Annotated in this window: 48 protein-coding genes (2 of these 48 only partly in view); 24 read left to right on the plus strand and 24 right to left on the minus strand. The window is 67.2% G+C overall.

What is annotated here, in order from left to right; genetic code table 11:
• The 4 genes from NNZ72_RS16130 to NNZ72_RS16145 form a co-directional block, all read right to left on the minus strand.
• Nucleotides 1-1185, minus strand: the 5' portion of a protein-coding gene (locus NNZ72_RS16130; RefSeq protein ID WP_257316412.1) for a phosphopentomutase. Its footprint begins 45 nt before the window's first position; the window shows 1185 of its 1230 coding nt (coding positions 1-1185); the start codon lies at nt 1183-1185; the stop codon falls past the left edge of the window.
• A gap of 106 nt (nt 1186-1291) precedes the next feature.
• Nucleotides 1292-1885: a TadE/TadG family type IV pilus assembly protein gene (locus tag NNZ72_RS16135; RefSeq protein ID WP_257316414.1), complete on the minus strand. Its 594-nt coding sequence runs from the start codon at nt 1883-1885 to the stop codon at nt 1292-1294.
• Nucleotides 1885-2511 (minus strand): TadE/TadG family type IV pilus assembly protein, encoded by a 627-nt coding sequence (locus tag NNZ72_RS16140; protein ID WP_371747773.1) that lies wholly within the window; start codon nt 2509-2511, stop codon nt 1885-1887. The genes NNZ72_RS16135 and NNZ72_RS16140 overlap by 1 nt, the downstream gene beginning before the upstream one ends.
• Before the next feature lie 101 nt (nt 2512-2612).
• Complete coding sequence (locus tag NNZ72_RS16145; RefSeq protein WP_257316416.1) at nt 2613-3026, minus strand: pilus assembly protein N-terminal domain-containing protein; 414 nt, start codon at nt 3024-3026, stop codon at nt 2613-2615.
• Nucleotides 3027-3346: 320 nt separating this feature from the next.
• Here NNZ72_RS16145 and NNZ72_RS16150 point away from each other — a divergent pair, with 320 nt between their 5' ends.
• From NNZ72_RS16150 to NNZ72_RS16190, 9 genes are all read left to right on the plus strand, one after another.
• Nucleotides 3347-3526 (plus strand): Flp family type IVb pilin, encoded by a 180-nt coding sequence (locus NNZ72_RS16150; RefSeq protein ID WP_257316417.1) that lies wholly within the window; start codon nt 3347-3349, stop codon nt 3524-3526.
• A gap of 134 nt (nt 3527-3660) precedes the next feature.
• Nucleotides 3661-4167, plus strand: a complete 507-nt coding sequence (locus tag NNZ72_RS16155; protein WP_257316418.1) for an A24 family peptidase — start codon at nt 3661-3663, stop codon at nt 4165-4167.
• 180 nt (nt 4168-4347) lie between these two features.
• Nucleotides 4348-5157 (plus strand): Flp pilus assembly protein CpaB, encoded by an 810-nt coding sequence (cpaB, locus tag NNZ72_RS16160; protein ID WP_257316419.1) that lies wholly within the window; start codon nt 4348-4350, stop codon nt 5155-5157.
• Nucleotides 5158-5169: 12 nt separating this feature from the next.
• Nucleotides 5170-6714 (plus strand): type II and III secretion system protein family protein, encoded by a 1545-nt coding sequence (locus NNZ72_RS16165; protein ID WP_257316420.1) that lies wholly within the window; start codon nt 5170-5172, stop codon nt 6712-6714.
• 13 nt (nt 6715-6727) lie between these two features.
• The gene (locus NNZ72_RS16170; protein WP_371747769.1) at nt 6728-7426 is read left to right on the plus strand and encodes a CpaD family pilus assembly protein; all 699 of its coding nucleotides are present in this window, start codon (nt 6728-6730) and stop codon (nt 7424-7426) included.
• A 60-nt stretch (nt 7427-7486) separates the two neighbouring features.
• Entirely contained in the window at nt 7487-8770 is a 1284-nt protein-coding gene (locus tag NNZ72_RS16175; protein WP_257316421.1) for a CpaE/TadZ family protein, read from the plus strand.
• A 30-nt stretch (nt 8771-8800) separates the two neighbouring features.
• A complete protein-coding gene (locus tag NNZ72_RS16180; RefSeq protein ID WP_257316422.1) occupies nt 8801-10285 on the plus strand; it encodes a TadA family conjugal transfer-associated ATPase in 1485 nt (494 codons plus the stop codon).
• A gap of 18 nt (nt 10286-10303) precedes the next feature.
• Complete coding sequence (locus tag NNZ72_RS16185; RefSeq protein ID WP_257316423.1) at nt 10304-11314, plus strand: type II secretion system F family protein; 1011 nt, start codon at nt 10304-10306, stop codon at nt 11312-11314.
• Nucleotides 11315-11380: 66 nt separating this feature from the next.
• Nucleotides 11381-12307 carry a type II secretion system F family protein gene (locus NNZ72_RS16190; protein ID WP_306766337.1) on the plus strand — a complete coding sequence of 309 codons (927 nt, stop codon included), beginning with the start codon at nt 11381-11383 and terminating at the stop codon, nt 12305-12307.
• A gap of 75 nt (nt 12308-12382) precedes the next feature.
• Here the strand turns inward: NNZ72_RS16190 and NNZ72_RS16195 are convergent, their stop codons facing one another.
• Nucleotides 12383-13180: a tetratricopeptide repeat protein gene (locus NNZ72_RS16195; RefSeq protein ID WP_257316425.1), complete on the minus strand. Its 798-nt coding sequence runs from the start codon at nt 13178-13180 to the stop codon at nt 12383-12385.
• A gap of 133 nt (nt 13181-13313) precedes the next feature.
• Between NNZ72_RS16195 and NNZ72_RS16200 the strand changes: the two genes are divergently transcribed.
• The 3 genes from NNZ72_RS16200 to NNZ72_RS16210 are packed head-to-tail and all read left to right on the plus strand — an operon-like array spanning nt 13314 to nt 15978.
• Nucleotides 13314-14705, plus strand: coding sequence for a leucyl aminopeptidase family protein (locus NNZ72_RS16200; RefSeq protein WP_257316426.1), 1392 nt, complete (start codon nt 13314-13316; stop codon nt 14703-14705).
• Between the two features lie 59 nt (nt 14706-14764).
• A complete protein-coding gene (locus NNZ72_RS16205; protein ID WP_257316427.1) occupies nt 14765-15127 on the plus strand; it encodes a MarR family transcriptional regulator in 363 nt (120 codons plus the stop codon).
• Nucleotides 15124-15978 carry a C40 family peptidase gene (locus NNZ72_RS16210; protein WP_257316428.1) on the plus strand — a complete coding sequence of 285 codons (855 nt, stop codon included), beginning with the start codon at nt 15124-15126 and terminating at the stop codon, nt 15976-15978. Before NNZ72_RS16205 ends, NNZ72_RS16210 begins: the two co-directional genes overlap by 4 nt.
• Before the next feature lie 22 nt (nt 15979-16000).
• Here the strand turns inward: NNZ72_RS16210 and NNZ72_RS16215 are convergent, their stop codons facing one another.
• The 5 genes from NNZ72_RS16215 to NNZ72_RS16235 form a co-directional block, all read right to left on the minus strand.
• Nucleotides 16001-16960, minus strand: coding sequence for a 2-hydroxyacid dehydrogenase (locus tag NNZ72_RS16215; protein ID WP_257316429.1), 960 nt, complete (start codon nt 16958-16960; stop codon nt 16001-16003).
• Between the two features lie 12 nt (nt 16961-16972).
• Nucleotides 16973-18613, minus strand: coding sequence for an ABC transporter ATP-binding protein (locus tag NNZ72_RS16220; protein ID WP_257316430.1), 1641 nt, complete (start codon nt 18611-18613; stop codon nt 16973-16975).
• Nucleotides 18610-19749 (minus strand): ABC transporter permease, encoded by a 1140-nt coding sequence (locus NNZ72_RS16225; RefSeq protein WP_257316431.1) that lies wholly within the window; start codon nt 19747-19749, stop codon nt 18610-18612. Before NNZ72_RS16225 ends, NNZ72_RS16220 begins: the two co-directional genes overlap by 4 nt.
• A complete protein-coding gene (locus tag NNZ72_RS16230; RefSeq protein ID WP_257316432.1) occupies nt 19749-20828 on the minus strand; it encodes a microcin C ABC transporter permease YejB in 1080 nt (359 codons plus the stop codon). Before NNZ72_RS16230 ends, NNZ72_RS16225 begins: the two co-directional genes overlap by 1 nt.
• A 121-nt stretch (nt 20829-20949) precedes the next feature.
• The gene (locus NNZ72_RS16235; RefSeq protein ID WP_257316433.1) at nt 20950-22794 is read right to left on the minus strand and encodes an extracellular solute-binding protein; all 1845 of its coding nucleotides are present in this window, start codon (nt 22792-22794) and stop codon (nt 20950-20952) included.
• A gap of 186 nt (nt 22795-22980) precedes the next feature.
• Between NNZ72_RS16235 and mepA the strand changes: the two genes are divergently transcribed.
• The 6 genes from mepA to NNZ72_RS16265 all read left to right on the plus strand — a co-directional run bounded on the left by mepA (nt 22981) and on the right by NNZ72_RS16265 (nt 29141).
• Nucleotides 22981-24039, plus strand: coding sequence for a penicillin-insensitive murein endopeptidase (mepA, locus tag NNZ72_RS16240; RefSeq protein WP_371747770.1), 1059 nt, complete (start codon nt 22981-22983; stop codon nt 24037-24039).
• 253 nt (nt 24040-24292) lie between these two features.
• Nucleotides 24293-24685: a methylglyoxal synthase gene (locus NNZ72_RS16245; protein ID WP_257316434.1), complete on the plus strand. Its 393-nt coding sequence runs from the start codon at nt 24293-24295 to the stop codon at nt 24683-24685.
• Between the two features lie 65 nt (nt 24686-24750).
• Nucleotides 24751-25776 (plus strand): glucokinase, encoded by a 1026-nt coding sequence (locus tag NNZ72_RS16250; RefSeq protein WP_257316435.1) that lies wholly within the window; start codon nt 24751-24753, stop codon nt 25774-25776.
• A gap of 77 nt (nt 25777-25853) precedes the next feature.
• Nucleotides 25854-27638, plus strand: a complete 1785-nt coding sequence (locus NNZ72_RS16255) for an ABC transporter ATP-binding protein (RefSeq protein ID WP_257316436.1) — start codon at nt 25854-25856, stop codon at nt 27636-27638.
• A 22-nt stretch (nt 27639-27660) separates the two neighbouring features.
• A complete protein-coding gene (dapB, locus tag NNZ72_RS16260; RefSeq protein WP_257316437.1) occupies nt 27661-28479 on the plus strand; it encodes a 4-hydroxy-tetrahydrodipicolinate reductase in 819 nt (272 codons plus the stop codon).
• Nucleotides 28480-28505: 26 nt separating this feature from the next.
• Nucleotides 28506-29141 carry a 2,3-bisphosphoglycerate-dependent phosphoglycerate mutase gene (locus tag NNZ72_RS16265; protein WP_257316438.1) on the plus strand — a complete coding sequence of 212 codons (636 nt, stop codon included), beginning with the start codon at nt 28506-28508 and terminating at the stop codon, nt 29139-29141.
• A 50-nt stretch (nt 29142-29191) separates the two neighbouring features.
• Here the strand turns inward: NNZ72_RS16265 and NNZ72_RS16270 are convergent, their stop codons facing one another.
• The 4 genes from NNZ72_RS16270 to gcl form a co-directional block, all read right to left on the minus strand.
• Nucleotides 29192-30466 (minus strand): glycerate kinase type-2 family protein, encoded by a 1275-nt coding sequence (locus NNZ72_RS16270; RefSeq protein WP_257316439.1) that lies wholly within the window; start codon nt 30464-30466, stop codon nt 29192-29194.
• Between the two features lie 118 nt (nt 30467-30584).
• Nucleotides 30585-31469 (minus strand): 2-hydroxy-3-oxopropionate reductase, encoded by an 885-nt coding sequence (glxR, locus tag NNZ72_RS16275; protein WP_257316440.1) that lies wholly within the window; start codon nt 31467-31469, stop codon nt 30585-30587.
• Nucleotides 31470-31473: 4 nt separating this feature from the next.
• Nucleotides 31474-32286, minus strand: coding sequence for a hydroxypyruvate isomerase (gene hyi / locus NNZ72_RS16280; RefSeq protein ID WP_257316442.1), 813 nt, complete (start codon nt 32284-32286; stop codon nt 31474-31476).
• Nucleotides 32287-32297: 11 nt separating this feature from the next.
• Entirely contained in the window at nt 32298-34082 is a 1785-nt protein-coding gene (gene gcl, locus NNZ72_RS16285; protein ID WP_257316443.1) for a glyoxylate carboligase, read from the minus strand.
• Nucleotides 34083-34360: 278 nt separating this feature from the next.
• On the opposite strand from gcl, the gene NNZ72_RS16290 reads away from it, so the two are divergent.
• Nucleotides 34361-35206 (plus strand): IclR family transcriptional regulator, encoded by an 846-nt coding sequence (locus NNZ72_RS16290; protein WP_257316444.1) that lies wholly within the window; start codon nt 34361-34363, stop codon nt 35204-35206.
• A 187-nt stretch (nt 35207-35393) separates the two neighbouring features.
• On the opposite strand, the gene guaD is transcribed toward NNZ72_RS16290, so the two are convergent.
• Both guaD and NNZ72_RS16300 read right to left on the minus strand, forming a co-directional pair.
• A complete protein-coding gene (gene guaD, locus NNZ72_RS16295) occupies nt 35394-36728 on the minus strand; it encodes a guanine deaminase (RefSeq protein WP_257316446.1) in 1335 nt (444 codons plus the stop codon).
• Entirely contained in the window at nt 36725-37957 is a 1233-nt protein-coding gene (locus tag NNZ72_RS16300) for a urate hydroxylase PuuD (protein ID WP_257316465.1), read from the minus strand. Before NNZ72_RS16300 ends, guaD begins: the two co-directional genes overlap by 4 nt.
• 136 nt (nt 37958-38093) lie before the next feature.
• Between NNZ72_RS16300 and NNZ72_RS16305 the strand changes: the two genes are divergently transcribed.
• The gene (locus NNZ72_RS16305) at nt 38094-39026 is read left to right on the plus strand and encodes a LysR family transcriptional regulator (protein WP_257316447.1); all 933 of its coding nucleotides are present in this window, start codon (nt 38094-38096) and stop codon (nt 39024-39026) included.
• Between the two features lie 132 nt (nt 39027-39158).
• On the opposite strand, the gene xdhC is transcribed toward NNZ72_RS16305, so the two are convergent.
• The 4 genes from xdhC to uraH are packed head-to-tail and all read right to left on the minus strand — an operon-like array spanning nt 39159 to nt 44228.
• A complete protein-coding gene (gene xdhC / locus NNZ72_RS16310; RefSeq protein WP_257316448.1) occupies nt 39159-40028 on the minus strand; it encodes a xanthine dehydrogenase accessory protein XdhC in 870 nt (289 codons plus the stop codon).
• Nucleotides 40029-40031: 3 nt separating this feature from the next.
• On the minus strand, nt 40032-42362 hold the full coding sequence (gene xdhB, locus NNZ72_RS16315; protein ID WP_257316449.1) for a xanthine dehydrogenase molybdopterin binding subunit: 2331 nt from the start codon (nt 42360-42362) through the stop codon (nt 40032-40034).
• A gap of 12 nt (nt 42363-42374) precedes the next feature.
• Nucleotides 42375-43856: a xanthine dehydrogenase small subunit gene (gene xdhA, locus NNZ72_RS16320; RefSeq protein ID WP_257316450.1), complete on the minus strand. Its 1482-nt coding sequence runs from the start codon at nt 43854-43856 to the stop codon at nt 42375-42377.
• 3 nt (nt 43857-43859) lie between these two features.
• The gene (uraH, locus tag NNZ72_RS16325) at nt 43860-44228 is read right to left on the minus strand and encodes a hydroxyisourate hydrolase (RefSeq protein ID WP_257316451.1); all 369 of its coding nucleotides are present in this window, start codon (nt 44226-44228) and stop codon (nt 43860-43862) included.
• A 162-nt stretch (nt 44229-44390) separates the two neighbouring features.
• On the opposite strand from uraH, the gene puuE reads away from it, so the two are divergent.
• Nucleotides 44391-45809: an allantoinase PuuE gene (puuE, locus tag NNZ72_RS16330; protein WP_257316453.1), complete on the plus strand. Its 1419-nt coding sequence runs from the start codon at nt 44391-44393 to the stop codon at nt 45807-45809.
• A gap of 10 nt (nt 45810-45819) precedes the next feature.
• The gene (locus NNZ72_RS16335) at nt 45820-46305 is read left to right on the plus strand and encodes an ureidoglycolate lyase (protein ID WP_257316454.1); all 486 of its coding nucleotides are present in this window, start codon (nt 45820-45822) and stop codon (nt 46303-46305) included.
• A 187-nt stretch (nt 46306-46492) separates the two neighbouring features.
• Here NNZ72_RS16335 and NNZ72_RS16340 read toward each other — a convergent pair whose 3' ends face one another.
• From NNZ72_RS16340 to NNZ72_RS16355, 4 genes are all read right to left on the minus strand, one after another.
• Nucleotides 46493-47785, minus strand: coding sequence for an NCS2 family permease (locus tag NNZ72_RS16340; RefSeq protein WP_257316455.1), 1293 nt, complete (start codon nt 47783-47785; stop codon nt 46493-46495).
• Between the two features lie 272 nt (nt 47786-48057).
• Nucleotides 48058-48516, minus strand: a complete 459-nt coding sequence (locus NNZ72_RS16345; RefSeq protein ID WP_257316456.1) for a YbaK/EbsC family protein — start codon at nt 48514-48516, stop codon at nt 48058-48060.
• Nucleotides 48517-48943: 427 nt separating this feature from the next.
• Complete coding sequence (locus tag NNZ72_RS16350) at nt 48944-49894, minus strand: DUF6615 family protein (protein ID WP_257316457.1); 951 nt, start codon at nt 49892-49894, stop codon at nt 48944-48946.
• Between the two features lie 100 nt (nt 49895-49994).
• Nucleotides 49995-54020 carry a hypothetical protein gene (locus tag NNZ72_RS16355; RefSeq protein ID WP_257316458.1) on the minus strand — a complete coding sequence of 1342 codons (4026 nt, stop codon included), beginning with the start codon at nt 54018-54020 and terminating at the stop codon, nt 49995-49997.
• A gap of 331 nt (nt 54021-54351) precedes the next feature.
• Here NNZ72_RS16355 and NNZ72_RS16360 point away from each other — a divergent pair, with 331 nt between their 5' ends.
• Entirely contained in the window at nt 54352-54984 is a 633-nt protein-coding gene (locus NNZ72_RS16360) for a tyrosine-type recombinase/integrase (protein WP_257316459.1), read from the plus strand.
• A gap of 253 nt (nt 54985-55237) precedes the next feature.
• Nucleotides 55238-56862 carry the 5' portion of a hypothetical protein gene (locus NNZ72_RS16365; protein ID WP_257316460.1) on the plus strand. It continues 106 nt past the right edge of the window, so 1625 of the gene's 1731 nt are visible here — the first part of the coding sequence; the start codon lies at nt 55238-55240; the stop codon falls past the right edge of the window.

A 56862-nucleotide genomic window follows, 5' to 3' on the forward strand; every position in this document is an offset into this window, starting at 1 on the left:
GGCGGCGACGCTCTCGCCGATGTCGGCGAAGGTCTTCCGCGTCTCCAGCATGCGCGAGCGGATGCCCGGACCGAAGCTCATGATCGGCACGCGCTCGCGCGTGTGGTCGGTGCCGCGCCAGGTCGGGTCGCAGCCGTGGTCGGCGGTGAGGATGACGATGTCGCCGGGCTTCAGCTTGCGGTCGACCTCCGGCAGGCGCCGGTCGAAGGCCTCCAGCGCCGCCGCATAGCCGGGGACGTCGCGGCGGTGGCCGTAGAGCATGTCGAAATCGACGAAATTGGTGAAGACGAGATCGCCGTCGGCCGCCTCGTCCATCACCTTGAGCGTGGCGTCGAAGAGGGCGGCGTTGCCGCTCGCCTTGACGAGCCGGCCGATGCCCTGGTGGGCGAAGATGTCGCCGATCTTGCCGACGGCATGCACCGTGCGGCCCGCCGCCGTCAGCCGGTCGAGCAGCGTCGGCTCGGGCGGCGGCACGGAATAGTCGCGGCGGTTGCCGGTGCGCCTGAAGTCCCGGGGCGTCTCGCCGACGAAGGGACGGGCGATGACGCGGCCGATCCGCCCGCCCGGCCGTTCGTCGAGGATGGCGCGCACCGTCTCGCAGAAGGCGAACAGCCGGTCGAGGCCGAAATGGCTTTCGTGCGCGGCGACCTGGAAGACGGAGTCCGACGAGGTGTAGCAGATCGGCCTGCCGGTGCGGATGTGCTCGGCGCCGAGGCGGTCGATGATCTCGGTGCCCGAGGCGTGGCAGTTGCCGAGGATGCCGGGAACGCCCGTCGCAGCACAGATCGCCTCCACCAGCTCCGGCTCGAAGGCGTCGCCCTCGTCGGGGAAATAGCCCCAGTCGAACGTCACCGGCGTGCCGGCGATCTCCCAGTGGCCGGAGGGCGTGTCCTTGCCGCGCGACACCTCGCTTGCCGCCCCGTGCACGCCGAAGACGCGCTGCGGCACGTCCATTCCCGGCGGGAAGCGCCCCGTCGCGGCACGGGCGGCATGCAGCAGGCCGAGCGCCGACATGTTGGGCAGCCTGAGCGGCCCGGCGCGAAGCCCCGGCCGGTCGGCCGCGCCCGCCGCGCAGAATTCGGCGATATGGCCGAGCGTGTCGGCGCCGAGGTCGCCGAAGGCGGCGGCATCCGGCCCGCCGCCGATGCCGAAGGAATCGAGAACGAAGAGAAAGGCTCGGGCCATGGCTACCTCCCGCGGGTCCGCCTCCGGGGACCACCGGAGGGACGATTCGCCTGAAATGACACGGCCTTCGGCCGCCGTTCAAGCGAAATCGGCGCGGTTTCGCCCCTCAAGGGCAGTCGGAGCAATCGACCTTCTCGCCGACGCGCTGGCGGAAATAGCTCGTCTTGCCGAGCATCAGCGTGTTGAGCTTGGTGTCCTTGAGGCCCGGCATCATCAGGAGGATCGTGTGCGGCACGGAAAATTCGGTGCGCACGATGAAGGTGCTCTTGGCGTCCATGTCGGAGGGAAGCGTGACGGTCGTTCCCTTCGTATAGGGCGTGCCGGCCTTCTCGTCGCGCGACCAGGCGACCGTCGCCTTGCCGTCGGCGGCGACCGTGATGCCGGTGATCTTCAGCGAGTAGCTTGCGGCGGTGAAGGGCGCGAGGATGTTGTTCGTCACGTCCTTCATCGTGTCGAGCGTCGCCTTGTTGACCGACTGCGTCTGGGTGAGCAGGTCGGAGACGGTGCTCGAGGCGCGATTGACCTTGCGCGCCACGGTCATGGCGACCGAGACCTCGAAGGCGCCGACATAGCCCATGATGAGCAGCGGCGCGACGATCGCGAATTCCACCGCGCCCGCGCCGCGGCGGTCCTCGACGATGCGCCTGAGGCGGCGCAGCACCCCGCCGCCGGTCTCGGGTCTCGAAGGGTCGGCGCGCATCACGGATAGTCCTCGTTCTGGATCACGGCGGTGGAGACCATCAGATAGGTCTGCTTCGAGCCGTCGGCCGGGCGGATATTGGTGATGTAGGGACGCACGAGGTCCGTCACGATGTTCCAGCGGTAGTAGGCGCGCACGATGTTGATCGTCTTCTTGCCGCCGGGAGCGAACCTGAAGGAGCTCGGATCGAGATCGGCGTACTGGGCGGTGCTCACGCGCGGGATGGAGGTCGGGATGTCGGAGAACTTCGCGAAGGTGCGCACGTCGAGATAGAGCTTGCTCGGCGTGGTGATCTCATCTGCCGAGCAGGGCATCAGGATGGCGATCTCCTTGCAGAAGGCCGCCCGGAACTGCTTCTCGTCCATGTCGGTCGACTTGCCGAGATTGTAGGTGATCTCGCCGGTGCGGATCTTGCGCGCCATGACGTCGGTGGCGTTGGCGAGCAGCTGCTCGGCCGAAAAGGCGATGAAGGTCTCGACCGAGGCGAAGACGATCGCGAAGAAGGGGAGGCTCAGGATCGTGAATTCGATGGCGGCGGCGCCGTCGCGCCGCGAAAGCAGGCGTCGGAGAAGGCCCTTCACCGGCCGTTTGCGTGCCTTGTCGTCATGATCGGGCATCGTCGCGATCCGTGTCCCAGAAACTCTGCACGGAGCTTAGGAGGCAGACCCTTTATATTTCGTTTGCGAAGGAGCCCGCATTTGAGCGGTTTCCCGGATTCGCACGGGTATCAGCCGCCGGAGGCGCTGCGCGTGGCGTGTTCCTCGCAGTTCGGCGTGCAGGAGAGCACCGAACGGTCGGTCTGGCGGAAGACGCGGACGGTGTTGCCCTCGTCGATCGACACGAGGATGCGCTCGTCGACGATGGCGTTGCCGTCGGCATCGAGCAGCACGAGATTGGTCGTGCCGAAGCTGCGGCCCGTCAGCACGATGGTCTGGGCGTCGGCGACCGTCGCGTCGGCGACCTCGGCGTTGCCGATGATCACCTTGCTCACCGGCCGGTCGAGGCGCAGCACGCGGGCGTGGTCCATGTAGACGCGCATCATGGGCTCGTCTGCGGCCGCGACCCCGGCCGCGGCAATCGCCACGGCTGCAACCGCCACGCGCTTCGCGACGCCGATTGCGGAGATCCTGTCGTGTCCCATTAGCATTCACCCCGAGGATAGGAATAACCGAAGCATCGCCGCGAATGGTGAACGAAGCCTTAAGCGCGCGACGGAAACTGAGGGGGTGCGGCGGCCGGCCGCGGTCCGGAATCGGCCGCGACCGGCGGATCGGCCACATTATTCCTATGCGCGTGCGCGTAAGCCTTCGTTTACCATACATCCTGTCGGCGGTTATTGAGGGTTCGTTAACCGACTTCCTTAAACCGATGGCAATGGCCTGCCTGTAGGTTGCAGCCATCCGAACAACGGAAACAGTTGGCGGACGTGCTGAACCAACATCGTGGAGCTAGGAGAATACCATGACCAAGATTTTCGCTCGCCTCTTGAAGGATGAATCGGGCGCGACCGCCATCGAATACGGCCTGATCGCTGCCCTGATCTCCGTTGCCCTGATCACCGGCGCCACCGCGCTCGGCGGTGCCCTGGACAACCAGTTCGACGAACTCTCCAAGACGCTGAACTACAAGAAGGCGCCGTAACCGGCGCTTTCGACACCGACGACCAGGAGGAACCGCCTTTGCCAAGAGGCGGTTTTTCGCTTTGCGGACGCCCCGCATTTGCCATTCCTTAAGGCCGGCGCGGCTAGGGTGCGAACGAACGCAGGATCTTTCCGATGACAGACGCCGTCATTTTCGTGGTCTTTCCGCTCTGCCTCGCGATCGCGGCCTTTTCCGACCTGTTCACGATGACCATCCCCAACCGGGTCTCGGCCATCCTGCTCGCCGCCTTCGTCATCGTCGCGCCGCTCGCCGGCCTCGGGCTCGCCGAAATCGCGATGCATCTTGCCGCCGGCCTCCTCGTCTTTTCCGTGTGCTTCGCCTTCTTCGCCCTCAACGTGATGGGCGGCGGCGATGCCAAGCTGCTGACGGCGAGCGCCGTCTGGTTCGGCATGACCTTCTCGCTCGTCGAGTACCTGGTCTACGTCTCGGTGTTCGGCGGCGTGCTGACGCTCGCGATCCTGGCGCTCCGCGCCCATACCGACGCGATCATGGCCTCGGGCCTGCGGCTTCCCGACCACCTGCTCTCGGCCAAGAAGGTGCCCTACGGCGTGGCGATCGGCCTTGCCGCCTTCGCCGCCTATCCTTCCTCGCCGCTGATGCTGGCAGCCCTTTCGGGCTGATCGCCTCGACCTTTCCTCCGTACGTCATGGCCGGGGCCGCGAGGCGCCCGGCCTTTTCGCGCGGCCGCGGGCCCGGATCAACCGACGGTTAACCATGAACGTAAGGCGGGTGTTAACCATAATTATACCTTTGCCGGGCAATCTGCGCCGATAGAAGAGTCCGCAGCCCAGGGAAGCGACATGAAACCGGCGCGAATCATCATTCTGGCAGTGGCCGTCGTCTCGGCCGGCGTCGCGGGCGTGCTCGCCCTGCAGATCGCCCGCGGCGGCGCGTCCTCGCAAGAGCCGCAGACGGTCGTCGAGCACGAGCCGACGATCAACGTGCTGGTGGCCAAGGAGAGCCTGCCGGTCGGCTCCAGGCTCAACCCCGAGACGCTCGCCTGGGCGGCCTGGCCGGAGGGCTCGCTGGTCGAGGGCTTCATCACCGACCGCAACCGCCCCGACGCGATGGAGAGCCTGAGCGGCGCGATCGTGCGCATGCCGATCTTCAACGGCGAGCCGGTGCGGCCGGAGAAGATCGCCGATTCGTCGAACCGCATCATGTCCTCGCTGCTGCCGTCCGGCAAACGGGCGGTGGCGACGGAGATCTCGGTGGCGACCGGCGCCGGCGGCTTCATCCTGCCCAACGACCGGGTCGACGTGATCATGGTGCGCAAGAGCAGCGAAGGCTCGCTGCTGACGGAGACGGTGCTGTCCAACGTCAGGGTGCTGGCGATCGACCAGCAGATCCAGGAGAACGACGACGGCTCGAAGTCGGTGGTCGGCACGACCGCCACGCTGGAGCTCACCCCCGACCAGACCAAGGTGATCGCGGTCGCGCAGGAGATGGCCGAGCGGCTGTCGCTGGCGCTGCGCAGCATCGCCGACGCACAGGAGCCGGACACGACGGCGGCCGACTACCTGCTCAGCGGCGGCTCGGGCATGCCGGTCATACAGGTGATCAAGACGGGCGAAATCGTGACGGGCGGCAGTGCCGCCTCCCAGAGGTAACAGGAGCTGAACGTGCTTGGAATCGCGAAGACCTTTCGAGCTTCTGTCGCCGGCGGAACCGCGTTCTGCCTGGCGCTGTCCGGCCTGCCCGCCGCCGTCGTGACCGGACAGCCCGCCGGCGTGGCCGAAGCCGCCTCCTCCTCGATCATCCGCATCAGCGACAGCGGCCCCGGCGCGCGCAAGTCGATCAAGCTCGGCCTCAACAAGGCGCTGGTCATCGACCTGCCGACCGACGCGCACGACATCCTCGTCGCCGATCCGGTGAAGGCCGACGCCGTCACCCGCACCTCGCGCCGCATCTACCTGTTCGGCAAGGAGGTCGGCCAGACCAACATCTTCATCTTCGGGCCGGGCGGCGAGGAGATCGTCTCGATCGACCTCGACGTCGAGCGCGACATCGGCGGGCTGGAGGCGCACCTGCGCCGCTTCATCCCCGATTCCGACATCGAGGTCGAGATCATCTCCGACAACATCGTGCTGAACGGCACGGTGCGCACGCCGCAGGACGCGGCGAAGGCCAAGCAGCTCGCCGAGATCTTCCTGACCGGCGGCGAGGCGACGACCCGCACGATCACCGCCCAGGGCAACAACGGCGACGCCGCGATCTTCGGCGAGGACCGCCAGCGCTCGCAGATCGTCAACATGCTGAAGATCGAGGGCGAGGACCAGGTGACGCTGAAGATCACCGTCGCCGAGGTCAGCCGGCAGGTGCTGAAGCAGCTCGGCTTCAACGGCTCGGTCCAGGGATCGAGCGGCGGCATCTCCTTCCGCAACCCGACCAATCTCGGCGGGGCGGCGGACTGGGCCTCCAACGGCTCGCTCGCCGGCACGGTCGGCAGCATCGCGCTCGCCAGCTACATGAGCGCCATGGAGCAGGCCGGCGTGATGCGCACGCTCGCCGAGCCGAGCCTGACGGCGATCTCCGGCGAGGAGGCGCGCTTCTACGTCGGCGGCGAGTTCCGCCTGCCCACCTCGCAGACGATCGCCGCCAACGACGACGGCGGGCGCACGGTGACGCGCGAGGTCTCGGAGGTGGAATACGGCATCCGCCTCAATTTCCGCCCGGTCGTGCTGTCGCCGGGCCGCATCAGCCTGCGCGTCGAGACGGAGGTGTCCGAGCCGACCTTCGAGGGCTCGGCCGCCTATGCCGGCAACAACGACATCCCCGGCCTGACGGCGCTCGGCATCCGCCGCCGCGAGGCGACGACCAGCGTGGAGCTGCCTTCCGGCGGCTCGATCGTCATCGCCGGCCTCGTCAAGGACGACATCCGCCAGGCGGTCTCCGGCCTGCCGGGCCTCTCCAAGGTGCCGGTCTTCGGCACGCTGTTCCGCTCCAAGGACTTCGTGCGCAACGAGACGGAGATGGTCATCATCGCGACCCCCTACCTCGTGCAGCCGGTGGCGCGCACGGCGCTGGCGAGGCCCGACGACAACTTCAACCCGACGAACGACGCGGCGAGCTTCTTCCTCGGCAAGGTCAACAAGATCTACGGCCGCCGGCAGGACGCGTTGCCGGCCGGCAACTACCACGGCTCCATCGGCTTCATCTACAAGTGACGGGCTCAAGGACATGAACACGACCGATCGCCAGACCCGTCTTTCCGCAAGGGACCGCACCATGCAGAGGCTCCTCGTCGCCGCCCTCCTCGTCTCCGCGGCGGCGCTCGCCGGCTGCGGCGCCAACCCGGACCGCAATGCGACGCATTCGATCCCGGACGACTACCGCACGCGCCATCCGATCGTGCTGACGGAGGCCGAGCACACGATGGACATCCCGGTCGCCACCGGCGACCGCTCGCTGCCGCGCGCCGTGCGCGACAACATCCGCGGCTTCGCCGCCGAGCACGCGTCGAAATCGCGCGGCGCGATCCAGATCATGCTGCCGCGCGGCTCGGCCAATGCGGGCAGCGCCGACCGCGCGCGCAAGGAGATCCGCGCCACGCTGACGGCGGCCGGCGTTCCGCGCGACCGCATCATCGAGACCAGCTACGACGCGGGCGGCTACGGCGACATCGCGCCCATCCGGCTCGCCTTCTTCGCCATCGCCGCGAAGACGGGCCCTTGCGGCGAATGGCCGGAAGACCTCGTCGAGAACACGATGGAGAACCGCAACTACCACAATTTCGGCTGCGCGACGCAATCCAACCTCGCCGCGCAGATCGCCAATCCGATGGACCTCGTGCAGCCGCGCGGCATGTCGCCGATCGACGCGGAGCGGCGCGGCGTCGTCATCGAGACCTACCGCGACGAAGGCCAGCCGCTGCTGTGACGATCACGGCGCGGGACGAAACCCTCCGGTCCGCCGGACTTCAAGCAACGGGCATGAGCGATGAGCACGATAGACTACACGATTGAGCCGGCCGTCGAGGAGCACGGCGAGGAGACGGCAAGGCCCGCCGACCTCGAGGCCGTCCGCCCGCTGCCGCGCATCTCCGTCCACGCCTTCTGCGAGAGCGAGGCCATGCTGCGCACGATGGAGCGCTGCGGCCAGGACCGCCGCATGTCGAAGGTGAGCCTCAGGATCTCCAGCGCCAGCATCGCGGCGGCGGCGAACATGTTCGCCTCCGCGCCGACCCCGAACCTGCTGATCCTCGAGACCTCGACCGAGCCGCGCGGCATCATGGACGAGCTCGCGCCGCTCGCCGAGGTCTGCGACCCCTCGACCAAGGTCATCATCGTCGGCCGCTACAACGACATCCCGCTCTACCGCGAGCTGCTGCGCAACGGCATTTCCGAATACATGGTCGGCCCCGTCGCCATGCCCGACATCCTTGCGGCCATGGCGGCGATCTTCGTCGACCCGGAGGCCGAGCCGCTCGGCAAGACCGTCGCCTTCATCGGCGCCAAGGGCGGCTGCGGCTCCTCGACGATCGCCCACAACTGCGCCTTCGACGTCTCCAACCTGTTCCAGACCGAGGTGATCCTCGCCGACCTCGACCTGCCCTACGGCACCGCCAACATCGACTTCGACCAGGACCCGCCGCAGGGCATCTCCGAGGCCGTCTACGCGCCGGAGCGCCTCGACGAGGTCTTCCTCGACCGCCTGCTGACCAAGTGCTCCGAGCATCTGTCACTGCTCGCCGCCCCCTCGATGCTCGACCGCGCCTACGACCTCGACCGCGGCTCCTTCCAGCCGATCCTCGAGCTCGTCCAGCGCACCGCGCCCGTCACCGTACTCGACGTGCCGCATGTCTGGTCGGAGTGGACGCGGGTGCTGCTGTCCGAGGTCGACGAGGTGGTGATCACCGCCGTGCCGGACCTCGCCAACCTGCGCAACGCGAAGAACATGTTCGACGCGCTGAAGAAGCTGAGGCCCAACGACAAGGCGCCGCACCTCGTGCTGAACCAGGTCGGCGTTCCGAAACGGCCGGAGATCGCGCCCGACGACTTCTGCGACCCGCTGGAGACGCAGCCGGTCGCCGTCATCCCCTTCGACGCCCAGCTCTTCGGCACGGCGGCCAACAGCGGGCGGATGATCGCGGAGCTCGACCGCAAGTCGCCGACGGCGGAGACCTTCTCGCAGCTCGCCCATCTCGTGACGGGCCGCGCGACGGTCAAGAAGCCCCGGAAGGCCGGCCTCGGCAATCTGCTGGGGCTTCTCGGGCGCAAGTGAAACCGATCAAGACGGACTGGATGAGATAGGATGTTCGGCAAGCGCGGCAACGACGGTTTCGGCAAGAGCGGCGGCCAGGTCGGCCAGGCGGCCCACCAGCCTGCGCCCGCGGCCCCTTCGGGCACGGTCATGGAGCGGCCGCCGGTCGTGGCGCCGCCGCCCATCCAGCCCGTGTTCGAGCCGGCCCCCGCGCCGGCGGCGACGCCGGCGGCCGCCGTACGCCGCCGCCCGGCGCGCACCGAGGACTATTACGACACGAAGAGCCAGGTCTTCTCCGCGCTCATCGACACGATCGACCTGTCGCAGCTCGCCAAGCTCGATACCGAGAGCGCGCGCGAGGAAATCCGCGACATCGTCAACGACATCATCACGATCAAGAACTTCGCGATGTCGATCTCCGAGCAGGAGGAGCTGCTCGACGACATCTGCAACGACGTGCTCGGCTACGGCCCGCTGGAGCCGCTGCTCGCGCGCGACGACATCGCCGACATCATGGTCAACGGCGCCGGCAAGACCTATATCGAAGTGGGCGGCAAGGTGCAGGAATCGGAGATCCGCTTCCGCGACAACGCCCAGCTCCTCTCGATCTGCCAGCGCATCGTCAGCCAGGTCGGCCGCCGCGTCGACGAATCGAGCCCGATCTGCGACGCGCGGCTGCCCGACGGCTCGCGCGTCAACGTCATCGCCCCGCCGCTCGCCATCGACGGCACCGCGCTCACCATCCGCAAGTTCAAGAAGGACAAGCTGACGCTCGACCAGCTCGTCAAGTTCGGCTCGATCACGCCGGAAGGGGCGACACTCCTGCAGATCATCGGCCGCGTGCGCTGCAACGTCGTCATCTCCGGCGGCACGGGCTCGGGCAAGACGACGCTGCTCAACTGCCTCACCCGCTACATCGACACCGACGAGCGCGTCATCACCTGCGAGGACTCCGCCGAGCTCCAGCTCCAGCAGCCGCATGTCGTGCGCCTAGAGACCCGCCCGCCGAACATCGAGGGCGAGGGCGAGATCACCATGCGCGACCTCATCAAGAACTGCCTGCGCATGCGGCCCGAGCGCATCATCGTCGGCGAAGTGCGCGGACCGGAGGTCTTCGACCTGCTGCAGGCGATGAACACCGGCCACGACGGCTCGATGGGCACGATCCACGCCAACACGCCGCGCGAATGCCTCTCGCGCATGGAATCGATGATCGCCATGGGCGGCTACACGCTGCCGGCCAAGACCGTGCGCGAGATCATCGCCGGCTCGATCGACGTCATCATCCAGGCCTCGCGGCTTCGCGACGGCTCGCGCCGCATCACCCACATCACCGAGGTGGTCGGCATGGAGGGCGACGTCATCGTCACCCAGGACCTGATGCGTTTCGAGATCGAGGGGGAGGACGCCAACGGCCGCATCCTCGGCCGGCACAAGGGCACGGGCATCGGCAAGCCGCACTTCTGGGACCGCGCCCGCTATTTCAACGAAGACAAGCGCCTGGCGGCGACGCTCGACGCGATGGACAAGCCGTAAGGGGCGGACGGGCGAGCGATGTTCGGACTGGATATCACCATCGTTGCGATCATCGCGCTGGCGGCGCTGTCCACCGCCGGCCTCGCCTACGGCCTGCTGTTCTCCCGCATCGAGGCGCAGAAGAAGGCCGAAAGCCGGGTGCGCCGCGTCAAGACGGCGGAGACGGACCAGTCCAAGGCCAAGGCCGCGCGCGACCGCATGCAGGAGATGTCGAAGCGCCGCAAGTCGGTGCAGGATTCGCTGAAGGAGCTGGAGAAGAAGCAGCAGGAGCAGACGAAGCGGGTGGCCGCCACCCTCAAGGCCCGGCTTTCCCAGGCGGGCCTGTCGATCGGCACCACGCAGTTCTACCTGCTCAGCGCCGCCTTCGGCCTCTTCTCGCTCGTGCTCGCCTTCCTTGCCGGCGTGCCGCCGCTCGTCTGCCTCGGCATCGCCTTCATCGCGGCCGTCGGCGTGCCGCGCTGGTTCGTCGGCCATCTCGTCAAGCGCCGGCTGAACAAGTTCCTGGAGGAGTTCCCGAACTCGCTCGACATCATGGTGCGCTCGATCAAGTCGGGCCTGCCGCTCACCGACGCGCTGCGCCTGATCGCGGCGGAAGGGCAGGAGCCGGTGCGCAGCGAGTTCCGCCGCATCGTCGAATCGCAGCAGCTCGGCCTCGGCGTGCCCGAGGCCTGCGCGCGCATGTTCACCAGCATCCCGCTGCAGGAGGTCAACTTCTTCGCCATCGTCATCGCCATCCAGAGCCAGGCCGGCGGCAACCTCTCCGAGGCGCTCGGCAACCTGTCGCGCGTGCTGCGCGAGCGGCGCAAGATGAAGGCGAAGATCAAGGCGCTGTCGATGGAGGCGAAGGCCTCGGCCGCCATCATCGGCGCGCTGCCCTTCATCGTCGCCTTCCTCGTCTACCTCACCTCGCCGGAATACATCATGATCCTGTTCCAGGATCCGCGCGGCCACCTGATCCTCGGCATCTCGGCGGTCTGGATGTCGATCGGCATCTTCGTCATGCGCAACATGATCAACTTCGAGATCTAGGAGCCGACCGTGTCCGGACTTGCCGCCACCCTCACCGACCCGGCCGTCCTCCTGCCGGCCTTCGTGATGATCGCCGTGCTGGCGACCTTCTACACGCTCGCGGCTTCCTATTTCGAGCGCGGCGACCTCAACAAGCGCATGAAGGCGGTGGCGCTGGAGCGCGAGCAGATCCGCGCCCGCGAGCGCGCCCGCCTCAATGCCGAGGCCGCGCAGAGCAAGGCGAGCCTGCGCGCGCAGAACAACACCTCGGTGCGCCAGATCGTCGAGCGGCTGAACCTGCGCGAGGCGCTCGTCGACGCCAACACGATGAACCGGCTCAAGCAGGCGGGCTACCGTTCGCAGAACGCGCTCAACATCTTCCTCTTCGCCCGCTTCGTGCTGCCCTTCGTCTTCCTGGCGATCGGCGCCTTCTACATCTTCTATCTCGGCTATCTCGGCGACAAGCCGCTGCCGATACGCATCCTCGCCGTGATCGGCACGGCCTATCTCGGCTTCTACGCGCCCAACATCTTCATCACCAACAAGATCTCGAAGCGCCAGGCCTCGATCCGCAAGGCCTGGCCGGACGCGCTGGACCTGATGCTGATCTGCGTCGAATCGGGGATCTCCATCGAGGTCGCCTTCCGCCGCGTCGCCGACGAGATCGCCATGGCCTCGGCGGAGCTCGCCGAGGAGCTGGTGCTGACCACCGCCGAGCTCTCCTTCCTGCAGGAACGCCGCGTCGCCTACGAGAACCTCGGCAACCGCATCGGCCTCGAGACGGTGAAGTCGGTGACGCAGGCGCTGATCCAGGCGGAGCGCTACGGCACGCCGCTCGCCCAGGCGCTGCGCGTGCTGGCGCAGGAATGTCGCGACCAGCGGATGAACGAGGCGGAGAAGAAGGCGGCGGCCCTGCCGCCGAAGCTCACCGTGCCGATGATCCTGTTCTTCCTGCCCGTCCTCGTCGCCGTCATCCTCGGCCCCGCCGGCATCCAGGTCGCCGACCGGTTCTGATCCCATACCATTTCCCGCAAAAAGAACGCCCCGGTCTTGCGGCCGGGGCGAAGCGTCTCCGGGAGGAGGAAGGGATCAGTTCGTGTTCCTGCCGTCGTCGTCGGCGAGCTTCTTCCAGGCGTTCTGCTGGGCGAGCATGGAGCGCAGATAGGCGACGTTCGCCTCCGCCTGCCCGGCGGCCAGCTCCTGGCGGGCGATCGTCTCCGCCTCCTGGAAGCGGCCCTGCAGGCCGACGGTGAGCGCGAGGTTCTGGCGCACGCTGCTGTCGGCGCCGGGCTGGGCGACGGCGGAGCGCAGGTAGGTCTCGGCCGTCTTCAGGTCGCGCGCCAGCAGGTAGGACATGCCGAGGTTGGAGAGCACCGAGGGCTCGTTCGGCTTGAGGTCGAGCGCCTCGCGGTAGCGCTGGCGGGCCTCGCCGGCGCGGCCGAGCTGGTCGAGGATCGCGCCCTCGGCCGATTTCAGCCGCCAGTCGGGCCGGTCGGGCGTCTGGGCCCTGAGGATCGTGTTCAGCGCCTGCTCGAGCTGGCCGGCGGCGGCCTGCGCCTTGCCGTAGGCGGCGAGCACCTCGCGGTCCTGCGGATGGAAGATCGCCACCTGCTGCATCACCGCGAGCGCCTGCTCGTTGCGGCCGTTCATGCGCAGGATGTTGGCGTAGTTCATGCCGACGTTGCGGTCCTTCGGGTTCTTCTCGTAGGCGCGGCCGACTGTCTCGGCGGCTCCGCGCAGCTCCGTCGCGTTCATCTGGTCCACCGGCCGCGCGAGCTTCGGCACTGAGCCGGTGGTGATGTTGCTGGGCTTGCCCGCGCAGCCGGCCATCGCCGCGGCGATGGCGAGAAGCGCTGCACCTTTCAGAAGCCTTGCAGAAGCGGCCATGATCAACGTCCCCGAGCGTATCCGGCTGACGCGGCGCCGAAGGAATCACGCCGCAATCCTCGCTCCAGCAATAGTCTGTTAACCCTAACGGATCGTTAATTCCCCGATTCCCGGCCGCGCCCAGAGGTTCCTCATGGCTCCCTTCCAGTTCATCGACCGCCCCTCGCCCTTCAATGCGAAGAAGGGGAAGACGCTGCCGATCTTCGCGGTGACGCCCGCCCATATCGAGACCGGCACGATCGACCCGATCGCGCTCGACTGGGCGAGGAAGGCGGGCTTCAAGGCGGAGTCCGGCGCGCTCCTGATGATCCCCACCGGGGACGGCCATCTCGGCGGCGCGCTGTTCGGGCTCGGCAGGAATCCGTCCGACGCGCCCTTCCTCACCGGCAAGCTGGCGCGCACGCTGCCGGCCGGCGACTGGCACATCGAGACCGCGCCGCTGACGGCCAACCGCCTCGCGCTCGGCTACGGCCTCGGCAGCTACCGCTTCGAGCGCTACAAGGCCGCGTCCGCCGAGGCGCCGACGCTGCTGATCCCCGCCGACGCGGACGCCGCCGACATCCGCCGCCAGCTCGCCGGCGTCTTCCTCGCCCGCGACCTCATCAACACGCCGACCAACGACATGGGCCCGGATGCGCTGGAGGAGGCCGTGCGCGCGCTCGGCGAGCACTACAAGGCGAAGGTCTCGGTGATCGCCGGCGACGACCTCCTGAAGGAGAATTTCCCGCTGATCCACACCGTCGGCCGCGCCTCGGCCGAGGCGCCGCGCCTGATCGAGCTCACCTGGGGCAGGAAGGGCCACAGGCGCGTGACGCTCGTCGGCAAGGGCGTGTGCTTCGACACCGGCGGCCTCGACATCAAGCCCGCCGCCTCCATGCTGCTGATGAAGAAGGACATGGGCGGGGCGGCGAACGTGCTGGGGCTTGCGCTGATGATCATGGACGCCAAGCTCAAGGTGGAGCTGCGCGTGCTCCTGCCGGTGGTGGAGAACGCGATCTCGGCCAACGCCTTCCGCCCCGGCGACATCTACCGGAGCCGCAAGGGGCTCACCGTGCAGATCGACAACACCGACGCCGAGGGCCGGCTGATCCTCGCCGACGCGCTCGCCCTTGCGGACGAGGAGGAGAGCGACCTCCTCGTCGACATGGCGACGCTGACGGGGGCGGCGCGCGTGGCGCTCGGGCCGGACCTGCCGCCCTTCTTCACCGACGACGAGGACCTCGCCCACGACCTTTCCGAGGCGAGCCTCACCGTCGACGACCCGATCTGGCGCATGCCGCTGCACATGGGCTACGACAAGGACGTCTCGGCCCGCATCGCCGACCTCACCAACGCGCCGGCGGGCGGCATGGCGGGGGCGATCACCGCCGCCCTCTTCCTCAAGCGCTTCGTCACCAGGAACCGCCACTGGGTGCATTTCGACATCTACGGCTGGGCGCAGGCGGAGCGGCCGCATTCGCCGGTCGGCGGCGAGGCGCAGGCGATCCGCGCGCTCTACCATCACCTGCGCAAGATTGCGGGCTGAGCCGCTTTCCCTGGAGGAACCGATCCGGTAGCGTAACGAAATCGTTCCCGGAGGTCCCGTTGCCCATCGACATGACCCCATCGCAGGCGCTCGGCCTCTGGCACGCGGTGACGCTGGAGCTGGTCCGGCAGGACCGGCGCGACCTGACGCTGCGCCAGCTTTCCATCCTGCTCGAGATCTACCTCGTGCCGCCGCCGCATACCGTGCGCGGGCTTGCCGCCACGCTCGGCGTCACCAAGCCGGTGATCACCCGCGCGCTCGACACGATGGGCGAGCAGGGGCTCGTCAGCCGCGTGCGCGACGAGCGCGACCGGCGCAACGTCGTCATCCGGCGCACCGTCGAAGGCGCGCTGTTCCTCGAACGGCTGAGCGACCTCGTCATCGCCAGCGGCCGCAGCCTCGCACCCTGGAAGACCCCATGACCGCCCTTCTTCCCGACCGCCGCCTCAACGCCTACCGGCCCGACCTCGCGGAGGCGCGCCTTGCCGGCGTCGTTACCGCCGCGCGCTATACGGAGGGGGATCCCGCGCGCCTCGCCGTGCCCGTCGCGCCGCTCCGGCCCCGGCCGGATGCGGCGGCCGGCATCGACACGGAGCTCCTGTTCGGCGAGACGGTGCGCGTGCTCGACCGCGCGGACGGCTGGGCCTGGGCGAAGGCGGATGCCGACGGCTATGTCGGCTACCTGCCGGAGACGGCGCTCGGCCCGGCCGCCGCCGCCACCCACGTCGTCACCGCGCCCCGCACCTTCGCCTACGCGGGCGCGGACCTGCGGACGCCCGCCGCCTTCCCGCTGTCCATGGGCAGCCGGCTCAGCATCGTCGGGAAGAGAGAGACGCGCGGCACGCGCTACCTGACGCTCGACGGCGGCCAGTCCGTCGTCGCCGCCCATTGCCGGCCGCTCGACGCGCCGGCGGATGCGGACTATGTCGCCGTCGCCGCACGCTTCCTCGAGACGCCCTATCTCTGGGGCGGACGCTCCGGCTTCGGCATCGACTGCTCCGGCCTCGTGCAGCTTGCCATGGCGATGGCGGGAAGGCCCGCGCCGCGCGATTCCGACATGCAGGCGGACGGGCTCGGCGAGCCGGTCGGCCGCGAGGACCTGCGGCGCGGCGACCTCGTCTTCTGGAAGGGCCATGTGGCGATCATGGAGGACGAGGCGACGATCCTGCACGCCAACGGCCACACGATGAGCGTCGCCCGCGAGGGGCTGGAGGAGGCCATCCGCCGCATCGGCTGGCTCTACCAGCAGCCGACCGGCTATCGCAGGCCATGAGCAACTCCGGAAAGGAACAGGCTCAGTAGCCGGCCGTCCTGTCCACCAGGAATTCCAGCAGCTCGCCGCGCTCGACGCGGGCGATCTGCCGCTCGACATGGCGCACCAGCGCCTTCACGTCGGAGGCGGCCGCCGCGTGCGGGGTGATGAAGGCCCTGTCCATGTCCCAGAGCGGGCTTTCGAGCGGCAGCGGCTCCTGCTCGAACACGTCGAGCGAGACGGCGTGGAGCGTGCCGTCGTTGAGGCTCGCGACGATGTCCGCCTCGACCTGGCTGCCGCCGCGCCCGGCATTGATGAAGACCGGCGCGCCGAACGGGCCCTTGCGGGAGAGCCGGGTGAAGAGGCCGGTATTGTAGATGCCGGTGGTCTCCGGCGTCAGCGGCAGCAGGCCGACGAGGAAGTCGGTCTTCGCCAGGAAGGCGTCGAGCCCGTCCGCGTCGAAGGTCTCGACACCCTCGACCTCCTTGCGGCTGCGCGACCAGCCGACCACCCGGAAGCCGAGCGTCTTCAGCTTGGCCGCGGCGTCCTGGCCGAGCACGCCGAGGCCCATGATGCCGACGGTGATCTCCTTCGCCTCGGGCTGCGCCAGCTCGCGCCAGACGCGCTTTTCCCGCTGCGCCGCATAGGCCCGGTGCTGGCGCAGGTGCAGGAGGCACTGCAGCGCCACCCACTCGCTCATGCGCGTCGTCAGCGTCCCGTCGACGAAGCGCACCAGCGGCACGTCCGGCAGGCCCGGCAGCTTCAGCACGTGGTCGACGCCGGCCCCGCCGGAGAACACGACCTTGAGATCGGGCGCGCGCGCGAAGAGGTCGGCGCCCGGCTTCCAGACCACGGCATAGTCGATGCCGGAAAGGTCGCGGCCGCGGTTCGCGGGATGCAGGAGGTTGATCACCTCGCGGTCGGCGAAGGCGCCCTTCAGCGCCGCCGCCACCTCCTCGGGGTCGAACTTGAGATCGATGATGACCGGGCTTTTCGTCGGCACGTCGTTATCCTGCTACTGGCTGACCGCATCGGCGCGGATGGCTTCGAGATCGAAGGCGGCCGCCATCAGCGCCTTCGTGTAGGGTTCGGCCGGCGTCTCGATGATCCGGGACGCAGGCCCCTTCTCCACCACGCGGCCGGCGCGCATGACGATGATGTCGTTGGCGAGCGCGCGCACCACCTTGAGGTCGTGGCTGATGAAGAGATAGGCGAGGTTGTGCTTCGCCTGGAGGTCGCGCAGGAGCTCCACCACCTGCGCCTGCACGCTCATGTCGAGCGCGGAGGTCGGCTCGTCGAGCATGACGAATTCCGGCTTCAGCACCATCGCGCGGGCAATGGCGATGCGCTGGCGCTGGCCGCCGGAGAATTCGTGCGGGTAGCGCCAGCGGGTCGCGGCGTCGAGCCCCGTCTCCTCCAGCGCGGCGGCCACGCGGCGGTCGCGCTCGGCCTCGGTGAGCGCCGGCTCGTGCACCTTCAGCCCTTCCGCGACGATGTCGGCGACCGACATGCGCGGCGACAGCGACCCGTAGGGGTCCTGGAAGACGATCTGCATCTTCCGGCGCAAGGGCCGCATCTCGGAGAAGGAACGGCCGGCGATGTCCTGCCCGAGGAAGGCGATGCGGCCCTTGGAGGAAATGAGCCGCGTCAGCGCCAGACCGAGCGTCGTCTTGCCGGAGCCCGATTCGCCGACGATGCCGAGCGTATGGCCGGCGCGCAGCCGGAGATCGATGCCGTCGACCGCCTTCACGTGGTCGACCACCCGGCGCAGGAAGCCGGCCTTGATCGGGAACCAGACCTTCACGTCCTCCGCCTCGACCACGACGGGCTGGCTGTCGTCGGCCGGGCGCGGCCGGCCCTTCGGCTCGGAGGCGATGAGGTGTCGGGTATAGGCATGCTGCGGATTGCCGAAGATGTCCTCGACCGGCCCCGCCTCGACGATGCGGCCCTTCGTCATCACGCAGACCCGGTCGGCGAATTTGCGGACGATGCCGAGGTCGTGGGTGATGAAGAGCATGGACATGCCGTGCTCCTCCTTGAGGCCCTTCAAGAGCGCGAGGATCTGCGCCTGCACGGTGACGTCGAGCGCCGTCGTCGGCTCGTCGGCGATCAGCAGTTCCGGACGGTTGGCGAGCGCCATGGCGATCATCACGCGCTGGCGCTGGCCGCCGGAGAGCTCGTGCGGATAGGCGGGAAGCCGCTTCTCCGCCTCGCGGATGCCGACCTGCTCCAGCAGTTCGAGGATCCGCTTCCGCGCGGCCGGCCCCTCGATCTTCTGGTGCAGCTCTAGGATCTCGCCGATCTGCCGCTCGACCGAGTGGAGCGGATTGAGCGAGGTCATCGGCTCCTGGAAGATCATGGTGATGTCGTTGCCGCGCACCCGGCGCAGCTCCGCATCGCCCGCCTTCATCAGGTCGCGGCCGTTGAAGACGACCTCTCCGGAGGGATGGCTTGCGGCCGGATAGGGCAGGAGCTTCAGGATCGAGTTCGCCGTCACCGACTTGCCGGAGCCCGATTCGCCGACCAGCGCCACCACCTCGCCGCGGCGGATGTCGAAGGAGACGCCGTCGACGGCGCGGCTCGCCGTGCCGCCCTGGTGGAACTCCACCGAGAGGTCGCGGACCGAGAGGATGACGTCGTGCCGTATCTCGCTCACCGGAAGGTCTTCCTCGGGTCGAAGGCGTCGCGGGTGGCCTCGCCGACGAAGATCAGCAGCGAGAGCATCAGCGACATGATGACGAAGGCGGTGAGCCCGAGCCAGGGGGCCTGCAGGTTCTCCTTGCCCTGGGCGATGAGCTCCCCGAGCGAGGGCGAGCCCGGCGGCATGCCGAAGCCGAGGAAGTCGAGCGAGGTGAGCGTGGTGATCGAGCCCGACAGGATGAAGGGCAGGAAGGTCAGCGTCGCCACCATCGCGTTCGGCAAGAGGTGGCGGTACATGATCGTCGCGTTGCCGACGCCGAGCGCGCGCGCGGCATTCACGTATTCGAAGTTGCGGGCGCGCAGGAACTCGGCGCGCACCACGCCGACGAAGCCGACCCAGGAGAAGAGCAGCATGATGCCGAGCAGGATCCAGAAGCCGGGCGGCAGGATCGCGGCGATGATGAGCAGGATGTAGAGCACCGGCATCGACGACCAGATCTCGATGAAGCGCTGCATCAGGAGATCCGTCCAGCCGCCGAAATAGCCCTGCACGGCGCCCGCCGTCACGCCGACGATGGCGGACGCGATGGTGAGCGCCAGCCCGAACAGCACGGAGATGCGGAAGCCGTAGATGACGCGGGCGAGCACGTCGCGCGCCTGGTCGTCGGTGCCGAGCCAGTTGAGGTTGCCGATGTGGCAGGCGGGATCGGCCGCCCCGCCCGGATAGCCGGCGCAGCGCTCCTCCTTCGTCATCAGCCAGAAGGGCGGCGTCGGCGCGGAATGGGGCACGTTGGAATTGGTCGTCTGGTAGGAATAGCGGATCGGCGGCCAGATCATCCAGCCGTTTGCTTCGATCTCCTGCCGGATGAAATCGGAGCGGTAGTCGGTTTCGGCGAGGAAGCCGCCGAACTTCTCCTCCGGATAGTTCACGACGACGGGAAACAGGAGCTCGCCCTTGTAGGAGGCGAGAACCGGCTTGTCGTTGGCGATGAACTCGGCGCCGAGGCTGAGGCCGAAGAGCACGAGGAAGATCCACAGCGACCAGAAGCCGCGCCGGTTGGCGCAGAAATTCTCCCAGCGCCGCCGGTTGGTCGGCGACAGCAGGCCCTTGCGGGGCGGCGCGACGGGTTCGAGGCCGGCGACGGCGCTCATCAGACGTCCCTCCGCTCGAAGTCGATGCGCGGGTCGACCCAGGTATAGACGAGGTCGGAGATCAGGCTGACGACGAGGCCCATCAGCGAGAAGATGTAGAGCGTGGCGAAGACCACCGGATAGTCGCGCCGGACGATGGCGTCGTAGCCGAGCCTCCCGAGCCCGTCGAGCGAGAAGATGTACTCGATCAGAAGCGAACCGGTGAAGAAAGCGGAGATGAAGGCGCCGGGAAAGCCGGCGATGATGATCAGCATCGCGTTGCGGAAGACGTGGCCGTAGAGCACCTGCCGCTCCGTCAGCCCCTTGGCGCGCGCCGTCGTCACATATTGCTTCTTGATCTCGTCGATGAAGGAATTCTTGGTGAGCAGCGTCGTCGTGGCGAAGGCCGACAGCAGGAGCGTGATCAGCGGCAGCGTCATGTGCCACATGTAGTCGAGCGGCTTCTGCCACCAGGAGAGGGCGGAGAAATTGTCCGAGACGATGCCGCGCAGCGGGAACCAGTCGAGGAAGGAGCCGCCGGCGAAGAGCACGATCAGCAGGATGCCGAACAGGAAGCTCGGCACCGCATAGCCGACGATGATGACGCCGGAGGTCCACACGTCGAAGGCCGATCCGTCCTTCACCGCCTTGCGGATGCCGAGCGGGATCGAGATCGCGTAGGAAAAGACGAGGATCCACACGCCGAGCGAGATCGACACCGGCATCTTCTGGACGATCAGGTCGACGACGGAGATGTTGCGGAAGAAGCTCTCGCCGAAATCGAAGCGCAGATAGTCCCACATCATCGTCACGAAGCGCTCGAGCGGCGGCTTGTCGAAGCCGAACTGCTTCTCCAGCTTGGCGATGAATTCCGGGTCGAGGCCGCGCGCGCCGCGATAGGTGCCGCCGTCCTCCATGCCGGTCGAGAGCAGGTCGCCGCCGCCGGAGAGCCGGTCGCCCGCGCCCTGGTTGGTGAGGTCGGAGATCACCTGCTCGACCGGTCCGCCCGGCGCGAACTGCACGATGGCGAAGGAGATCGCCATGATGCCGAGGATGGTCGGGATCATCAGCAGGATGCGGCGCAGGATATAGGCGCCCATCAGGGTCTCCTCGCCGGCGCCGTCCGCCGCTTCGGTCTCCAGCCGTTCAAGCCCGATCCTTCCGCCGTGATTCGTTCCCGCCCATATGGAGCCGAGGACGCGGCGGTGCGCAAGCCCCCGCTCATTTTCCGGCGGTCGTCGACCACCAGACGTCCGGGAAGCCGGTGCCGTAGTAGGGCAGCTCCTTCGGATGGGCGATGCGGTTCCAGTAGGCAAGCCGCGCGGCGCGGGCGTAGAACAGCGGCACGACATAGTGGTTGGCGAGCAGCACCCGGTCGAGCGCCTTGGTCGCCGCCACGAGGTCTTCGCGGTCCCTGGCGAAGATCACCTTGCGGATCAGCGCGTCGACGGCCGGATCGGAAATGCCGGCATAGTTCTTCGAGCCCTCGCGGGCGACCGATTCGGAGCCCCAGTAGTCGCCCTGCTCGTTGCCGGGGTTGAGGCTCTGCGCCCAGACGACCCAGGTCATGTCGTAGTCGAAGCTGCGGGTGCGGTTGGTATATTGCGAGGCGTCGACGGTGCGCACGCTCGCCTCGATGCCGATCTTGCGCAGGTTCTGCGCGTAGGGCACGGCCCACCGCTCCAGCGTGGCGCTGGAGAGCAGGATCTCGAAACGGAACGGCTCGCCCGTCTTGGCGTTGACGAGGCGGTTGCCCTTGAGCTCCCAGCCCGCCGCCTTCATCAGCTCCAGCGCCTTGCGCAGGTTGTCGCGCGCCTTCTGCGGATTGCCGGCGACCGGATTGGTATAGGGCGTGGTGAAGACCGCCTCCGGCACCTTGTCCTTCACCTCGTTCAGGATCTCCAGCTCGCGGCCCTCCGGCAGGCCGGAGGAGGCGAGCTCCGTGCCCCAGAAGAAGCTGTCGACGCGGGTGTGCGCGTCGAAGGCGACGGTGCGGTTGCCCTCCTCGAAGTCGAAGGCGTAGTTCAGCGCCTCGCGCACGCGCTGGTCCTTGAACTTCTCCCGGCGCATGTTCGGCACCAGCGCCTGCATGACGCCGGTGGCGCGGAAGGGGTTCTCCACCTCCTCGCGGATCACGCGGCCGTCCTTGACGGCGGGAAAGTCGTAGCCGGTCGCCCAGCGCGCCGCGACGTTCTCGTACCAGTAGTCGACGTTGCCGGCGCGGAAGGCCTCGAACTCGACGTTCCTGTCGCCGAAATAGGTATAGGTGATCGCGCCGAAATTGTTCTGGCCGACGTTTACGTTGAGGTCCCTGCCCCAGTAGTCGTCGCGCAGCTCGTAGCGGATGGTCGCGCCCGCCTGGAAGCCGGCGATGCGGTAGGGGCCGGAGCCCATCACCGGCTCCAGCGTCGTGCGGGAGATGTCGCGCCTGTTGCCCTTGGCGTCCGTCCCCTCCCACCAGTGCTTCGGCAGCACGGCGAACTGGCCGAGGATCTGCGGCAGCTCGCGGTTGTTTGTCTCGTCGAAGCGGAAGGTGACGTCGCGCTCGCCGGTCTTCTCCGCCGAGATAACGTGCTTGTAGTAGTTGGTGAAGAGCGGATTGTGCTCCTTGGCCATGTCGAAGCTGAAGATGACGTCCTCCGGCGTCACCGGCTCGCCGTCCGCCCATTTCGCCTCGGCGCGCAGCCGGAAGGTCGCCTCGGAAATGTCGTCCGGGTAGGAGACGCCTTCGGCGAGCAGGCCGTAGGAGGCGGTGATCTCGTCGTCGGCCGATTTCATCAGCGTGTCGAAGACGTGGCTGAGCCCGTCGGCCGTCTCGCCCTTGGCGAGCACCGGGTTGAACGTGTCGAAGGTGCCGGTGGAGGAGAGCTTCAGCTCGCCGCCCTTGGGCGCTTGCGGGTCGACATAGTCGAAATGGTCGAAGCCGTCCGGATGCTTGAGGTCGCCGACGGTGGCGACGCCGATGCGCCATTTCGGCGCCTCCTGGGCATGGGCGATCCCCGCCGGCAGCAGGGCGAAGGCCGCAGCCGCCATGCCGCACAAGAGTTTCCGAAGCGCTTCCTTCATGCCGGGTCCCTTCGCTGTCCTTCGCCGATCCTGCCGGCAAGAATAGGCGAAACGGCGGCAAAGGACAGGCCTGCCATCAAAGCGGCTTGTTTTTGCGGCTCCTTTTCGCCGGTGCGATTCACCTCCGCGAAAGGATCGCCGTCTAGCCTTTCGCAACGATTTCGATTTTCAGACCGGAGGCCGCCGTTGCGCCCCAAGCTTTCCCGCCTCACCCTCTGCCTTGCCGCCGCAGCCCTTGCGCTTGCCGCGCTGACCGACCCGTCCGCCGCCGACGAGCGCCCCGCCAAGGAGCTCTTCGCCGCCAAGCGCCTGCCCGCGCGCATGGACACCCGGCCCTACGGCTCCTATGCGAAGGGCTGCATCGCCGGGGCCGTCGCGATCCCGACGGACGGGCCCGCCTGGCAGGCGATGCGGCTGTCGCGCAACCGGCGCTGGGGCCACCCGCAGATGATCGCGCTCCTCGAACGCTTCTCCGAGGATGCCCGCGCGCTCGGCTGGCCGGGACTGCTGCTCGGCGACATCTCGCAGCCGCGCGGCGGGCCGATGCTTTCCGGCCACGCCTCGCACCAGGTCGGGCTCGACGCCGACATCTGGTTCACGCCGATGCCCGACCGGCGGCTGTCGGCCGAGGAGCGCGAGAGGCTGCCCTTCACCTCCATGCTCGACAAGAGCAGGTTCCTCACCGTCGATTCGAAGCGCTGGACGCCGACACATGCCCGCCTCGTCATGAAGGCGGCGAGCTATCCGGAGGTCGAGCGCGTCTTCGTCAACCCGGCGATCAAGAAGAAGCTCTGCGACACCTGGGCGGGCGACCGCGGGCTGCTCGGCAAGGTCCGGCCGATCTACGGCCACGACGAGCATTTCCACATCCGCATCAAGTGCCCGCCGGGCGCCGCCGGCTGCAAGCCGCAGGCCGCCGTGCCGGCCGGCGACGGCTGCGACAAGTCGCTCGCCTGGTGGTTCACCAGCGAGCCCTGGGCGAAGCCCAAGCCGAAGAAGGACGCCAAGCCCGTCAAGCCGCACCACGTCATGCTCTCCGACCTGCCGAAGGCCTGCACCGTCGTGCTCGCCGGCCCGTCGCCCGCCTCCGAGCAGGCCGTGACCTGGCGCGGCGGCGCGGGTGCGGCGCTCGCCTTCAGCGACGCGGGCAATGCCGGCGGCCAGTCCATCGAGGCGGTCATCGCCGCCGACGCCTCGGCGCTGCCGGCGATCGTGCCGATCCCGATCCCGCGGCCGTTCCAGTAGGCGGCAGGTCCCCGAGGCAAGCCTGGCACCTACGCAGGCAGGAAGAGGGGACCCGCCCTGCGAAACGGTAGTGGTTCGGGAAACGGCGCGGCAAATTTCCTTCTCCCCGCTTGCGGGGAGAAGGTGGCCGGCAGGCCGGATGAGAGGCAGCGGGGCCTCGCGCCGCCCGGCCGCGGGCCTTACCAACGCCCCGCCTTTTCTGTATAGCTCCTTCAAATCGATTTAAATCCGCCATCCATCAGCGGGAGCCCCCATGTCGCGCCGGAAATGCATCGCGCTCATCGCGCATGACGAGAAGAAGGACGACATGGCGGCCTTCGCGAAGCGCAACGAGGCGCTCCTGTCCGGCGCCCGCATCGTCGCCACCGGCACGACCGGCGGCCGGGTGCTGGAGGCCTGTCCCGGCCTCGACGTGACGCGGCTGAAGAGCGGCCCGCTCGGCGGCGACCAGCAGATCGGCGCGCTGATCGCCACCGGCGAGGTGGACGTCCTCATCTTCTTCGTCGATCCGCTCACCCCGATGCCGCACGACGTCGACGTGAAGGCGCTGATGCGGCTCGCGATCGTCTACGACATCCCGATGGCGCTCAACCGGGCGACGGCCGAGCACCTCATCGCCCTCGCCGCCGCCCTTGTCTCCGATTGACGGCGGCGGCCGGCGGCGATAGGCGGAAAGCGGGACAGAGGCAGCGACAGGAGACGGAAGAGCCCATGGCCAGGCCGAGCGACAGCGACACGAACCTTCCCTTCCCCATCCTCATCGGCGACATCGGCGGCACCAATGCGCGCTTCGCGCTGCTCGTCGACGCCTTCGCCGAGCCGAGATCCTTCCCGATCGTCAAGACGGCCGACTTCGCCAATATCGACGAGGCGCTGCAGCGCTCGATCCTCGACACGACCTCCGTGCAGCCGCGCTCGGCGATCCTGGCGCTCGCCGGCCCGATCGAGGGCGACGAGGTGCCGCTCACCAACTGCCCCTGGGTCGTGCGCCCGCGCGACATGATCGGGAAGCTCGGCTTCGAGGACGTGGTGCTCGTCAACGACTTCGAGGCGCAGGCGCTCGCCATCGCCTCCCTTTCCGACACCGACCGCGAGAAGATCGGCGGCGGCGGGGAGCGGCCCGCCGCCTCGCGCGCCGTGCTCGGACCCGGCACCGGCCTCGGCGTCGCCGGCCTCGTGCACGCCCGCCACGCCTGGTTCCCGGTCCCCGGCGAGGGCGGCCATGTCGACATGGGCCCGCGCACGGAGCGCGACTACCAGATCTGGCCGTTCCTGGAACCGATCGAGGGCCGCATCTCGGCCGAGCAGCTTCTGTGCGGGCGCGGCATCATGAACATCTACCGCGCCGTCTCGGCGGCGGACGGCGACGACCCCGTGCTCGCGACGCCGGCCGACGTGACGGCCAGGGCGCTCGCCCAGGAGGACCGGGCGGCGATCGAGACGATCGCGCTGTTTTCCACCTATCTCGGCCGCGTGGCCGGCGACATCGCCATGATCTTCATGGCCAAGGGCGGCGTCTATCTCGCCGGCGGCATCTCGCAGAAGATCCTGCCGGCGCTGCGCGGGCCGGAATTCCGCGCCGCCTTCGAGGACAAGGCGCCGCATACCGCGCTCCTGAGATCGATCCCGACCTACGTCGTCACCCATCCCGTCGCCGCCCTCGTCGGCCTCGCCGCCTTCGCCCGCATGCCCGAGCGCTTCGGTGTTGCAACGGAGGGACGCCGCTGGAAAAGGTGAGGCCGCGCAGTAGCCAAAGGCGGGGCTAGACCCTATAGAGCGGGCACAGCCATTGGGCCGCCCGAGGAAAGTCATCATTGGCCGACAAGAGTCGAAAAGAACGCCCGCACGTCAGCTCCGACACCGTCGCCACGGTGCTGAAGCGCGTCATCGCCGAGAACGGCCGGGACCACCTCGGCGGCTACGTCTTCGCCATCGCCTGCCTCGCCATCGTCGCCGCAACGACGGCCTTCAGCGCCTGGATCATGGAATCGGTGATCAACGAGGCCTTCGCCAACAAGCGGGCCGACCTCGTCCTCGTCATCTGCGCGGCGATCTTCATCGCCTTCCTGCTCAGGGGTTTTGCCACCTACGGCCAGGCGGTGACGCTGTCGAAGATCGGCAACAACATCGTCGCCCGCTACCAGCGCCGGCTCTACTCGCACCTCATGTCGCTGTCGGTCGGCTTCTTCAGCGAGTCGCGCTCGGCCTATCTCGCCGCCCAGATCAACCAGAACGTCACCGGCATCCGCGACGTGCTGAACATGACCGTCACCTCGGTCGCCCGCGACTTCCTGACGCTCGTCGCGCTGATCGGCGTGATGTTCTCCAAGGACTGGCTGCTGACGATCCTCGTCTTCGTGCTGGCGCCGCCGCTGCTGATCGGCCTGCGCTACGTCTCGCGCCGGCTGCGGAGCGCCACGCGCGAATCGATCGAGCTCAACAGCCACGTGCTCGGCGCCATGCAGGAGACGATCCAGGGCATCGCCATCGTCAAGGCCTTCACGATGGAGGCGCAGCTGAAGGAGAAGGTCGAGGGCATCATCGCCCGCGCCGAGAGCCGCTCCAACCGCATCGCCCGGCTGTCCGAGCGCACCGCGCCGATGACGGAGACCTTCGCGGGCTTCGCCATCTCCAGCGTGCTCGCCTATGCCGCCTACCGCTCGATCTACGGCGGCGTGCTGCCGGGCGCCTTCTTCTCCTTCGTCGCCGCGCTCCTGATGGCCTACGACCCGGCCAAGCGGCTCGCCCGCCTGCAGGTCTCGCTGGAGCGCGCCGTGGTCAACGCGCGGATGATCTACGAGATCCTCGACCTCGAGCCGCGCCAGCCCGACCGGCCGGACGCCAGGCCGCTGACGGTCGGCGAGGCGAAGGTCGTCTTCCGCGGCGTCCGCTTCGGCTATTCGGAAGGCGAGGACATCCTCAAGGGGGTGAGCTTCACCGCCGAGGGCGGCAGGACGACGGCGCTGGTCGGCCCGTCGGGTGCCGGCAAGTCGACGGTGATCGGCCTCATCCCGCGCTTCCACGACCCGGTGGCGGGCGAGATCCTGATCGACGGGCAGGACATCGCCCATGTCACCAAGCGCTCGCTCAGGAACGCCATCGCCTATGTCTCGCAGCAGCCCTACCTCTTCGAGGGCACGATCCGCGACAACATCCGCTACGGCCGCCCGGACGCGACGGACGCCGAGATCGAGGAGGCGGCACGCCACGCCTATGCGCACGACTTCATCCTCGCCCAGCCGCTCGGCTACGACACGCCCGTCGGCGAGAACGGCGTGACGCTCTCCGGCGGCCAGCGTCAGCGGCTGTCGATCGCCCGCGCGCTGGTGCGGGGCGCGCCGATCCTGCTCCTCGACGAGGCGACGTCCGCGCTCGACACCGAGTCCGAGCAGGCCGTGCAGAAGGCGCTCGACGAGGCGATGAGCGGGCGCACCGTCATCGTCATCGCCCACCGGCTCTCGACGGTCGTGCGCGCCGACAAGATCATCGTCATGCAGGCGGGCCAGGTGGTCGAGGAGGGCACGCATGAGGCGCTTGCCGGCCGGCCGAACGGCCTTTACGCTCGCCTCCACAATCTCCAGGCCCCTTCGGGCAAGTGATTCAATCCGGACAGGACATGACATGAGCGGCAAGGCAATGAAACTGGTCGTGGTGGGAGCCGCCGGCCGCATGGGCCAGACGCTGATCCGCACGATCCACGCGATCGCGGGGGCGGAGGTCTTCGCCGCCGTCGAGCGCGAGGGCTCGCCCTTCGTCGGCCGCGATGCCGGCGAGATTGCCGGCCTCGGCCCGATCGGCGTCGCCGTCACCGACAAGCCGCTCGAAGCCTTCGTCGAGGCGGAAGGCGTGCTCGACTTCACCACGCCCGCCGCGACCGTCGAATTCTCCGGCCTCGCCGCGCAGGCGCGCATCGTCCACGTCATCGGCACCACCGGCTGCTCGGAGGCGGACGAGGAGAGGATCAGGGCCGCCGCCCGCCACGCCCGCATCGTCAAGTCCGGCAACATGAGCCTCGGCGTCAACCTGCTCGGCGTGCTGGCCGAGACGGCGGCACGCGCGCTCGGGCCGCAGGACTGGGACATCGAGGTGCTGGAGATGCACCACCGCCACAAGGTCGACGCGCCCTCGGGCACGGCGCTGCTGCTCGGGCAGGCGGCGGCCAGGGGCCGCGGCATCGCGCTCGCCGAGCATTCCGTGCGCGTGCGCGACGGCCACACGGGCCCGCGGCCGGCCGGCGCCATCGGCTTCGCCACGCTGCGCGGCGGCTCCGTCGTCGGCGAGCACTCGGTGCTGATCGCCGGCGAAGGCGAGACGGTGACGCTCTCGCACAGCGCCACCGACCGTTCGATCTTCGCGCGCGGCGCGGTGCAGGCGGCGCTGTGGGCGCGCGACAGGAAGCCCGGCCTCTATTCCATGCTCGACGTGCTCGGGCTCAACTGACTGACAGACACAGCGGGAGACTTTTCATGAGCGGAACCCTCGTCCTCGTTCGCCACGGCCAGAGCGAATGGAACCTGAAGAACCTCTTCACCGGCTGGCGCGATCCGGGCCTCACCGAGCTCGGCATCGAGGAGGCGAAGACCGGCGGCAAGGCGCTCGCCGACTACGGCCTCAGGTTCGACATCGCCTTCACCTCCGTGCTTTCGCGCGCGCAGAAGACGCTTTCGATCATCCTCGACGAGATCGGCCAGCCGGGCCTCGAGACGATCCGCGACCAGGCGCTGAACGAGCGCGACTACGGCGACCTCTCCGGCCTCAACAAGGACGACGCCCGCGCCAAGTGGGGCGAGGAGCAGGTGCATATCTGGCGTCGCTCCTACGACGTGCCGCCGCCGGGCGGCGAGAGCCTGCGCGATACCGGCGCGCGCGTCTGGCCCTACTACCTCACCGACATCCTGCCGCGCGTGCTGCGCGGCGAGAACGTGCTCGTCGCCGCCCACGGCAATTCGCTGCGCTCGCTGGTGATGGTGCTCGACCGGATGACGAAGGAGGAGATCCTCAAGCTCAACCTCGCGACCGGCGTGCCGATGGTCTACAGGCTGAAGGCCGACTCCACCGTCGCCTCCAAGGAGGTGCTGGGGGACATGTCCGGAGCGCATTGAGCGCCGGACATCTGCCATCGGGAAAGCCCCGGCTTGCCGGGGCTTCTTCGTTACGGCTCCTGCACCAGGATCGCGCGGAAATCGTTGACGTTGGTGCCGGTCGGGCCGGGGACGAAGAGGTCGCCGAGCGCGTCGAAGGCGGTCCAGCTGTCGTTGCGGGCGAGGAAGGCGGCGGCGTCGAGGCCCTTGCCGGCGAGCCGCACGACGCTGCCGCCGTCGGCGAAGGCGCCGGCATTGTCCTCGGAGCCGTCGATGCCGTCGGTGTCGGCCGCGAGCGCCGAAATCCCCGCGACACCGTCGACGGCCGTGGCGAAGGCGAGCAGGAACTCGCCGTTGCGTCCGCCCTTGCCCTTGCCCTTCACGGTCACCGTCGTCTCGCCGCCCGAGAGGATGACGACCGGCTTGCCGAACGGCCGGTCGCGCCTTGCGACCTCCGCGGCGATCGCCGCATGCACCCGGCCGACCTCGGCCGCCTCCCCCTCGATCGCATCCGACAGGATGACCGCCTCCACGCCCTCGCGGCGGGCGACGCCGGCGGCCGCCTCCAGCGAGACGGCGGCGGAGGCGACGAGGCGGACCTCGTTGCGCGCGAAGACCGGATCGTTCGGCGCGGGCGCGTCCTCGCCGCCCTCGCGGATATGGCGCATCACCGCCTCGGGCAGGTCGAGCCGGTAGCGCTCGATGAGGCGCAGCGCATCGGCGCGCGTGCTCGCATCCGGGATGGTCGGGCCGGAGGCGACGAGCGCGGGATCGTCGCCGGGAATGTCGGAGACGACGAGCGAGACGACGCGGGCCGGATGGGCAAGCGCGGCGAGCCGGCCGCCCTTGATGCGCGAGACCTGCTTGCGCACGGCGTTCATGGCGGAGATCGGCGCGCCGGAGGCGAGCAGCGCCTTGTTGACGGCGATCTCGTCGTCCAGCGTCAGCCCCTCGGGCGGGGCGGGCAGCAGCGCCGAACCGCCGCCGCAGACGAGCGCGACGACGAGGTCGTCCTCCGTCAGCCCCGAGACGGTCTCCATCAGCCGCCGGGTGGCGGCAAGGCCGTTCCCGTCCGGCACCGGATGGGAGGCTTCGAGCACCTCGATGCGCTCGCAGGGCACGGCATAGCCGTAGCGGGTGACGACGGCGCCTTCGAGCGGCCCGTCCCACAGGCGCTCGAAGGCCCGCGCCATCTGCGCCGCGCCCTTGCCGGCGCCGACGACGATGGTCCGTCCCTTCGGCTTCTCCGGCAGGTGGGCGGCGAGCACCTTCTCCGGGTCGGCGGCGTCGACGGCGGCGTGGAAGAGCGTCTCCAGGAAGGGGCGCGGATCTGCGATGGCGGGCATGGGGGTCCTCTCGATGCGACGGAAGGCCCCGAAGGGCCTTTCCGCTGTTTTGCTACGGGCAAGCGTCGAGCGCAAGGGATGGCCGGGCAGGGCTCCCCTCCCTGCCCGGCCCGCGCCGTCATGCGACGGCGTGGTTCGCCATGCGCTCGAGCGCCCTGACGAGACCGGAATGGTCGAGCCCGCTGTCGCCGTTGGCGGCGCAGAGGTTGAAGAGTTCCTGTGTCGAGGCGGTGTTGGGCAGCGCGACGCCGAGCGCCCGCGCCCCCTGCAGCGCGAGGTTGAGGTCCTTCTGGTGCAGCGCGATGCGGAAGCCCGGATCGAAGGTCCGCTTGATCATCCGCTCGCCGTGCACCTCCAGGATTCGCGAGGAGGCGAAGCCGCCCATCAGCGCCGCGCGCACCCGGGCGGGATCCGCGCCGGCCTTGGAGGCGAAGACCAGCGCCTCGGAGACCGCCTCGATGGTGAGCGCGACGATGATCTGGTTCGCCACCTTCGTCACCTGGCCGTCGCCGCAGTCGCCGACGAGCGTGATGTTCTTGCCCATCAGCTGGAGGAGCGGCAGCGCCCGGTCGAAGCTTTCCTGCGAGCCGCCGGCCATGATCGAGAGCGTGGCGTTGCGGGCGCCGACCTCGCCGCCGGAGACCGGCGCGTCGATGTAGTCGGCCCCCGTCGCACGCACCTTCTTCGCGAAGTCCTTCGTCTCGATCGGCGAGATCGAGCTCATGTCGATCACGAGCCTGCCGGGGGCAGGCCCGTAGGCGACGCCGTTCTCGCCGAACAGCACGTCCTTCACCTCCGGCGTGTCCGGCAGCATCAGGATGATCGTCTCGGCCGCCTCCGCCACCGCCCTCGGCGTCTCGACGACCGTCAGGCCGCGGTCGAGGAGGTCCGCGGCCGGCGGGCGCCTGTGCCGGGAGGTGACGACGGCGTGGCCGGCCTCCTGCAGGTGGCGCGCCATCGGCGTGCCCATGATGCCGAGCCCGATGAATCCGATTGTTGCCATGGTCCTAGCTCCTGATCCTGATGACGTCGGCGCCCTTCGCCGGCCGGCCGGCGGCGAACCAGCCGAGCCCTTCCTCCGTCGTCGTGCGCGGTTTGTATTCGCAGCCGATCCAGCCGTCGTAGCCGAGCGCGTCGAGCGTGGCGAAGACGAAGGGCCAGGCGATCTCGCCCGTGCCCGGCTCGTGCCGGCCGGGATTGTCGGCGAGCTGGACATGGGCGATCCGGTCGCGGTGCCGCTCGAAGGTGCCGATCAGCTCGCCGCCGGTGCGCTGCTGGTGGTAGAGGTCGTACTGGATGAACAGGTTGTCGTGGCCCACCTCTTTGATGATCGACGCGGCCTTCTCCACCGTGTCGAGGTAGAAGCCAGGGATGTCGAAGCGGTTGATCGGCTCGATCAGGAGGCGGATGCCGTGCCGGCCGAGCGCGTCGGCCGCATGGGCGAGGTTGGAGACGAAGGTGGTGCGCAGCGCCTCCTCCGCCAGGCCCTCCGGTGCGATGCCGGCAAGGCAGTTGACCTGCCGGCAGCCGAGCGAGGTGGCATAGTCGATCGCCTGCCCGACGCCGCGGCGGAACTCGTCGATCCGGTCCGGCAACACGGCGATGCCGCGCTCGCCCGCCGCCCAGTCGCCGGCCGGCAGGTTGTGCAGCACCTGCGCCAGGCCGTTCCCGTCGAGGGCTTCGCGCAGCGCCTCTTTCTCGAAATCGTAGGGGAAGAGATACTCTACCCCCTCGAAGCCGGCCCGGGCGGCGAGCGCGAAACGGTCGAGGAACGGGACCTCGGTGAAGAGCATCGTCAGGTTGGCCGCGAATTTCGGCATGGTCTTCCTCCTCAGTCGATCAGCGCGAGCGTTGCGGTAGGGGCATCCTCGCCGTGCTCGGCGAGGTCCTCGAATTCCACGACCGCGTCGATGTCGGCGCCCATGGCGATGTTGGTGACGCGCTCCAGGATGCATTCGAGGACGACCGGCACCTTATGCTCCGCCATCAGCGCCCCGGCGCGGGCGAAGGCATCCGCGAACTCCTCCGGCCGCCGCACCCGGATCGCCTTGCAGCCGAGGCCTTCCGCGACCGCGACATGATCGACGCCGTAGCTCTTCTCCGCGTCGCCCGAAGCGTTGACGTTGTCGAAGGCAAGGCTCACCTCGAAATCCATGTCGAAGCCGCGCTGCGCCTGGCGGATCAGGCCGAGATAGGAATTGTTCACGACCACGTGCAGGTAGGGCAGCCGGTGCTGCGCGCCGACGGCGAGCTCCTCGATCATGAACTGGAAGTCGTAGTCGCCGGAGAGCGCCACGATCGGCCGGTCCGGATCGGCCGCGCGCACGCCGAGCGCCGCGGGAAGCGTCCAGCCGAGCGGTCCGGCCTGGCCGCAATTGATCCAGTTGCGCGGCCTGTAGACATGCAGGAACTGCGCGGCGGCGATCTGGCTGAGGCCGATGGTCGAGACGTAGCAGGTGTCGCGGCCGAAGGCCTTGTTCATCTCCTCGTAGACGCGCTGCGGCTTCAGCGGCACCTGGTCGTAATGGGTCTTGCGCAGCATGGTGCGCTTGCGGGCGCGGCATTCCTCCGCCCAGCCCGACCAGTCGCGCAGTTTCCCCGCCGTCTTCCACTCCGTCGCGACGTCGAGGAAGAGTTTTAGCGCCGCGCCCGCATCCGAGACGATGCCGAGATCCGGGGCGAAGACGCGGCCGATCTGCGTCGGCTCGATATCGACATGGACGAAGGTCCTGTCCTTCGTATAGGTCGCGACGTTGCCGGTGTGGCGGTTCGCCCAGCGGTTGCCGATGCCGAGCACGACGTCGGCGGCGAGCAGCGTCGCGTTGCCGTAGCGGTGCGAGGTCTGCAGCCCGCACATGCCGGCCATCAGCGGATGGTCGTCGGGGATCGTTCCCCAGCCCATCAGCGTCGGGACGACCGGCACGCCGGTGATCTCGGCGAATTCGACGAGCAGGTCGGAGGCATCCGCATTGACGATGCCGCCGCCGGCGACGATCAGCGGCCGCTCGGCCGCGTTCAGCATGGCGAGCGCCTTCTCCGCCTGCGCACGGGTCGCCTTGGGCTTGTAGGGCTCAAGCGGCGCATAGGTGTCGATGTCGAACTCGATCTCGGCGAGCTGGACGTCGACCGGCAGGTCGACCAGCACCGGGCCGGGCCGGCCGGAGCGCATGGTGTGGAACGCCTTCTGGAAGACGAAGGGCACCAGCGCCGGCTCCATGACGGTGACGGCCCATTTGGTGACGGGGCCGGCGATCGCCGCGATGTCGACGGCCTGGAAGTCCTCCTTGTCGAGCCGGGCGCGGGGCGCCTGGCCGGTGATGCAGAGGATCGGGACCGAATCGGCCGAGGCCGAGTAGAGGCCGGTGATCATGTCGGTGCCGGCCGGGCCGGAGGTGCCGATGCACACCCCGATATTGCCGGCCTTCGCCCGCGTGTAGCCCTCCGCCATGTGGCTCGCGCCCTCGACGTGGCGGGCGAGGATATGGCGGATCGACCCGCGCGCCTTCAGCGCGGAATAGAAGGGATTGATTGCGGCACCCGGGACCCCGAAGGCGCAGTCGACGCCTTCCTTCTCCAGGACCAGCACCGCCGCATCGACAGCACGCATCTTCGCCATTGGCTTTCCTCCGTCGTCGTTCGAATGGAAGGGTAGCGCATCCCGCATCCGAGACAACAGAAAAATGGAAATCAATCCCATCATGTGGAAATAAACATCTTCAACGAAACTGGAACAATCGGCGCGGGACGGTTATGGAATTGAAGGGCTATCGGAAGCCCCCTCGTCCGCCTGCCGGCACCTTCTCCCCGATGGGGAGAAGGGGAAAACGGACCGTTGCGGACAATCTCCTTCTCCCCGGCGGGGAGAAGGTGGCCGAAGGGCCGGATGAGGGGGCCATGTCGCGGGAGAAAAGCATGGTCGTGCACGAGAAGACGAGGGGGCGGCCCGGCCGCAAGGCGGGCGAGAACGCGGCCCCCGCATCGGTGCAGGTGCTCGACCGCAGCCTGAGGCTGCTCGACCTCGTCGCGCAGGCCGACGGGGCGGCGCTCACTTGGCTTGCCGAGGAATCCGGCATGGCGCCGTCGACGGTGCACCGCCTGCTCACCTCGCTCGCCGCCCACGGCATGGTGGCGCACGACGCGGAGACCGGCGCCTGGACCATCGGCGTGAAGGCCTTCGAGATCGGCACGGCCTATCTGCGCTTCCGCAAGCTCGGCGCGGTGAGCCGGCCTTTCCTGAAAAACCTGGTGGAGGGCTGCGGCGAGACGGCCAATATCGCCATCGAGGAGGCGGGCGACGTCGTCTTCCTCGCCCAGGCGGAGAGCCACGCGCCGATGCGCGCCTTCTTCCGCCCCGGCCGGCGCGGGCCGATCCACGCCTCCGGCATCGGCAAGGCGATCCTGTCGACCTGGGACGACGGGCGCATCGCGGCGCTGCTGGCCGATAGGCCGCTGGAGCGCTTCACCGCGTCGACCCGCGACACGCTGCCCGCCCTTCTCGCCGACATCGCGATAATCCGCGCCCGCGGCTGGTCGATCGACGACGAGGAGCACACGCTCGGCATGCGCTGCGTCGCCGTCCCGGTCTTCGACGAGTACGGCGAGGCCATCGCCGGCATTTCCGTGTCCGGCCCGGCGGTGCGCCTGCCGGACGGAAAGATCGCCGCCATCGGCCCGGTCGTGCAGGCGGCGGCGGAGGGGCTGACGAAGGCGATGGGCGGGCGGTGGCCGGGCGGTGCGTAGACGCCAAGGCCTCTTCACCCCCCTCTGCCCTGCCGGGCATCTCCCCCTCAAGGGGGAGATTGGATGGGGTGCCGTCTCGCCCATTGCCAACGTAGCGATTAAAGCGGGAAGCCCACCTCTTGCCGATCTCCCCCCTTGAGGGGGAGATGGCCGGCAGGCCAGAGGGGGGTATGGCGGGGCAATCCCGTCAGGCCGTCTCCGGCACCCGCGCCGGCGTCTTGCCGGGCTTGCCCTTCATCGCCCGGCCGGCGACATAGACCTCGGCCACCGAGCGGTCGTCGCCCATCGTCTGCAGGATGAAGAGCTCCTCCGCCAGCGTCGTCGCCGTCCGCATGCGAAAATCCATCGCCGGCTTCGCCCGCGAATCGAGCACGACGATGTCGGCGTCCGCCCCCGCATGCAGCGAGCCGATGTGCCTCTCCAGCCCGAGCGCACGGGCATTGCCGAGCGTCATGCGGTAGAAGGCGTTGAAGGGCGTCAGCCGCTGGCCCTGCAGGTGCAGCACCTTGTAGGCCTCGTCCATCGTCTCCAGCATGGAGAAGCTGGTGCCCGCGCCGACGTCGGTCGCCACCGACCAGCGCGCGCCCGCCCGCTCGAACCGGTCGCGGTCGAACAGGCCGGAGCCGAGGAAGAGGTTGGAGGTCGGGCAGAAGACGCCGACAGCCCCCGTCTCGGCCAGCACCGAGACCTCGCGGTCGCTCAGATAGATGCAGTGGCCGAGCAGCATCCTGTCCGTCAGCAGGCCGTGGCCGGCATAGATGTCGGTATAGTCCTTCGCCTGCGGATAGAGCGAGGTGGCGAAGGCGATCTCGTCGCGGTTCTCCGAAAGATGCGTCTGCACGTAGCAGTCCGGATGCTCGGCGACGAGCACCCCGGCCATCTCCAGCTGCTCCGGCGTCGAGGTGATGGCGAAGCGCGGGCTGATCGCGTAATGCGCGCGCCCGCGCCCGTGCCATTTTTCGATCAGCCGCTTCGTCTCGTCGTAGCCGCGCTGCGGCGTGTCGGTGAGCGCGTCCGGGGCGTTGCGGTCCATCATCACCTTGCCGCCGACCATGCGCATGCCGCGCGCCTCGGCCGCAGAGAAATAGGCCTCGACGCTCTCCGGATGCACCGAGCAATAGGCGACGGCCGTGGTCGTGCCGTTGGCGATGAGCTCGTCGAGGAAGCGCTCCGCCACGAAATCGGCGTGGGCGCGATTGCGGAACTTCTGCTCCTCGACGAAGACATAGGTGTTCAGCCATTCGAGGAGCTGCGCGCCGTAGGAGGCGATCGCCTGCGTCTGCGGGAAATGCAGATGCGTATCGATGAGGCCGGGCAGGATGAGGTGCGGCCGGTGGTCGGCGACCGGAACGCCGGGGCCGGCGAGCCGGCGGATCGCGGCGTGGTCGCCGCTCTCGACCACCTTGCCGTCGCGCACCAGCACGGCGCCGTCCTCTTCGTAGCGCCAGGCCGCCGTGTCGTCGATGCCCTTCGGCTCGTCGAGGAAGGTGAGCAGGCGGCCGCGGATCAGGCATTCGCTCATCGGATTTCTCCCCTGGTCACGGCGGCCTCGTACCAGGCGACGATGAGGCGGCGTTCCTCGTCGGAAATGGCGGTCACGTTGGCGGGCGGCATGGCGTGGCTGCGCCCCGCCTGGAGGTAGATCTCGCGGGCGTGGGCGGCGATGTCGCGGTCGCTCTCCAGCGTCACGCCCTTGGGCGGCACGACGATGCCCTCCCAGCCGGGCTCCTGCGCGTGGCACATGGAACAGCGCCCGAGCACGGTGTCGCGCACCTGCGGGAAGGCCTCCGCCGTCAGGAACGGCTGCTGCGCCGCGCCGACGTCCGTCTCCCCCGTCAGCGCCTTCGGCACGGTGGAGAGCCACATGATGGCGACGAAGAGGAGCGCGGTGGCAAGCCAGGTCCAGGTCGGGTTGCCGGTGCCGGCATGGCGGGTGTTGAACCAGTGCCGGATGGTGACGCCCATCAGGAAGACCAGCGAGGCGATCACCCAGTTGAACTCCGTCGCGAAGGCCAGCGGATAGTGGTTCGACAGCATCAGGAACAGCACGGGCAGCGTCAGGTAGTTGTTGTGGGTGGAGCGCTGCTTGGCGATGCGGCCGTACCTGGCGTCGGGCGTGCGGCCGGCGATCAGGTCGGCGACGACGATCTTCTGGTTCGGGATGATGATGAAGAAGACGTTGGCCGACATGATCGTCGCCGTGAAGGCGCCGAGGTGCAGCAAGGCGGCCCGCCCGGTGAAGAGCTGCGTGTAGCCCCAGGCGATCACGACGAGGATGAAGTAGAGCGCCACCATCAGCCGCGTGTTGTCGTTGCCGAAGGACGACCTGCAGAGGAGGTCGTAGAGCACCCAGCCGAGCGCGAGCGAGCCGAGCGAGATGGCGATCGCCACCGGCTTCGACACGTCGAGCACGTTCGGGTCGATCAGGTAGAGGTCGGCGCCGGCATAGTAGACGAGACAGAGCATGCCGAAGCCGGAGAGCCACGTGACGTAGCTCTCCCATTTGAACCAGACGAGGTGCTCCGGCATGTTGGCCGGCGCCACCAGGTATTTCTGGATGTGGTAGAAGCCGCCGCCGTGCACCTGCCACTCCTCGCCGTAGGCGCCGGGCGGAAGGCTTGCGTGCTTCTTCAGCCCGAGGTCGAGCGCGACGAAGTAGAAGGACGAGCCGATCCAGGCGATGGCGGTGATGACGTGCAGCCAGCGGACGGCGAATGTCAGCCAGTCCCAGGCGATGGCATATTCGTACATGGAGGCCTCCCATTCCTGCGAGATTACTGCCATCGCGCGATTTTCGCGGAAATCCCGCGATATCCCCAACACTTTCAAAAAAAACTAGAAGATCGCACCCCTCTGTGACCGGCCGCCCGATGTGCTACAAAAAGCCATGTCCTATCTCGATAATGTGCGCGTCTTCGTCCGCGTGGTGGAACTGGGGACCCTGTCGGCGGCCGGCCGCGACCAGCGGGTGACGCCGGCCGTCGCCTCGAACCGCATCAAGGAGCTGGAGCGCCATCTCGGGGTGCGCCTGTTCAACCGCACCACCCGGAAGCTCTCGCCGACCGAGCACGGCCGCGTCTTCTACGAGGGCGCGGTGAAGATCATCGAGGCGGTGAACGAGGCGGAAGGCGCGATCGCCGACCTCTCGCGCAACCCGAAGGGATCGCTCCGGATCACCGCGCCGCTCGGCATCGGCCGCCGGCTGATCGCCTCCGGCGTGCCGGAGTTCCACGACCGCTATCCGGAGATCGAGGTCAGGCTGCGCCTGTCGGACCACAATATCGACATCCTCAGCGAGGGCGTCGACGTCGCCTTCAAGCTCGGCGTGCTGGAGGATTCGAACCTGCGCATGCGCGGCATCCTCAATTGCGAGCGGGTGATCTGCGCCGCCCCCGCCTATCTCGAGCGGCGCGGCGTGCCGGCCACCCCGGATGCGCTGATCGAGGAGAAGCACGACTGCCTGCTGCTGCGCTATCCGGGCTCGAAGGAATATTACTGGACGCTGCAGATGCCGGGCGGCCTGCGCAAGCTCGAGATCGCCGGCCCCTATGACAGCGACGACGGCGACGTGCTGACGGGCTGGGCGCTCGCCGGCCACGGCATCATCAACAAGCCGCTGTTCGAGGTGAAGCAGCATATCGACGGCGGCGCGCTGGTGGCGATCCTTCAGGACACGCCGCCCGCCCCCGTGCAGCTTGCGGCGATCTACCCGCACAAGCGCTTCCAGGACCCGAAGGTGCGGCTCATCATCGACTTCATGGCCGAGCGCTGTCAGCGGCTGATCGGCCGCATCCTCGCCGGCGAGGCGGTCGGCGACTGAGGAACGGTACCGGCGGCAGACACGCGCCTATGGAATGATGAAGGTGCCTCCTGCCCCTTCTCCCCTCGGGGAGAAGGTCGCGGCAGCGGGATGAGGGGGGCGCTGGAAGCGACCTCCCGCACTTTGCCCCCTTCATCCGGCCCTTCGGGCCACCTTCTCCCCGAGGGGAGAAGGGGATTGCGGCACTGGTGTGCCTTCCCAGCTAAGGGCCGCCGTCAGGATTTCCGCCGCGGCAAGGGCCGCGATCACGCTCGGCCGCTTGTCCTTCAGCGCCGTGCCGCCGATCGGGCAGGTGAGGCGCTCGAAGGTCTCCGGCCGGCCGATCTCGCGGGAGAGCCAGTTGCGGAAGGTGGCGCGCTTGGTCTTCGAGCCGATCATGCCGACATAGGCGGCGTCCTGCCGCTTCAGGGCCTCGGCGGCGATCAGGAAGTCGAGCGCGTGGTCGTGGGTGAGGATGACGAAGCTGCTGCCGGCGGGCGCGGCGCGCACCACCGCCTCCGGCATCGCGGTGAGGCAGGTCTCGATGCCCGGCACGGCGGAGGCGACAAGCTCCGCCTCGCGCGTGTCGACCAGCACGACGCGCAGCGGCGAAAGCGACAGCGCCATGGCGAGCGCATCGCCGACATGGCCGGCGCCGAAGACGTAGACATGCGGCCGCTCGGCCATCTCCCGGTCCGCGCGGGCGACGAGCCGCTCGGCAAGCGCCGCATCGACCGCGGCGAAGGAAAGCCCCACCCGGCCGCCGCAGCACTGGCCGATCTCCGGCCCGAGCGGCACGTTCATCGGCCCCGCGGCGCGGCCGGAGCGCAGCGCCCGGCGCGCCTCGTCGATCGCCATGTATTCGAGCTGGCCGCCGCCGATCGTCGAGAAGATCGCGCCCTCCGAGACGAGCATCCAGGCGTCCGTGTCGCGCGGCGTCGAGCCCGCCGCCCCCGTCACCTCGACGAGGACCGACGCCTTCTCCCGGCGCAGGAAATCGCGGATGTCCTCGCGCGCCGGCATGGCCTATCTCCTCGCGGCCTTCAGCCGCTCGATCGCCATCAGCACGCGCTCGGGCGTCGCCGGCGCGTCGAGGCGCGGCGGAATCCTGTAGTCCGCGACGCTCGCCGCCGCCATGGAGATCGCCTCCAGCACGGAGATCGCCAGCATGAAGGGCGGCTCGCCCACCGCCTTGGAGCGGCGGATCGTCTCCTCGCGGTTGATGGACCATTCGGCGAGCCTGACGTTGAAGACGCGCGGCCGGTCGGAGGCGAGCGGGATCTTGTAGGTGGAGGGCGCGTGGGTCCTGAGCCGCCCTTTCGCATCCCACCACAGTTCCTCGGTCGTCAGCCAGCCCATGCCCTGCACGAAGGCGCCCTCCACCTGGCCGAGGTCGATGGCCGGGTTCAGCGAGCGGCCGACGTCGTGCAGGATATCGGCGCGGTCGACCTGGTATTCGCCCGTCAGCGTGTCGACGGAGACCTCCGAGCAGGAGGCGCCGTAGGCATAGTAGAAGAACGGCCGGCCGCGCCCGGCGGCCCGGTCCCAGTGGATCTTCGGCGTCTTGTAGAAGCCCGCCGCCGAGAGCTGGACGCGCGCCGCATAAGCCGCGGCGATGAAGTCGGAGAAGGCGATCCGCTCCGCGCCGATCCGCACCGTGTTCGGCTCGAATACGACCTCGCTCTCCGGCACGCCATGGCGCTCCGCGGCAAACGCGACAAGCCGCGCCTTGATCTGCCGGCAGGCATCGGCCGCGGCCATGCCGTTGAGGTCGGAGCCGGAGGAGGCGGCGGTCGCGGACGTGTTCGGCACCTTGCCCGTCGTGGTCGCCGTCACGCGGATGCGCGAGAGGTCGACCTGGAACTCGTCCGCCACCACCTGCGCCACCTTGGTGTAGAGCCCCTGCCCCATCTCCGTGCCGCCGTGGTTGAGCTGGATCGAACCGTCGGCATAGACGAGCACCAGCGCGCCCGCCTGGTTGAACTCGGTCTTGGTGAAGGAGATGCCGAACTTCACCGGGGTGAGCGCGATCCCCTTGCGGATGACGCGGCTTTTCTCGTTGATGGCGAGGATCGCGCTCCGACGCGCCTGGTAGTCGGCCGAGGCCTCCAGCTCGTCGACGATGCGGCCGATGATGTTGTCCTCGACGGTCTGGTGATAGGGCGTGAGGTTGCGCCCCTCGCCGCCGTAGAAATTCAGCCGGCGGATCTCCAGCGGGTCCTTGCCGAGCGCATAGGCGACCTCCTCGATCATCCGCTCGCCGCCGACCATGCCCTGCGGCCCGCCGAAGCCGCGGAAGGCGGTGTTGGAGACGGTGTTGGTCTTCTGCGGCGCCGAGCGCAGCCTGACGTCGGGATAGAAGTAGCAGTTGTCGGCATGGAACAGCGCGCGGTCGGTGACGGGGCCGGAGAGGTCGGCGGAGAAGCCGCAGCGCGCCGCATAGGTCGCGTCCACCGCCTCGATCCGCCCGTCGCCGTCGAAGCCGATCCTGTAGGTGACCCGGAAATCGTGGCGCTTGCCGGTCGCCGTCATGTCGTCGTCGCGGTCGGGCCGGATTTTTATCGCCCTGCCGAATTTCTTCGCCGCGACCGCCGCGACGGCGGCGAACAGGTTCGCCTGCGTCTCCTTGCCGCCGAAGCCGCCGCCCATGCGCCGCACGTTGACCGTGACGGCGTGCGAGGCGACGCCGAGCACCTGGCCGACCATGTGCTGCGTCTCGCTCGGATGCTGCGTCGAGCACCAGAGCGCCACCTCGTCGTCCTCGCCGGGCACGGCAAGCGAGATCTGCCCCTCGAGATAGAAATGGTCCTGCCCGCCGATCCGCATCTCGCCCTCGACGACATGCCGCGCCCGCGAAAAGCCGGCCTCGATGTCGCCGCGCTCGAGCGTCATCGGCGTGACGACGAGCGGATAGCCGGCGTCCGCCGCCTCGGCGACGTCGACGACATGCGGCAGGTCCTCGTAGTCGACCCTGACCTTCGCCGCCGCCCGCCGTGCGGCCTCGCGCGTCTCGGCGATGACGGCGAAGACCGGCTGGCCGTGGAATTCGACGCGGTCGGTCGCGAAGACCGGGTCGTCATGCAGGTGGGCGGGGCTGACGTCGTTCTCGCCGGGGATGTCCTTCGCCGTCAGGATGCCGACGACGCCGGGGCTCGCTTCCACGGCGGAGAAGTCGATGCCGAGGATTTTGGCGTGCGCGCGCTGGGAGAGGCCGAGATAGGCGTGCAGGAGGCCGGCGGGCTCCGGCATGTCGTCGATATATTCGGCGGTGCCGGTGACGTGCTTGTGGCCGGATTCGTGGCGCTCCTTCTCGTGCACGCCGCCCTTTATGCGCTCGATGGGTTGCATGACGTTCATCGTCTTCTCCTCTCAGACCGCCGCCGGGATCGTCCGGTCGAGCCGCACCGGCTCGGCCCCGTCCTGCTCCAGATGGAAGCGGCGGACGAGGTTCTGCGCCACCATGAGCCGGTACTGCGCCGAGGCACGCCAGTCGGTGAGCGGCGTGTAGTCCTCGGCCAGCGCCTGCGCCGCCGCCTCGAAACTCTGCGCCTCGAAGCGCTTGCCGACAAGGGCGTCCTCGGCATGGCTCGCCCGCTTCGGCGTGCCCGCCATGCCGCCGAAGGCGATCACGGCCTCCTCGATGACGCCCGCGCTATCGACACGGACGCGCAACGCGCCGCAGACGGCGGAGATGTCCTCCTCCAGCCGCTTGGAGATCTTGTAGACGGCGATCCGGTCGGCCGGATGGCGCGGCGGGATGGTCACGGCCTCGACGAACTCGCCCGGCCTGCGATCCTGCCTGCCGTATTCGATGAAGAAGGATTCCAGCGGCAGCGTGCGGCGCTCGTCGCCCCGGCGCAGCGTCAGCGTGGCGGAAAGCGCGATCAGCGCCGGCGGCGTGTCGCCGATCGGCGAGCCGTTGGCGATGTTGCCGCCGACGGTGCCCATGTTGCGCACCTGCTCGCCGCCGATGCGGTTCCAGAGCTCGGTGAGCTCGGGGAAATGCCGGGTGACGGCCGGCAGCGCCTCGGTATAGCTGACGCCGGCGCCGAGCGTGACGCCGCGCTCGTCGACGGTGATGCGCCGCAATTCGTCGAGATGGCCGATATGGACGACCGGCGAGATGTCGCGCATGAACTTCGTCACCCAGAGCCCGACGTCGGTCGAGCCGGCGACGATGGTCGCCTTCGGCTCGGCGGCGTAGAGCGCGGCGAAATCATCGAGCGAACCCGGCAACACCACGCGCCCGCCGTCGCCTTCCACCACGACGCGGCAGCCGTCCTTCAGCGCCGAAAGCTTTTCCGTGATCGCCGCGCGCTCGGCCACCAGCGGGTCGCGGTCGCGCTCGCCGATCGAGGAGATCGCCTCGGCGGCGCGGATGATCGCGGCATAGCCCGTGCATCGACAGAGATTGCCCTGCAGCGCCTTCTCGATCTCGGCGACGCTCGGCTTCGGCTTCTCCATCCACAGGCCGTAGAGTGACATGACGAAGCCCGGCGTGCAGAAGCCGCATTGCGAGCCGTGATGGTCGACCATCGCCTGCTGCACCGGATGCAGCGGCCCGCCGGGGGCGGAGAGCGCCTCTACCGTCACCACGTGACAGCCGTCGAGCGAGGCGACGAAGCGAATGCAGGCATTGACCGATTCGTATTTCAGCCGCCCGTCGAGGAGCCGGCCGACGAGCACCGTGCAGGCGCCGCAGTCGCCCTCCGCGCAGCCCTCCTTGGTGCCGGTGAGCCGGCGGGAGAGGCGCAGGAAATCGAGGAGCGTGTCGGCCGGCCTGACATCGGCAAGCGTCACCGGCGCGTGGTTCAGCAGGAAACGGACGGAATTGCGGATCGCGGCGGCCATGGCTCAGCTCCCCCGGTAGGTCGAATAGCTGTAGGGCGACAGGAGCAGCGGCACGTGATAGTGCGCGCGCGGATCGGCGATGCCGAAGCGCAGCGGGATCACGTCGAGGAAGAGCGGCCCGTCGCCTTCGCCGCGGCCGAGATAGTCGCCTGCATGGAAACGCAGCTCGTAGACGCCGCGTTCCATCTCGGCCCCCGAAAGCAGCGGCGCGTCGCAGCGCCCGTCGTCGTTGGTCGTGACGGTCGTGATCGGCCGGGCCGCCTCGCCCTCGATACGGAAGAGCTCGATGCGCAGGCCCCGCGCCGGCCGGCCGCGCGCCGTGTCCAGCACGTGGGTCGTCAGCCGTCCGCCCGATTGCGTGTGAGCCTGCATGGTCTCTCCTCCAGAACGCAGCATACCTCCCTCCACTATCCGCCAAGCCATTGCTTCGGGAAAGCGGGATGATCCTTCGAGACTTTCAAAATTTTCGCGGGGAATGACGCGCGCGATTCGTGGCTAGAAATTTCGCCGTCATCAAGATGGGAGGATGAAACCATGCGCTATCCGCGCGATCTCCACGGATACGGCCCCACGCCGCCCGACGCCGTCTGGCCGGGCGGCGCGCGGATCGCCGTGCAATTCGTCGTCAATTACGAGGAGGGCGGCGAGAACTGCGTGCTGCACGGCGACAAGGCCTCCGAGGCCTTCCTGTCCGAGATCGTCGGCGCCGCGGCCTGGCCCGGCCAGCGCCACTGGAACATGGAATCGATCTACGACTACGGCGCCCGCGCCGGCTTCTGGCGGCTCCACCGCCTCTTCACCGAGCGCGACGTGCCGGTGACGGTCTACGGCGTCGCGACGGCGCTCCAGCGCTCCCCGGCGCAGGTGGCGGCCATGCGCGAGGCGGGCTGGGAGATCGCCTCGCACGGGCTGAAATGGGTCGAGCACAAGGACATGGAACGCGAGGAGGAGGCGGCCGCCATCGCCGAGGCGATCCGCCTGCATGCGCTCGTCACCGGCGAGCGGCCGCGCGGCTGGTACACCGGCCGCTGCTCCGTCAACACCGTCGACCTCGTCACCGAGGCGGGCGGCTTCGCCTATGTCTCCGACAGCTATGCCGACGACCTGCCCTACTGGCACGAGCATGCCGGCCGCCGGCAGCTCGTCATCCCCTACACGCTCGACGCCAACGACATGCGGTTTGCCACCGCGCAAGGCTTCAATTCCGGCGACCAGTTCTTCGCCTATCTCAAGGACACGTTCGACGTGCTCTATGCGGAGGGTGCCGCCGGCAGCCCGAAGATGATGAGCGTCGGCCTGCATTGCCGCCTCGTCGGCCGGCCCGGCCGGGCGGCCGCACTCGCCCGCTTCGTCGACTACGTCAAGAGCCACGAGAAGGTCTGGCTCGCCCGGCGCATCGACATCGCCGCCCACTGGGCGAAGGCCCATCCGCCGGCGGCGGACGCGCAGCGCCCCTCGCGGCTGCCGGAGGAGGATTTCGTCGCCCGCTTCGGCGGCATCTTCGAGCATTCCGACTGGATCGCCCGCCGCGCCTTCGAGGCGGAACTTTCGCCGGCGAACGACACGGCGGTGGGCCTCCACGCCGCCCTCGCCTTCCAGTTCCGCGCAGCGAGCGAGGATGAGCGGCTCGGCGTGCTGAAGGCCCATCCCGATCTCGCCGGCAAGCTCGCCATGGCGAAGCGCCTCACCGAGAACTCGACCGCCGAGCAGGCCGGCGCCGGCCTCGACGCGCTGACCGACGCCGAGCGCGAGCGCTTCACCGCTCTCAACGACCGCTATGTCGAGACCTTCGGCTTCCCCTTCATCATGGCCGTCAGGGGCCACGGCAAGGCCGACATCCTCGCCGCCTTCGAGGCGCGCATCGAAAACGACCGCAACACCGAGTTCGAGACCGCCTGCCGCCAGGTGGAGCGGATCGCGCTCCTGCGGCTCGCCGCCCTGCTGCCGGCGTGAGGAGGGACGGATGAGGACGGTCGATATCCGCCCGCTGACGCGGGACGCCTTCGCGCCCTTCGGCGACGTCATCGAGCGGGAGGGGGCGGCCTCTTTCCCGATCAACGCGGGAAGATGCATCCGCTACCACGATCTCGCGAGGATCGAGACGGCGGGCGAGAAGGCCCGGCCGATGATCAGCCTCCTCCGCGGCGAGCCCTACGCCCTGCCGCTGACCCTGACGATGGTCGAGCGCCACCCGCTCGGCAGCCAGGCCTTTATCCCGCTTTCCCCCAACCCCTTCCTCGTCGTGGTGGCGGAGGAGACGGCGGCGGGCCCCGGCCTGCCCATCGCCTTCCGCACCGCGCCGGGCCAGGGCGTCAACATCGCCCGCAACGTCTGGCACGGCATCCTGACGCCGCTCGACGCCGTCTCCGACTTCGTCGTCGTCGATCGCGGGGGCGAGGGCGTCAACCTGGAGGAATATTTCTACGACGAGCCCTTCCTCGTCGGCTAAGGGCTTTGCCCCCTCGGCGGGAAGGGTCGGACCGGAAGCCGGGTGGGATGATGCCGCATGGCGCAGCGCCGGCGGATCATCCGCACCCGCCACCGAAGGGACAAGCATCCGCGATGGTCGCGGGGAAAAAAACAGGAAGGGCCGCGCTCCCCACGCGGCCCTTCTCCTTTCGTCGCAGTGCTTCCGCCTACTCCGCGAAGAAGGCGAAGCGGACGACGAAGAGGATCGCCACCAGCAGCGTCGCCGGGTGGATGTCGCGCCAGCGGCCGGTCGCCGCCTTCAAGACGACGTAGCTGACGAAGCCGAAGGCGAGGCCGTTGGCGATCGAGTAGGTGAAGGGCATGGCGAGCGCGGTGAGCGCGGCGGGTGCTGCATCCGTCAGGTCCTCCCATTCGACGTCGATCAGCTCGCGGATCATCAGGCAGGCGACGTAGAGCAGCGCCGGCGCGGTCGCATAGCTCGGCACCGAGCCGGCGAGCGGCGCGATGAACAGCGCGGCAAGGAACAGGACGGCGACGACGAGCGCCGTCAGCCCCGTGCGCCCGCCCGCCTGCACGCCCGAGGCGCTCTCGACATAGGCGGTGGTGCTGCTCGTGCCGAGCATGGAGCCGGCGACGATGGCGGTGCTGTCGGCGAGCAGCGCCCGGCCGAGCCGGCTCGGCTTGCCCTCCTCGATGAGCTTCGCCCGCTTGGCGACGCCGATCAGCGTGCCGGTCGCGTCGAAGACCTCGACCAGCACGAAGACGAGGATGACGTGCAGCAGGCCGCCGTGCAGCGCGCCGACGATGTCGAGCTGCAGGAAGGTCGGCAGGATCGACGGCGGCGCCGAGACGAGGCCCTGGAACTGGCTGACGCCGAGGATCCAGGAGAGCACGGTGACGGCGAGGATGCCGATCAGGATCGCGCCCTTGACGCGCAGCGCGTCGAGCACGGCGATGACGAAGAAGCCGAGGATGGCGAGCAGCGGCCCGGTCTGCTTGAGGTCGCCGAGGCCGACCAGGGTGGCCGGATTGTCGACGACGATGCCGGCGCTCTTCAGCGCGATGATGCCGAGGAAGAGGCCGATACCGGCGGCGATGGCGCTCCGGAGCGAATGCGGGATGCCGGCGATCAGCCAGCTGCGGACACCCGTCACGGTCAGCAAGACGAAGATGACGCCCGAGATGAACACCGCGCCGAGCGCCTGCTGCCAGGTGAAGCCGAGGGCCGCGACCACCGTGAAGGCGAAGAAGGCGTTGAGCCCCATGCCCGGCGCCATGCCGATCGGCCAGTTGGCGACGAGCGCCATCACCGCCGAGCCGAGGGCGGCGGCAAGACAGGTCGCCACGAAGACCGCGTCGCGGTCCATGCCGGTGGTCGACAGGATGTCCGGGTTGACGAAGATGATGTAGGACATCGTGAGAAACGTCGTCAGGCCCGCGACCAGCTCGGTGCGGACGGACGTGTTGTGCTCATTCAGCCTGAAAAGCCGTTCAAACATGTTTCCTCCCCATGGCGCGCGCCGTCCGGCGCCGCCTTGCGACAATCGGCCGGGCGGACACGCTCCCCCGCCGCCCGGCCTTTGACGGGACCGGCTTTGGCCGGGTGCCCGTCCGCGGATCGTTCCGCGTCCGCCCGCGCCGGCTCTTCCGCTGGAAGGCCGCCGCGATCACGGTCCGGGCATAGTGCTTGCTGCGCCGCGCTTGCGCCAGCGGGGAATTTCCCTGCTTTTCCGCGAAACTCTTTCAATAAATGCCCGCGGCGGCCGGGCGTTCATTCGCAGACGTCGACCCATTCGGCGGCGGTCAGCCCGGCCATGCGCCGGGGCGCGATGCGCACGGCGGCGTTCGTCGCGCCGGCCGCCGGCACCACCTCCTCGAAGGCCTTCAGCGACACGTCGCAATAGACCGGAAGCGGCGCGGGCAGGCCGAAGGGGCACACGCCGCCCGGCGGATGACTGGTCGCGGCAAGCACCAGCCCGGCATCCGCCATGCGCGGCTTGCCGCCGAAGCGGTCCTTGAACTTGCGGTTGCTGAGCCGCGCCGTGCCGCTGGCGACGAGCAGCATCGTCTCCTCGCCGACGCGCAGGCAGATCGTCTTGGCGATCTGCGCGGGCTCGACGCCGTGGGCGGCGGCCGCGAGCGCGACGGTGGCGGAGCTTTCGTCCGTGACGATGACGTCGATGTCGGGAGCGTGTTCCTGGAAATAGGTGCGGACGGATTCGAGCGACATGGATGTGTTCAACCAGCTATCATGCGCCGGACCGGCCGGCCCGACTCACCAACGGGCGTCAGGCAACAGCAAAAGGCACGCCACATCAAGGCCCTGCCTCCGGGCGCCGGCTTTCTGCATGTGGGAAAACCGAACGGTCTCGATCCGTTCGAAGGGAAATGGTGCCAGAAGAGGCAAATAACAATATTTGTAAATAATTGTTAATATTATATTTATAGTGATACTGATATATTCAGTACCAACAATTATGCCAACATTCAATTCTGAGCTGCTCCAATTCTTATTTATTTCAATCAATTCTGCATGCTCAACTACAATGTTGATGGAAAAATAGTTGTCGCCGAATGACTGCAATGCGCCCGATAGTCGACGCTCAGGGTAGGTAGAGTTGCTCCCAAAAGCGGCTATTCAGATTGCCGCCTGAAAGTCACTGCTGCCTCCGCCTGATAAAGCCCGGCCCGGAGTAACTATCAACGGGGTTCGCCGATATAAAAGTGATGCGCCAGCGGCGTAGCCCCGGCTGTGACCGGGCACGCGCCTGCGCCCGCTCGATCGCGGCACTCACATCGTCCGGTATCCGTTCCGCGATGGCAGGCACGCCCGGTGCCGCAGCCGTTTCCTTTATGCCGGTTTTCGTCAACGCCTCGCGCGCGGCGATGATGCGCTGGCGGATCGCCGCCGGCGTCGGCGGGACGGGCACGCCCAAAACGGGCCGCCCGCCCGCTATGCCCACGGCGAGCGGAAACGCCGGAGCGCCTGGCGCAAAGGCCTGTGGCCCCGTCGCCAAGACCACCTGCGGGCAGAACAGGTCCGTCAGCGGAAACAGCAACGGCGCAATCGCCTTAAGGCTCCTGTTGCAGGTCCGCAGCGCCCGGGTGGTTGCATCTACGACCAGGCCTTCGATCAGGTAACCGTCGGCAAGGCTGGCGCCGGTGACGGCGGTGAAGCCGGCCCCGCGCGCCGCCTCGCAGGTGCTGGCGGGGTTGTAGAAGATGTATAGTGGATAGGTCGCCGTTGCCGCGCGCGCCGTATCGCACAGGACTGAGGCCTGAAGCTTCCGGCCGCTACCGGACTGGTGCAGCAACTCCTTGTAGCCGTGGCGCGTCCATATGCTGCCCCCGCCGTAGCATTGCTTGGCTTGGAGCAGAATGCGGAAGAACGTGCCGTCGTCGGGGTTGACGAAGTTCCACTCCATGTCCGCGCCGGTGACGGGCTCATCGGGAAACTCGACGATGATCCGCCGTCCGCCCGCAGTGATGAGGCTGCCCATCAGCAGGTCGGTAACGCTCTCTTCGCGAAACCGCCGCCGCAGCGGCCGGGAGCGCTCCAGGAAGCTTTCGACGAAGGGCGGAAAATGATGTGCGAGCTGGCAGAGCATCCGTATCAGCCTTCCCGCGGCGTGGCGCCGCCAGTTGAGCGGCAGGGCGAGCGCGATATGTGGGATCGTCGCTCAAAGTACCATATGGTGGAGTTCGCTTTCAGGTACATTCTTGGGCCAAATCGCTCAACATGCGCCGAACATTCTCTGGAACGCTTACCGACACGGCGGCTTCGGCCGCCAATGCCAAACGAGCGACTTGGACGAGTGGATCGGATACTGCAACCAAAGCCTCATCAATCACCGGCACCGTCTTTTGCGGATTGCGAAGCCTAAAGCGAGACTGCTCTACAATCACACTCCAAGTCGCCACGGCCCAATCTTGTAACGGCTTCTTCAACCGCGACTTAAATTCCGACCCTGACACCCAGAGGAGAAATCTAATGGTAGCTGCAAGCGCTACCCTGGGATTGGCAGACAACCCATCGGCTTCAATCGTCGCCGCGATCGAGGTGGCTGTAAGCTCAGCTAAATCGCGGGGTTCTCCCTCGGAGCCGACCATCAGGCGCGCCAATCCCCGGACACTGGTCCATTCCTCTCCCTCAAGAGCAGCTCTGAGCGCGCGGACCGAGTCACCATCACCCTCCATTGCACGCGCCATGGCGAACGAGATTGCGAGGTCGACCGCACCTCGCCGTGCGGCTGCAGGCTCACTCCCGTCGAGAACGCAGACCGGCAGCATCCCCCTGGTTGGGTTCATAATGTCGCCTACACTTTGCACTATCCCCTTATCCTCGAGATAGGCCAAGCCCGCGCCATATCTTGGTAACGCCGAGACCAGCGCAGCTACATCTCGCGTGAGCAACAAGTGGTCAGCGAATTTCTTCTGGCGGCCAACCTCAAGCCCCAAGATGGGGCCATCACCAAGTCGCTGATAAAGGCTTTGGAAGAATTGGACCTGCCCCAAGTCGAGAGCCGCATCTGCGAGAAGATACCACCCGAGATCTAAGGGACCAATTGGAAGTTCTCGGATTGCTTCTACAGGGTCCGGGTTGCTGCATGCACCTGGCGGCTGGACGGTCTCTTCAAAATCGACCGGCGTTCCGCGCGTCTCTCGCATCAGCCATAGTACGGCGTTGCGAACGACGCGGTGGCAGTAGGCTGCGTTGAGCGAAGCGTCGGGGTCTAAGTCCCGAAGCTCATCGAGCGCTTGCGCATAACCGGCAATTGCTCCGGCAGCATCACCTGCTTTGAATGCGGCTTGAGCGGCGTCTGCACGTAACCCAATCTTCAACGAGGGCAACGAGCCAATATCAAAAGCAGAGAAGCATATGCGAGCGCGCTCGAACCATATCTGCGCCGACTTCCAGTCGCCGGTCTCTGCAGCGCTGATTCCAGCTTCGCGGGCAATGAACCCACGCTCTACCTCATCATGGTTTTGTTGCGTGTCATTCCAAACTTCTTCCAGATCGCGCAGTGCAGCTCCATGGTTGCGCGACTGCCACTGGATCCTCGCACGCGCACGCGAAATCGACGCCACCGGCCCGAGGCGAGCTTCCGCCTCTCCGAGAGCGGCAAGTGCGCGGACAGAATCCTTCACATACTCGTTCAGCATCGTTGCCCGTGCCGCATGGCAGCGCGCCGCGAGCGCAACATTGCCCCAGCGTTCAGCGAGTTCCGCTATCGCTCTGTAGTCATCTGCCGCCTGTCCCCCGTCGAAGCTTTCGGTCTTCGCACTGTGCAACCAGGCAGCATCCACTACATAGCTGTAATGGCCCGGCCCGCTATCGAGACCTGAGAATAGTCGGTTTCGCACCTCGGGGGTCAATTTATCGAGTTGCTCGAAGGTAGCCCGTAGTGCCTGGGTCGATCGCAGCTTCGTCGCCTGATGGATGAAGGCGAAACCCTGAATTTCACCACCGATCTGGCGCTGGGAGTCTCGGACTGTGGCGGCGACCTGTCGCAGCCTCTCATCGATCTGCGACAAAGCATCGAAGCGCACGAGCAACTCAAGCCACTCGGGGATTGCGTGAACGATCGTGGTCTGAATCAGTATCTTGGAAAGAACGACAATCTCGAATCTCGCACCTTCCTCGCCAGCAGCCAATTCCGAGCGCATCGCAATCCAGGCCGCGCTAGCTCGTTCCACATCATCGCCTGCAAGTGTAACCAGCAACTGGGCTAGTCGTAGCATGAGGGAGATCGTCGGATTTGCGGGGAAAATTAGCCGATCAGTCTTGAGCGAGGCAATTGCCGGAGCGTGGCGCGCGAGAAGCTCCAACGTCTCGCTCGACGCTGTCAGTACGGAATGCGCGTAACCAGTCAGATGTGTAGGATCACCGCCTTCCATTGCATGATAAAGGAGAGCATCTCCTTCGTTGACCGACAGCGGTGAAGACTGCAGCAGGAAATCAGCGACCGCACGATGAACGCGCGTTCCCTCCGCCGGCGAGAGTATTTCGTGCCCGGCGGTCGAGATGAGTGGAGACACACGCAATTGATCGCCGCCGACCCGCTCGATCCAAGGGCCAACTAGGCGATCGATTTCAACTCCTGGATGCGCGATCGCCGGTTCAACATCAGCAAGGGTGACCGCTAGCGCCCGTGAGAATCGTCCATATACGAGGCTCGTGCGAAACAGCATGGTGCGCGCGCCGTCAGGCATCGCCGACATCAACCGATCGCGGGCCACGCGGCGTTCTTCCGTTATGTCCGACGCCTCCCCGCAGAGAAGCGCGCGTATAGCGCCACGTGACCAGTCGGCTGCGCGCATATGCAGGATAGCAGCCTGAACAAGTTGGGGATGACCGGCCGAACCGGCCAGATGGATAAGCCGGCCGAGACTGCGAGCGCCGCCGGCAGCCTCAACTAGATCGCTGACTTCCTCAATCGTGAGATACGGTACCTCGATGACCACTGCCAACGATCCGCAAATCGCGTCCAGCGACCGTCGGGCGGGCGCTGCAGCCGATGTCACGATCACGGCGCCGCCTCGCCGGTGCATCGCAGTGACCAACTTTTTCACTGCGCGACGGACCGATGGATCGTCAAGACATTCAAGGTCGTCGAGCAGAATTGTTGTGGCCGGTGACACCACTAGCTCACCAAGCACAGTTGCGAGCCGCATCGCTGCGGTTGGCGCATCCACCCGCCGGAAATCCGCAACGCTCCAAGAACCACGCCGCCGAATAGCAGCTCGCGCGGCGGCATGCGTTTTACCCATGCCAGTACTGCCGGTAACGACCGCGAACGCGGCCGTCGACAATTGATATTCTACATCGCCAATTAGCTCGCTCCTTTCGGCCACGGGAGCAGAGCCCGACTCCATCTCGCCAAGCATAAGTAGCGTCTCACGCGCCGAGGGGGCCATTCCCGCCGACGCGCCAAGCATTGCCTCGACGATGCCACGTGGGAGCGACACTCGCCCCAATTGCTCTCCAAGCTCGATCAGATCGGCACGGCGCAGTCGACGCTTTTCGGACTTGATAGACGTTCGCAAAATGGTCGTGATAACTGTATCGACCATCTTGCGACCCACGTCCGCATTCAGGCGAAGCACGCCCGTGGCGAACTCGATCAAACCGGACTGCAATTCATCTGCAACGCCTTCAAGGGGCGCTTGACCAGCATCCCAATGTACACGCCGTATCAACTCGTCGCGCAGAGAATCGTCATCGCGAAGCTCTATGAACTCGCGGGTCTCCGCCTTGAGCTTCAGTCGCAATAATTGTGTACGCAAAGGCGCAATTGGCGCGCCGGCGGCCGCGCGCCGCCAGTATTCGAGTGTCGGTCCATCCTCGATCCTACTTTCTGCCGAACGCTCTCGGCCGATGGGCGAGGTAGTTAAGTGACGCAGCGTAACGGTCATGTGCGTATTTCGACTGACCAGATCGACATAAGCATTGAGCGACGCTGCAACGCCTGGGCTGTTGATGGTCAGAGAGCCACTGCCGGCCGTGTCTTTCACTTGGACGCCGGAGAGTACGTCGCCCACTGCGGTCGCATAATCCTCGGCGACTTCGAGAAAAAGTGTTTCACTATCAGACAACCGCAGCCATGCCAGCGCTGAGGCATAGAGCTGGTAGCCATAGCCTCGCAACGAAGCGACTGCTTCACGTGCGGGATCGCCGGCTGGGTCGCCTAGCCGCTCGCCTGCACTGAAAGACTGGATGGTGGATTCCGTCACCAATGGCGCCCCCCTTCTGAAGCCGCTACCGACGTGCGGTTGGAGAAAAGCGCTCGTTTGTCGAGAGAATGCGAAGCCACGATGGCGCTCTTGTGAGCGCAATATACCAGTCCTTGTTTGTTATTGTGTCAGCCGCCATCGTTGACTCTGTGAAGGATTGCTTCTGGATTCAGCACGTGCAGCCTAGAACAATTCACCTTAGGTGGTCGATGCAATCGCCTCTTTCAACAACATCATTTCGCAAGCTGCCAGTCAGCAAGCAGCCCCCCTCTTTAAACCTAGACTTTGCGCGTTTTTCCTATGGCCAATGGTTGGCCCGAGGAGAACTTAAATGGGTATCGCGCAATATGATCCTGCCGCGCTGGGCAGACCGGCATGGAACGCCGGCCGACAAGTGGGCGTGAAGAAGCCGCTAAAGCAACGCCAAATCTGGGCGGTCCGCTTTTTCCTAGATCGAGAGGGGCGAATGAGAGACCGCGCGCTGTTTGATCTCGCCATCGACAGCAAACTTCGAGGCTGCGATCTCGTTAAGATAAAAATTGGGACCCTCGTCACAGGTCAGGAAATTCGGTCTCGTGCCATGGTCGTTCAGCAGAAGACTGGACGTCCCGTACAGTTCGAGATCACGTCCGAGGTCAGGGCAAGCCTGCTTGCCTGGCTTCAGCGTAGGGGAGGAACTGTCGATGACTACGCCTTTCCCAGTCGAGTTGATCACGCTGATCATCTCAGCACTAGACAATATGCCCGGTTGGTTGACGAGTGGGTGACGGCCATTGGTCTGAGGCGTGAGGACTACGGAACACACTCGCTTCGACGCACGAAGGCTGCAATGATTTACAAGGCGACAGGCAATCTTCGTGCGATCCAGATTCTACTCGGACACACCAAGATCGAAAACACGGTCCGGTACCTCGGGGTCGACATAGAGGATGCGCTGGAACTGGCGGAGCATACAGAGATCTGACAATGAGCGGCCTCGCGCTAAGCGGGGCCGCGCCTCGGCAGAAAGCTGCTAAGCGCCTCCATTCCAGCCATTCAGACTGCACCCTGGCCGTTCTGAAAACCGGTCTGTCCGTTCACACAACCATCATTGCTTATATAGGGTGATTTCCACATTCTCCATTCAGCACGGTAGACAGGATCGCCATATGCGAATCTTTTAAGTTCCCATAATCTCAACGTCTTCTACTAGGGACAAGGATCTAACGGACAGAACGATGGCGGCAGAGGAGATACCGATAGACGAGATGGAACTGGCTATGCAACTCGGCACACGCGGCTTGGTTCGCACGGTTGCGGATCGCGGGTGTCGGCGTCTCGACGATAATCATTCTGCCTTGATCGAGACGCTTGCGACCATTTTAAACGCTACCGACGCACCATCGATTGACCTCCATATTGAAGAAGCGCTCGCAGAGCTGAATGGACCGCGCTTTTTCCTCGTCCAGCATACTTTGTGCGATCTGATACCCCTTCTAAACGTAGAACTGGACATCCTTCTTTCCTTCGCTGCGCGCCTACTCGATGCAGGCGGCAACGATCTGGCCGCCGGCGCCCCGAGTGCTGCTTTTGGGGAGTGGACCAAGAAAGACCCAATCAGGTCCCTCAGTGTCTACGAAGCTGCACGTACCGGCGACAAGCTCGCTCTGCGTCAATTGTTCACGGTTCTTCGAATGAACACGGATGCTGAACAAGCCCTTATGTTCGCGCGATCTGACGAGCGAGAAGCGAAGCTCGCGGCCATCTCGGCCTTGGGTGCTATGGAGTTGGGTGAACGCTACGGCGAGGTGTTCGACACCCTGCTTCAAGCGGCGTCCAGCGAAGATCAGGACACTGCCCTCCGGTCCCTCGAGGCGGGCTACCGTGCTGCCGCACAGCGAAAAGAAACCGCACCAGCCGCTTTCGACGAACAATTGGGCCGGGTCCTTGAGACGCGCAGTCCGCTCGCGATTCACCTTGCGGCAGACCTGCTTTGGCTCCACCGAGGAGGCCTTGCAGAGAACGCCATAAATCTGTGTCTCGATGCCGTTGCCTACGTTGAACCAGATAACACTGGCACGATATCGCACATTGACCATGCCACATATCAACTCGTGGGCGCCGGGTGCGTCGAGCCTGTGGTGCGCCTACTTGGTGAATTGATAGATCGTTCAAAGGGTCGGATTACGCTGGACGCGTTCCAGGCCACCTACCACGCGCTGCAAAATGCAGGCTCTGACGTGCTGGGTGGCGCGGTTGTGTACTGGCTGCTGAATGGGGGCACGCACACTCGCAAATGCGTGGCTAGCGAAGTTTGCGGTGTCGGGAATGATGACCTTCCTTTTTCCATCCCCACGTCGTCGCTTCCACCAGACCCATCGGACCAACTATTCCTCTGCCGCAAGGCCGTCGGATGGTTCTTCATCGATCCGCTGGCCGCAGTTGTCATTCCGTTAGCGGTACTTCGCGATGGATCTCCGGATATCGCGAATGACGTCCTCGATCTGATCTACGATCCCCTGCTGCTGAGCTATGGCGGGGCGCTGAAGAATTACCTTGAGCGCTACGTTACGGACGGCGGAAGGAACGGCGCAGGCCTCGCTGAACTGCTCGCACGTAAAACCGCATTTCAGAATGCGATGAAGGGCATCGAACGCCTTGTCGAACTGCACCCCAGCGAAACGCAGCGCGAGGCGGAGCGTGTTCAGTGGCACGAGCAGATGGAACGAGGCATGGAGCGGGGGCGGCGGAAATCTATCCTTGAGGACCTCTTCACGAAACAATACATTCTGTACGGTAAGTCGTCGTTAACGCCGATTTATACCGGTGATGGCACCACAAGTCTGACCGAAACCGAGATGAA

It is taken from the genome of Shinella pollutisoli, from assembly GCF_024609765.1.
GTDB classification, from domain to species: domain Bacteria; phylum Pseudomonadota; class Alphaproteobacteria; order Rhizobiales; family Rhizobiaceae; genus Shinella; species Shinella pollutisoli.

Excerpts from the sequence above, each read along its gene's own strand:
- NNZ72_RS16135 (WP_257316414.1), bottom strand. The coding sequence starts at position 1,885 with ATGCGCGCCGACCCTTCGAGACCCGAGACCGGCGGCGGGGTGCTGCGC.
- NNZ72_RS16145 (WP_257316416.1), bottom strand. The coding sequence starts at position 3,026 with ATGGGACACGACAGGATCTCCGCAATCGGCGTCGCGAAGCGCGTGGCG.
- NNZ72_RS16150 (WP_257316417.1), top strand. The coding sequence starts at position 3,347 with ATGACCAAGATTTTCGCTCGCCTCTTGAAGGATGAATCGGGCGCGACC.
- NNZ72_RS16155 (WP_257316418.1), top strand. The coding sequence starts at position 3,661 with ATGACAGACGCCGTCATTTTCGTGGTCTTTCCGCTCTGCCTCGCGATC.
- cpaB (WP_257316419.1), top strand. The coding sequence starts at position 4,348 with ATGAAACCGGCGCGAATCATCATTCTGGCAGTGGCCGTCGTCTCGGCC.
- NNZ72_RS16170 (WP_371747769.1), top strand. The coding sequence starts at position 6,728 with ATGAACACGACCGATCGCCAGACCCGTCTTTCCGCAAGGGACCGCACC.
- NNZ72_RS16175 (WP_257316421.1), top strand. The coding sequence starts at position 7,487 with ATGAGCACGATAGACTACACGATTGAGCCGGCCGTCGAGGAGCACGGC.
- NNZ72_RS16180 (WP_257316422.1), top strand. The coding sequence starts at position 8,801 with ATGTTCGGCAAGCGCGGCAACGACGGTTTCGGCAAGAGCGGCGGCCAG.
- NNZ72_RS16185 (WP_257316423.1), top strand. The coding sequence starts at position 10,304 with ATGTTCGGACTGGATATCACCATCGTTGCGATCATCGCGCTGGCGGCG.
- NNZ72_RS16190 (WP_306766337.1), top strand. The coding sequence starts at position 11,381 with ATGATCGCCGTGCTGGCGACCTTCTACACGCTCGCGGCTTCCTATTTC.
- NNZ72_RS16195 (WP_257316425.1), bottom strand. The coding sequence starts at position 13,180 with ATGGCCGCTTCTGCAAGGCTTCTGAAAGGTGCAGCGCTTCTCGCCATC.
- NNZ72_RS16200 (WP_257316426.1), top strand. The coding sequence starts at position 13,314 with ATGGCTCCCTTCCAGTTCATCGACCGCCCCTCGCCCTTCAATGCGAAG.
- NNZ72_RS16210 (WP_257316428.1), top strand. The coding sequence starts at position 15,124 with ATGACCGCCCTTCTTCCCGACCGCCGCCTCAACGCCTACCGGCCCGAC.
- NNZ72_RS16225 (WP_257316431.1), bottom strand. The coding sequence starts at position 19,749 with ATGAGCGCCGTCGCCGGCCTCGAACCCGTCGCGCCGCCCCGCAAGGGC.
- NNZ72_RS16230 (WP_257316432.1), bottom strand. The coding sequence starts at position 20,828 with ATGGGCGCCTATATCCTGCGCCGCATCCTGCTGATGATCCCGACCATC.
- NNZ72_RS16235 (WP_257316433.1), bottom strand. The coding sequence starts at position 22,794 with ATGAAGGAAGCGCTTCGGAAACTCTTGTGCGGCATGGCGGCTGCGGCC.
- NNZ72_RS16245 (WP_257316434.1), top strand. The coding sequence starts at position 24,293 with ATGTCGCGCCGGAAATGCATCGCGCTCATCGCGCATGACGAGAAGAAG.
- NNZ72_RS16250 (WP_257316435.1), top strand. The coding sequence starts at position 24,751 with ATGGCCAGGCCGAGCGACAGCGACACGAACCTTCCCTTCCCCATCCTC.
- dapB (WP_257316437.1), top strand. The coding sequence starts at position 27,661 with ATGAGCGGCAAGGCAATGAAACTGGTCGTGGTGGGAGCCGCCGGCCGC.
- NNZ72_RS16265 (WP_257316438.1), top strand. The coding sequence starts at position 28,506 with ATGAGCGGAACCCTCGTCCTCGTTCGCCACGGCCAGAGCGAATGGAAC.
- NNZ72_RS16270 (WP_257316439.1), bottom strand. The coding sequence starts at position 30,466 with ATGCCCGCCATCGCAGATCCGCGCCCCTTCCTGGAGACGCTCTTCCAC.
- glxR (WP_257316440.1), bottom strand. The coding sequence starts at position 31,469 with ATGGCAACAATCGGATTCATCGGGCTCGGCATCATGGGCACGCCGATG.
- hyi (WP_257316442.1), bottom strand. The coding sequence starts at position 32,286 with ATGCCGAAATTCGCGGCCAACCTGACGATGCTCTTCACCGAGGTCCCG.
- gcl (WP_257316443.1), bottom strand. The coding sequence starts at position 34,082 with ATGGCGAAGATGCGTGCTGTCGATGCGGCGGTGCTGGTCCTGGAGAAG.
- NNZ72_RS16290 (WP_257316444.1), top strand. The coding sequence starts at position 34,361 with ATGTCGCGGGAGAAAAGCATGGTCGTGCACGAGAAGACGAGGGGGCGG.
- guaD (WP_257316446.1), bottom strand. The coding sequence starts at position 36,728 with ATGAGCGAATGCCTGATCCGCGGCCGCCTGCTCACCTTCCTCGACGAG.
- NNZ72_RS16300 (WP_257316465.1), bottom strand. The coding sequence starts at position 37,957 with ATGTACGAATATGCCATCGCCTGGGACTGGCTGACATTCGCCGTCCGC.
- NNZ72_RS16305 (WP_257316447.1), top strand. The coding sequence starts at position 38,094 with ATGTCCTATCTCGATAATGTGCGCGTCTTCGTCCGCGTGGTGGAACTG.
- xdhC (WP_257316448.1), bottom strand. The coding sequence starts at position 40,028 with ATGCCGGCGCGCGAGGACATCCGCGATTTCCTGCGCCGGGAGAAGGCG.
- xdhB (WP_257316449.1), bottom strand. The coding sequence starts at position 42,362 with ATGAACGTCATGCAACCCATCGAGCGCATAAAGGGCGGCGTGCACGAG.
- xdhA (WP_257316450.1), bottom strand. The coding sequence starts at position 43,856 with ATGGCCGCCGCGATCCGCAATTCCGTCCGTTTCCTGCTGAACCACGCG.
- uraH (WP_257316451.1), bottom strand. The coding sequence starts at position 44,228 with ATGCAGGCTCACACGCAATCGGGCGGACGGCTGACGACCCACGTGCTG.
- puuE (WP_257316453.1), top strand. The coding sequence starts at position 44,391 with ATGCGCTATCCGCGCGATCTCCACGGATACGGCCCCACGCCGCCCGAC.
- NNZ72_RS16335 (WP_257316454.1), top strand. The coding sequence starts at position 45,820 with ATGAGGACGGTCGATATCCGCCCGCTGACGCGGGACGCCTTCGCGCCC.
- NNZ72_RS16340 (WP_257316455.1), bottom strand. The coding sequence starts at position 47,785 with ATGTTTGAACGGCTTTTCAGGCTGAATGAGCACAACACGTCCGTCCGC.
- NNZ72_RS16345 (WP_257316456.1), bottom strand. The coding sequence starts at position 48,516 with ATGTCGCTCGAATCCGTCCGCACCTATTTCCAGGAACACGCTCCCGAC.
- NNZ72_RS16350 (WP_257316457.1), bottom strand. The coding sequence starts at position 49,894 with ATGCTCTGCCAGCTCGCACATCATTTTCCGCCCTTCGTCGAAAGCTTC.
- NNZ72_RS16360 (WP_257316459.1), top strand. The coding sequence starts at position 54,352 with ATGGGTATCGCGCAATATGATCCTGCCGCGCTGGGCAGACCGGCATGG.